We start from the raw sequence: 50,077 nt of genomic DNA on the forward strand, positions 1-50,077 counted from the left end.
CGCCATATTTACAACATCTTCTCCTCTTGCTTCACCTTGTTCAACATATGCAGCTCCCCAAACGTAACCTCTACCACCATTTGGACTAGTTGGCGCAGCATTATATTGCCCAATAGCTGCAGCATTGTAAACCCCATTCATATATGTAGCAATCAATGTAGGTGAAGTAAAAGCATCCGGACTTAGAATATTGTTTACTGGTTTTAAATCCAATATTTTTTCTTCTGTACATGAACTCATCCCGAGTACAACTACAGAAAGTAGAATTGTTTTTATTATATTTTTCATATGTCTTTATTATAAACTTACATTTAATCCAACTGATATCACTTTAGCACGTGGTGTACCATTAACATCTACTCCAGATGTTTCCATTTCAGGATTTATACCTTTATAATCTGAAATCATCCAGATATTTTGACCTTGAACAAAAAGTCTAAAAGTATCAACACCAATTTTATCCATCAACATTTTAGGCAATGTGTAACCAATACTAATATTATCAAGAGAGATAAAATCACCTTTCTCAACAAAACGAGTAGTAGCACTTCCTGAAAGGTTAGTAAATGTATTTGAACTTGCCATTAATTTTGGTGTCCATCCGTCTCCAGGATTATCAACACTTTGCCATCTTCCTAAAATTTCAGTACCGTTATTGTTAAAGTTTTGATTTAACAACTCTCTTCTTGTAGAGTTAAAAATTTTATTTCCTCCACTAAATCTAAACATAAAACCAAAATCAAGATTTTTGTATTTCATTGTAGAAGTAAATGCCCCGTAATATGTTGGTAAAGTATTTCCTAAAATAGTTTTATCAGCAGTTCCTAAAGAAGCTGTTTTCGCTACACTAGCAGGATCAGCAGGATCATAAACAGCATAAGTTGTTGTATTAAGATTTCCCTGTACTAAACTACCATCAGCTTTGTAATAAACCGGGTTACCATTTGCTTTGTTAACACCCCAATATCTATATCCGTATAAAGAGTTAATTGACTCTCCCTCTTTAATAATAATATTAGGTGCAATATTTGTATCTGTAGATGAACCTCCTACGATTGGTTGCCCACCATATAAAGCAGTAACTTTATTTTTAGTAAGCGTTACGTTAGTAGAAACATCCCACGTAAAGTTTGTATTGTTAATTGCTTTAAAGCTTGCAGAAAACTCATATCCTTCGTTGTACATTCTACCAACATTTTGGTTGATTGTATTATTTGGGATACCGATAGAAGGAGGAGTTGGCGCAGCCAAAACTAAATTATCAATATCATTTTTATAGTAATCAAAACCTAAAGTCAAACGGTTGTTAAACAAACCTAAATCTACACCATAGTCAATTTTAGTAGAAGTTTCCCATTGTAATAAAGGATTACCAAATTGGTAATAACCAATTCCATTAGTACTAGCATATGGAGAACCAATTGTAAGATCTTTTGAAGGATAAGAAGCTCCATTTAAAACATCCACGTTACCAACTTCAGAATAAGAACCTCTTAATTTCAAATCAGAAACTACATTGCTAATTCCTTCCATGAAGCTTTCTTTAGAAACTGTCCAACCAGCAGAAACTCCTGGGAAGTTATGGTATCTAACATCTGATTCAAACTGAGAAATTCCATCACGTCTAATAGATCCCTGAATAAAATATTTCTCTTTATAGTTGTATGTAGCACGACCTAAGTATGATATAATTCCTTTTTCAGAAATACCACCACCAGTATCTTTAGTATTAAAACTATTACTTACTAAGTTTTTATCAAAGAAATCACTTATGATATCACTTCCTGAACCCCATAATAATTTGTCTTTTGATTTTTGATACTCAGCAACACCTGTTACACCAATGTTATGATCTTCAGCAAAAGTATGCTTGTAGTTCAAAATATTTTGCCAGTTCCATCTTAAAAGATTTCTATTATCCTGGTAAACATATCCGTTAGATGAACGTCCGTCTCCATGAACAGGATTCCAGTATTGATAACCATCTGTTGAAGCATTATCAGCACTAACTTGTAATTTATAACTTAAGTCAGAAGTAATTTTTGCATTTGCAAATACACTTGCAATAATTCTGGTTGTTGTTGATTGATATTTATTATGATCAAGAACATAAATAATATTTGTAATATTATCTCCAACAGCAGCTAAATTGTTCCATTGTCCAACAGTACTATCCGTAATATTATAGCCAGTTGGATTAAGAGCATCATAAATAGGTGTATTTGGCAATTGTCTGATTGTATTAAAAATATTACCTGACAATCCACTCGCATTACTATTCAAACCATTATATTCTGTTCTGTTTACATTTAAATTTGTACCAAAACTTAACCATCTGTTGATATCCTGATCAATATTAGCTCTAACAGAATATTTTTTCATACTGTTAGATAAATTGATACCATCTAAATCTGTAATTCCTAAAGACAAATAGTATTTTGTTTTATCAGAACCTCCACTAAAATTAAGATTATGAGTTGTTTGAGGTGCATTTCTCAAAACAGCACTTTGCCAATCTGTATTATAAGTATTACCAACTGCCCATGGCGTACCTGCTGGCGTTAGATTTGATCTTTTTTCATTAGAAATAGTAATAAAATCAGGTGTTTGTAACAAATCATATTTTTTAGTTGCACTAGCAACACCAAAAACACTTGAATAACTTACTTTTAAAGTTCCTTTTTTTCCACTTTTAGTAGTAATCAAGATAACTCCGTTCGCTGCTCTTGAACCATAAATAGCCGTTGCAGCACCATCTTTTAAAATATCAAAAGACTCAATATCCTCTGGATTGATATCTGCCAAACCATTTGTAGAGGATACACCACCAATATCACCAGAATAAATAGGAATACCATCTACAACAATTAAAGGCTCTGTACTTCCTGAAATAGATCCAATACCTCTAATTCTAATTTTTGGAGCAGCTCCAATAAGACCTGTATTAGTTACTACCTGAACCCCTGTTGCTCTACCGGCTAAAACACCCTCGAAACTTGGAGTTACTAAGTTAGCAATGTCCTTTCCTGCAATTTTAGAAATAGAACCGGTTACTTCTTTTCTCTTTTGTACACCGTAACCCACGACAACAACCTCATTCATTAATTGGGCCTCAGACTCCAATTCAACATTTACCGTGTTTGAAGTACCAACAGTTACTTGTTTGTTATTCATACCTACATATGAAAAAACCAACACATCACCTGTCTTTGCTTTAACAGAATAACTTCCGTCAAAATCAGTTTGAGTATTTGCCTTTGATCCTTTCACAGCAACATTTACTCCTGGAATTACTCCTGTCTTATCAGAAACTTTCCCAGTAACAGTTCTCTCCTGAGCGAAAGAAAACTGCATAGACAACGCTATTAACAGCGTACAAATCCATTGTAATTTTAATTTCATTTTAATTTATTTTGAATTAGTATGTGGCAAACATCTTAATTATTTCTTAAAGCACCAAAATATTTTAACTTAATTTTAATCTAAATTATTAAACATCTATTAACATCACTCAATAAAACCGTAAATTTCATCATTTTTAACAGTTATATTCTTTGTAATTTATCAAAAACACAATTTTAGAGATACAAACGTATTAACACTCTTTTAACACGAAATAGCCAGAATTGATTAAACTCACAAAAAATAATGTTAACTTTTATGAAGATCATTTAAATTACAGCCTTTTTTGAGTATATGATAATTATCAAAAACAAAATAAATTATTTTTAATAATATTGTTAATATTTATCAACAAAAACAAGATAGTAAGATGAAAATTGTCAGGTTTATTCTTAAAAACAAGACAAATTTAGATAACAGTCATTTATTGAATGGCTAACTTTATATGAGATTGTGCTTGATTAACGTAAGAAATTCGCATTTTGTAGTGCACAAATTCTTATTAATAGAATAATTTCCAAAAAATATGATTTCTTATTTATACCAATAAATACGAAGCAATAAATTCAAAAAAAAATCAACGTAAAGAAAAGTACTAATTAATTTTTCCTAAATATTAATTTAGCTCAAAAAAATAGTCGGAAAAATTAGAAAATTTCGTGATATTTGCCAAAAAAAATGCTCGCGAAAAATTTTTCAGGTTTTATTTTAGAAACAGGAACAGATGAAGCTGGTCGTGGTTGTCTGGCGGGACCAGTAACTGCTGCTGCAGTAATACTACCTGCAGATTTTGAAAATCAAATTTTAAATGACAGCAAGCAATTATCTGAAAAAACAAGAGAATTATTAAAACCAATTATAGAACAACATGCCGTTTGTTATTCAGTAACACATTTGCATGCTGACGAAATTGATGAAATCAATATCCTGAATGCTTCGATGAAAGGAATGCACGAATGTATTTTAAAATTAAATCAGATTCCTGAATTTGTTATAGTAGACGGCAACAGGGCATTGAATTCAAAATTAGGTTTAAAGAATAGTTTTGGAAAACAATTTTCTATAACAGAAATAGAACTATTAAAATCTATCCCAAATCAATGTATTATAAAAGGCGATGCAAAATTTTTAAGCATTGCCGCAGCTTCTGTTTTAGCCAAAACATATCGCGACGAATACATGGATCAACTTCATAAAGAATTCCCGATGTACAATTGGAAACAAAATAAAGGCTATCCAACTAAGGAACATCGGGAAGCTATAAAAAAATACGGAACTACAAAATATCACCGAATGAGTTTTAAACTTTTACCGGAACAACTGGAGTTAGAATTTTAAATTGTAAACTGATTTTGTTTAAAACAGAAATCAATTCGGTTTCCCATTCTAATACATTTTCATGAGAAGCTTTATCGGCTTTGTCAAAATAAAAATGCTTTTCAATTTCTAATCCGCTATAAGTAAAAACTCCTGTGTCTGAAGTTAAGGCTAAAGCTTTATCCATTCCCATTGCTTCATATTCAGCATTTGATTTTCCGTGTGAATTAATAATGATCGTTTGTTTTCCAGTCAATAATCCTTTTTGAATTCCCTGATCGTATCTGTAAGCAAATCCATAACTAAATACACGATCAATATAACCTTTCACAATCGCTGGCATTCCGGTCCACCAAATTGGGTAGATAAAAATAATTCGTTCTGCCCAGGTAATAAAATCTTGTTCTGTTTTGACATCATTTGAAATTTGTCCCATTCTTTGTCCGCTCATATCACCAAGAGATAAAACCGGATTAAAACTGATTTCATTTAAATCACGAACAACAATTTCCTGTCCTGATTCCTGAAGACTTTCAATTACTGTCTGTTTGAAGAAATGATTTAAACTTGCCGGATTTGGATGTGCGTATACAATTAAATTTTTCATGTTTTTTATTTTTAAAGATTAACATGACAAATGTAGAACGCAAGGTTTGCGTACAATTGTAAGAAAACGAAAAGAGAGTTTTACATTGCTTTTGAACCGCAAATATCGTTCTGGAATTTCAAAAACTTTGTTGGAGAAATATTCATATAGTATTTAAAGTCATGTATCAACTGACTTTGATCATAATATCCGCATTGATCCACTATAGAAATCCAATCGATCTTTTCTGAAATAACAGCACTTTTCTGAACCAGTTCAACTGCTTTTAAAAAGCGTTCATAACGATTAATTTCCTTAATCGTGTAACCAAAAAACTTTTTCTGATTGAGCTGAATATTTCTTTCGCTTTGATTCATTTTTGAAGCAATTATCTTAATTGGATCTAATGCTCCTTCTTTAAAATTAGCCAAGAGTGTTGTGATCTCATTTTGTTCACGCAAATAAGGCTTACAAAACTCTAATATATAATCAACCCGTCCTTTTGTATTCGTTATAGCTTTCAATTCTTCCCATAAAGTTGCAAAACAATTTTCAGGAATTAAAGCGTCAGGATGAATAGGCAAAGAATGCGTTAAAAGTGCATTGCCAAAGAATCTGTAAAAAGCATCCTCTTTAAAATTAGCAACTAAAATCTCCGACTTGGGTTCTAAAGTATAATCGAAAGCTTGTTTTATTGGTCCTAAAACAATACATTTTTCAACTTCTAAAATAGTATTTAGATTTGATTTTAAAGTCGATTTTGTTCCAAAGTTAAAAACCAGAATGGTTTGAAAACTTGGCAATAATGTTTTCGTTACAGGAAAATTAGTCTTATTTTCTGCGAAGTAAAAATGAGAAAAAACAGTTTCAAATGCTGAAGGAACAGCAATTCTATGATTGTTATTTTCTTCAACATTTTTCATACTATTTGTATTTTAAAAAATTTCTTAAACAAATTCTGCCTCAAACAAATGAGTCAAATGTTTTACAATTTTGGCTTTTACTTCTTCTTCATCCACTTTTTCTACGCCAAGTTCTACTTGTAATGAAGTAACGCCTTTCCCGCGAATTCCACACGGAATTATATTATCAAAATAACCCAAATCTACATTTACATTCAAAGCGAATCCATGCATGGTTACCCAGCGCGAAGCGCGTACGCCAAGTGCGCAAATTTTACGGGCAAACGGAGTTCCCGCATCGAACCAAACTCCTGTTTCACCTTCGCTTCTACCACATTTTAAACCATATTCTTCTAAAGTCAGAATAATAGCTTCTTCCAGAAAACGCAAGTATTTATGAATGTCCGTAAAGAAATTTTCAAGATCCAAAATTGGATAACCTACAATTTGTCCCGGTCCGTGGTATGTAATATCGCCACCGCGATTGATTTTATAAAAAGTTGCTCCTTTAGCTTCGAGCTGTTTTTCGTTTAATAATAAATTTTCGAGATCGCCGCTTTTTCCTAATGTATAAACATGCGGATGTTCTACAAAAAGCAAATAATTTGGCGTCTCTAAATCAAGTTCTTCTCTTCTGTTTTTGATTTTTAAGTCGACTATATCCTTAAAAATTTCTTCCTGATATTCCCAGGTTGATTTATAATCTTTACTTCCTAAATCTTGAAGTTGAATTTTTTTATTCATTTTAATTATTTTTCAAACTCAACATCAAAGTTCAGTTTGTCAGGATTCTCCATATAATCCGTGAAAGGGTATTGAATTGTAATTGATTTTCGATCCTCGCTAAACAAAGCACTTGGATTGGATACTTTTTTAACTTTTTTAGGAAAATGATACTTTATAATATAACTCGAAGAAGCAAAAATCATTTTAGACATATCTGCCGAAGAATCCTTTGCTTTTTCTGCTAGTTTTTGTTTGTCGATTACTGCTTTACGTGTAAATTTCTTTCCATCGTATGAATAACTCAAATTACTGTTATTATTTCCTAAACCATTACCAAAAGGTGTTGCAGGACTCCCCGCTCCTTCTAATTTTTGTAATGCGCTTAAAGATTGCAGTACATCATGTAATTCATTTACATTTTTAAAATCACTAGAAAATGCCATTAAAAATTCTTTTTTCTCTCCGTTCATTTTAGTATTTACGGTGAAGTTTTCCAGTTTTTTGAGTTCTTTTTGAGTTTCCGGAGATAATTTTGCGATACTGTCTTTTTTCTCTTCAAATAATTGTTTGAAGGTAAAAGTAGAATCTATATTTTTTTTAGCATCGGCTCCCATTTGATCGCCAAGCTGATCGCCAGCCATTGCCATTAATGATGAACCATCAATATCAACAGAAAATTTTCCGTTTCCGTTATCATTTACATACATATTTTCCGTTACCGTACAACTTGTTAATGTTGTAAATAAAAAAGAAAAACTAAGTAATTTGTATAATTTCATATGACTAATTTTTTATCAAAGATACGAAGAGTATTTTTAATTGTTAATCGTTGATTTGGAAATTTACTTATGCTGAAATTGCCCACAGATTTGATGAATTTAACGGATTAGACGCAAGTTAATGCTGGTTGATCTTTGTGAAAATTTAAACGTTTTCAACGGATTAAAATCCGTTGCTACAATATAAATCATTCCTACGGAATTTTCTTAACTAAGTTCCAGCAGAACGAAAAAACATATTGTAGGGATGGATTTTAATCCGCCCTTTTTATGCGTAATGACAAAACGCTCTAGCTAAAACATCTTTCAAAACCTAAAACTTCTAATTTAACCCCGATTACTTCACTTACCATTTATTTTCATAGGAGTTTAGTGAATTTCATTTGAAGCGGTATCCATTTTTGCATTTTCTGCAAAAAAGATACAAGTGAAAAGCGGGACAAAAGGGAATTGAAAACACGAAAATTACTGCTTCAAAAAATCTAAAAACTGCATTCAAAAGTCTACATTCTTTTCTTTATCTTTGCACACTTAAAAAAGAGCACAAAATGGCATTATCAGAACAAGAAATCATCAGAAGAGAAAAACTTCAAAACTTACGCAACTTAGGAATCAATCCTTATCCTGCTAATCTTTTTCCAGTAAATCATACTTCGAAGCAAATTAAGGAGTCGTTTGAAGAAGGTAAGAAGGTTATTGTTGCCGGACGTTTGATGAGTGTGAGAGATCAGGGTAAAGCTTGTTTTGCTGAATTGCAGGACAGCGAAGGACGTATACAATTGTACGTGAATCGCGATGTTTTGTGTGAAGGTGATGATAAAACGTTGTACAATACGGTTTTTAAAAAATTAACCGATTTAGGTGATTTTATTGGTCTTGAAGGTGAATTGTTTACTACTAAAGTTGGCGCACAATGTATTCGTGTTGACGGATTTACTTTTTTAAGTAAAACACTTCGTCCGTTGCCTTTACCAAAAGTTGACGAAGAAGGAAACGTTCACGATGCTTTTAATGATCCTGAGTTACGTTACAGAATGCGTTATGTAGATTTAACGGTGAATCCACAAGTTAAAGAAAACTTTATCAAACGTACGAAGTTATATACTGCAATGCGTGGCTATTTTAACGATGCAGGATATCTTGAAGTTGAAACTCCAATTTTACAGTCAATTCCTGGTGGTGCTGCGGCAAGACCTTTTACAACGCACCATAATTCGCTTGATATTCCGCTTTACATGCGTATTGCGAACGAATTGTATTTGAAAAGATTAATTGTTGGTGGTTTTGAAGGTGTTTATGAATTCTCTAAAAACTTTAGAAATGAAGGAATGGACAGAACGCATAATCCTGAATTTACCGCTATGGAAATATATGTAGCCTACAAAGACTACAACTGGATGATGGAATTTGCTGAAGGTTTACTTGAGCATTGTGCAATTGCTGTAAACGGAACCAGCGAAGTTACTTTTGGAGAACACCAAATTAACTTTAAAGCGCCTTATGCACGTGTAACAATGACAGATTCTATTAAACATTTTACCGGTTTTGATATTTCGGGTATAACTGAAGATGAGTTGTTTGAAGCTGCCAGAGGAATGGGAATTGACGTTAATAAAACAATGGGTAAAGGAAAACTGATTGATGAAATTTTTGGCGCTAAATGCGAAGGAAATTATATTCAGCCAACTTTTATCACAGATTATCCAAAAGAAATGTCGCCTTTATGTAAAGAACACCGCGATAATCCTGAACTTACAGAACGTTTTGAATTAATGGTTTGTGGTAAAGAAATTGCAAATGCTTATTCTGAATTAAATGACCCAATTGATCAACGCGAACGTTTTGAAGATCAAATGCGTTTGTCTGAAAAAGGTGATGATGAAGCGAACGGAATTATCGATGAAGATTTTTTAAGAGCGCTTGAATACGGAATGCCTCCAACATCTGGAATGGGAATTGGAATGGATCGTTTGATTATGTACTTAACAAACAATGCGTCTATTCAGGAAGTATTATTGTTCCCGCAAATGCGTCCGGAGAAAAAACAAGCTCAGATTGAACTTTCTGATGAAGAGAAATTTATCGTTGATTTACTTAAAGCAAACGAAAATAAAATAGACATAGTGCAACTTAAAATTAAAGCTAATTTAAGCGGTAAAAAATGGGATGCATCTATGAAAAACTTATCTAAACACGGTTTAACTAAAGTTGCTGTTGAAGGTGATTTTAAAATGGTGGAATTGTTGGAATAGTTTTGTTTTATTTTATTAGCAATATAGCCCGATAGGTTTAAAACTTATCGGTTTTTTTATTTAATTTTACATAAATTTGATTTATTAAAACACACAATTATGGGAGCTTTAGAGATAAAATTAGAGATATTTGATAAACTTAAAAATATTGAAGATTTAAGTTTACTTGAAAAGATTAGAAATCTCCTCAAAAATGCAGATGCTTCCCCAATTTATCAATTTGACGAATACGAATTAGATATGTTGAAGGAAAGCGAAGAAGACATAAAATACGGAAGAACTATTTCTCAGGAAGATTTAGATAAAGAAGATTTAGAATGGCTGTCAAAATAATCTGGACTGATACTGCTGTTATTCAAAGAAGAAAAATATTAGCTTACTGGACAAAAAGAAACAAATCACCAACTTATTCAAAAAAACTCATATCCGAAATTGCCCAAAGAGTCCAGTTTCTAGTTAACAATCCTGAAATTTATATTAAAACAAGTTTTCCAGATATACGAACTTCAACATTAGGTCATTATAACATTTTCTACAAAACAACATCAACAGAATTAATCGTAATAGCATTTTGGGATAATCGTCGAAATCCAAAAATACTTTCTAGAATACTAAAAAGATAGCAAGACAAACCCCATCAGATTTTAAAAAGCTGTCGGCTTTTTTTATTTAATTCTAAAACGAATACTTCTCTAATTTCTTCCCTTGAATATCTAAAACCTTCGTGCTTTCTTTTGGAATCTCACCTTTCAAAACTTCCTGAACGGATGGATTTGAAGGATATTTACCATTTTTCATTTTTATAAGATGAAATTTTCCGCCAGTTTCAAAAATAAGATCATAAAATTTATCCGATGATGAGGTTGACACGAAAATCGGGAAATCGGTTACAGTAAACTTGTTGATTAAACTTCCATCATTGTTTAGAATATATCCTGAACAACCGCCGCTTCCGCAGAAATAAGGATTCGAAAAACCAACGAAATATTCGTCTTTTTTATCGTTATTTAAATCGAAAGCTTCGTAATAAAAGAATCTGTCTTCCCTTGTCATTGCCGGTAAATCCTTCTTTAATAAAACCTGCAATTCTTTACGGATTAGTTCAACAATTTTATCGTCTTTTTGAGGTGCTTCGCTAACATCTGCAGTTCCTGCAGCTGTTTTAGACAATGTATCTTCGGCAATGGTTTTAATGATACTTTTTTCGTCTTTTTTATCTTTGTTCTGACATGAATATAGTGCCAAAATTATAAACGCCATTAAAATTTTACTTTTCATAATCTTTCTTTTTTAAAATTCTCAACATTACGTTTTTAAACCCGACAGGTTTTAAAAACCTGTCGGGTTTGTCTATCGAATTCAATTAGATGTTTGAATCAACATATTTAAAATCTATTCCCATAATTTCTCTCTTAGAGTTCCGTTTTCTAAACCCGACAGGTTTTAAAAACCTGTCGGGTTTGCCAATCTGATTCAATTTAAGCTAACAAAGCAGCTTTATTTTCAATATCATTTTGAGCCAATAATGATTTTATATTATTAAAAGTTACCAAAGCAATCTGAGTCAGAGCTTCATTGGTGAAAAATGCCTGATGCGCCGTAACCAAAACATTCGGAAAACTCATTAAACGCTGGATCGCATCGTCCTGAATAATATCTGCTGAAAGATCTCTGAAAAATAATTTTTCTTCCTGTTCATAAACATCAATTCCCAGATAGCCAATTTTACCTTCTTTTAAACCTTCAATTACACAAGCCGTTTGAATTAATCCGCCTCTGCTTGTATTAATAATCATCACACTATCTTTCATCAAAGCAATAGATTCTTTATTGATTATGTGCTTTGTCTGATCGTTTAAAGGGCAATGCAGTGAAATAATATCGCTCGCCTTAAATATTTCTTCTAAAGGGACGAATTTCACTCCGTCTTTTTCCATTTCAGGATTCGTCACAATATCATAAGCCAAAACTTTACATCCAAAACCTAAAGCAATTTTAGCAAACGCTTTCCCGATATTTCCCGTTCCAATAATTCCGATTGTTTTTCCGAATAAATCAAAACCTAACAATCCGTTTAGAGAGAAATTTTGTTCACGAACTCTGTTGTAAGCTTTATGAGTTTTTCTATTTAAAGTCAAAATCATCGCCATAGCATGTTCTGCAACTGCTTGCGGAGAATATGCAGGAACTCGGCACACTTTTATATTGTACTTTTTTGCAGCTTCCAGATCAACATTATTAAAACCCGCACAACGCAAAGCTATAATTTTGACATTCTTTTCTGCCAATTGTTTTATTACCGCTTCGTTTACAATGTCATTTACAAACACGCAGACAATTGAAGCATTTTCAATTAAAATTACAGTTTGAGGATTCAGTTGGGTTTCAAAAAAATCCAATTCAAAACCAAAGTCATTATTATGCTTATTAAAGAATGTTTTGTCGTAAGGCTGTGTCGAAAAAAAGGCGATTTTATTATTTGATTTGGTATCTAAACTCATAGTTGTTTTTATGTTTTTACTTCATGCTGTACTAAATTACGTAATTATTTTTGAAGTAAATTTCTGATTATAAGAAAAGAGTTTACAATGTAGAAATCAATTTGGTTATTCGTTAAAAAAAATATAATTCTGATAATCAGATTAAACCTATTGAATTTGATAAAGTTTAAATCGTATAACAATTAAAAAACTTACATCATGAAAAAATTATTTATCGCAGCTTTGTTATTCGTTGGAGTAGCGAGTTTTGCACAAAACGCAGATCAAAAACCTGCAAGCGAACCAAGAGAAAAACTAACTCCGAAACAACGCAACGAAAAGCATTTACAAAAACTGACAACTGACTTAAATTTAGATGCGAACCAACAAGTGCAGGTAAAGCAACTTTTAGCAGAAAAAAGTGCCAAAGCAGAAAAATTTAAAGCAGAAAGAAAAGATCGAAATGACAGCAATGTAAAGCCAACTGCTGCCGAAAAAGAAGCTTTTAAAAATCAAATAATTGCTGAAAAAGAGGCAAATGACACGAAAATGAAAGCCATTTTAAACGCTGATCAATACAAAAAATGGACGTCAATTCAAGAAGAGAATAAAGACAAGGCCAGAGAAAAAATGAAAGAATACAAAAAAGAAAATAACTAAATATCGTGTATAGAAAAGAGGCTAATTAAGTCTCTTTTTTGTTTCAAATTCTATTAAGTTTTCATTAATAGTTTCTGTTAATTAAAAGATAAATCTCACAATGTAATTAAACTTAGCAGAGTTCTTGAAGTCTAATCGATATAAACCTTTTAAAAAAACGAATTATGAAAAAATTATTTATCGCAGCTTTATTATTCGTTGGAGTAGTAAGTTTTGCACAAGACATCAATCAGAAATCAACACGTGATCAAAGAGAAAATTTAACTCCGGAACAACGTAATGAAAAGCATTTACAAAAGTTAACTTCTGAATTGAGTTTAGATAAAAAACAACAAGAACAAGTAAAACGGCTTTTAGCAGAGAGAAGTACAAAAGCAGAAAAATTTAAGGACGCTAAAAAAGATTCTAAAGTAAAACCTACTGCTGCAGAAAAAGAAGCTTTTAAAAAACAAATGGAAACTGAAAAAGCTGCAAATGATGCTAAAATGAAAGCAATTTTAAACGCTGACCAATACACAAAATGGACTGCACTTAAAAAAGACCACGAAAAAGATCATCACGAAAAAGGCGATCACAAAGGCAAAAGGGATATGAAATCTCCACAAGAACGCGATCAGGCACATTTGCAAAAGTTAACAGCTGAGCTAAACTTAAACGCTGATCAGCAAAAAAAAGTAAGTGAACTTTTATCTGACAGAAGTACAAAAATGGCAATGCTTCAAAAAAGCAGAGGTGATAAAAAACCTACTGACGCTGAAAAAGCAGCCATGAAAAAACAAATGGAAGAGGGTCACAAAGCTAATGATGCAAAAATGAAATCTATTTTGACTGCTGAACAATACACAAAATGGACAGCGATTCAAAAAGAACATAAAGACAAAATGAATGATCACCGAAAAGATAAAATGTAATTGAGATCAAAAAAAAGAGGCTAAAATAAGCCTCTTTTTTGTTTTTATATATCTCCTGTTTCGGATTTAGAATTAAATCAATTCTTTTAATACAATCTTCATAATGTAAGATTAAAATGTTTTTGAAACCTTATCAATAGCATTAATCGTAAAATCTAAATCTTCATAAGATAATGCATCAGTAATAAACCAGGTTTCATAAGCAGATGGCGCAATATAAATACCTTCGTTAAGTAAACCGTGAAAGAATTTCTTAAACGTTTCATTGTCTCCTTTTGCAGCCGTTTGAAAATCTACAACCGGATTTTCATCAAAATGTACCGAAATCATAGAACCAACTCTATTGATCGTAAAAGCAACATTATTTGCCTTTAAAACGGTATCAATTCCAGCCTCTAAATAAGCAGTTTTTTCATCTAAACGAGTAAAAACAGCACGATCATTATCAAGCGATTGTAACATTGCTAATCCTGCCGCCATTGCTAATGGATTTCCTGACAATGTTCCTGCCTGATAAACCGGACCAAGGGGCGCCAGATAATTCATGATTTCTTCGCGTGCAGCAAAAGCACCAACCGGCAAACCTCCGCCAATTACTTTCCCGAAAGTCACAATATCAGCATTGATGTTATACAATTCCTGAACTCCACCGCGAGCCAGACGAAAACCCGTCATAACCTCATCAAAAATCAATAAAATTCCATTTGCCGTACACAAATCTCTTAAACCTTGCAAGAAACCCTTTTGAGGCGGAATACATCCCATATTTCCTGCAACCGGTTCAATAATGATGGCTGCAATTTCATTTTTATTCGCTTCTATCAACGTTTTTACATTCTCTAAATCATTGTATTTTGCCAATAAAGTATCTTTTGCAGTTCCTTCTGTAACGCCCGGACTATTTGGAGATCCAAAAGTTACGGCTCCACTTCCCGCCTGAATCAAAAATGAATCTGAATGTCCGTGGTAACAACCTGCAAATTTTATTATTTTATCTCTTTTTGTAAATCCGCGAGCCAGACGAATCGCACTCATACAAGCTTCTGTTCCTGAATTTACAAATCTTATTTTATCAATATTCGGAACCATCGAAACCGCCAAAGCTGCAATTTGAGTTTCCAGTTCTGTTGGCATTCCAAATGAAGTTCCCAGTTTTGCTTTTTCAATCACAGCATCAACAACAGGCTGATAAGCATGACCTAAAACCATTGGTCCCCAAGAATTAATGTAATCTATAAGTTTATTTCCATCTTCATCATACAAATAAGCACCTTTGGCACTTTTTACAAAAACAGGAGTTCCACCAACCGCTTTAAAGGCTCTAACTGGTGAATTTACTCCTCCCGGAATTACTTTTTCTGCTTCAGCAAAAAGCTGACTACTTCTTTTATATATCATTTTTGATTTTAGATTTTTTCAATTTTAGATTTCTGATCTTAGATTTTAGATTCTTGCACTTATAGAGCTCATAACTTCTAATTCATAACTCATAACTTCAATTCCTACTTCACTTTCAATCTTTGCCCGATAGAAATTGCATTGTCTGAAAGATTATTTTTCTGTTTTAAGTCATCAACCAATACGTTGAATTTTTTTGAAATCGAATATAACGTATCACCTTGCTGTACTTCGTATAAATTAGGATCGTTTGAATTGGCATTTGAATTTGGAGAACTTTTAGCAGGAGTTGATTTCTCAAAAGGCTTGTAATTTCTTCCCGTTACCTGACAATCATATTGATGCAGATTGTAACGCTCGATATAACTTATTAATTTATCAGGATAATTAGGATCTGTGGCATAACCCGCAGCCCTTAAACCTTTTGCCCAGGATTTGTAATCGTCTTTTTCGTAAGTAAATAAAGTCGCATATCTCTTTTTTCCAACTAAAAACAAAGCGTGATCTCTATAAGATTCTGAAGCTAAAGGATATTTTCTAAAACATTCCTGAGCCGAATCATCATCATGACGAACACTTTCTCCAAGCCAGTCGTTATGACATTTAATTCCAAAATGATTGTTTGCTTCAATCGCTAAATCACCTCTTCCCGCACCTGATTCTAAAATTCCCTGCGCCAGAATAATACTCGCCGGAATACCATATTTAGTCATATTTCCCATTGCAATATCTTTAAATTGCAATACATAATTATTTATTAAATCGCTGGTTACAACAGTTTTTGAAGTCGATTGAATAACTTCAGTCGTATTATTTGTAGAAGGATAATTTTTAACAGTCGGTTTTACAGGAGTTTGCTTTTTGGTTGCTGCCACTCTTGGTTTCTGAACCGCTGCTGCTTTTCTGGTTGTAGCAATCGCCGGTTTACTGGAAGAACAACTTACTATAGTTGCCAAAATTAAGAGCGCTATTATTTTTTTAACCATTGCTTTTGAGTATTGGTAATTTTTTCTGCTTCAATTTTATATTCATCCCTTCAATACCCTGCAATCCGCCGGTATGAAGCAGTAATATCTTTGAATGTTGGGGAAAATAGTTTTTATGTATTAGATCTATAACGCCAAAAACCATCTTTCCTGTATAAATTGGATCTAAGGGTATTTTATTATCTTCAAAAAAAGCATTGATAAATTCAATTAATTCTAAATTTATCTTTCCGTAACCTCCAAAATGATAGTCAGAAATTAAATTCCAGTTATTTTTTTTTGCAAAAATACGAATTTCATCGGTTAAAAAGTCACCTTTTAACGCCGGAAACCCTAAAATTTTCTGATGTGGCAAGGCGCTGTTGATTAATCCGGAAATTGTTCCGCCAGTTCCTACTGCACAACAAACATAATCAAACACTGCATCTTCCTCGGTTAAAATCTCTTCACAGCCTTTTACCGCAAGTTCATTTGTTCCGCCTTCAGGCACTAAATAAAAATCTCCAAACTTATTTTTTAATTTTTCTATAAACGAAATTTCACTTTTATTCCGATATTCCTCTCGCGAAACAAACTCAAATTCCATTCCGTTTTCCTGAGCAAATTTCAAGGTTGGATTTTCATTTATTTTATCAAAAAGTTCATCGCCACGAATAATGCCAATAGTTTTAAAACCCTGTTCTTTTCCGGCAAAAGCAACCGCCGCAATATGATTGGAAAAAGCACCGCCAAAAGTTATCAGAGTTTCTTTATTTTCGGCCTTAGCCTGAAGTAAATTGTATTTTAATTTCCTTAATTTATTCCCCGAAACAAACGGATGATTTAAGTCGTCACGCTTTATCGTCAATGAAATATCATTGGGAAAGTTGATATGAATTTCCTGATTCAAAATCTGTTTATTTTAAAATTATGTAATTCAAAAAACCAAATAAACGTCTGGTTTTCAAATAATGTAAATTAGTTTCATTGGCGTAAGCTTCTCTTTCAAAGCTTATATTTCGATACGCTAAATCTTTGTTTTTGTATTGAATTAACCTGATTATATATTCTGAAAAATAGAAAAAATAAAACGGGGAAATCAGTAATTCTAATTGTTGGCGCAAATGAATTTTTTCATGATTGATAAAAATGGGATTTACTTTATCTCCATCATATTTTAAAATCACAAACGGAAACACGGTCATTCCGCGATATCCTTTCGGAATTAAATATTTAGCAACAATCAGAAACATTAGCTGTAAAATTTATAAATTTGTAGATAAAAATTGTTCGTTTTCATTAAAATCCCAATCAATTTAATTCATTTTGATTTTAAGAAAACAGGACATCAACCCAATGCAGATTTATGAAAGAGCAAAGTAATGAAAATAAATTAATCGAAGGCGAAGATTTTTACTATACGCCCGAAGGTTATAAATGCTTTACTGAAAAACATCATTTAAAACGTGGTTATTGCTGCAAAAGTGGCTGTCGTCATTGTCCGTACGGATTTGATAAACGAACTGGAGAAATCAGGAAAAAAGCTAATTAGATAATGTGGCAATTTGATAATGAGATAATTTAAAAAATGTGTCAATTAGATAATACAAATGTCATCCTGAGCGGAGTCGAAGGAAAAATCTATAATCAACAATCTAAAATAGTATATGGATATTCGCTCAAGAAAATTTAGGATTAAAATCCACAAATCCTATCACAGGTCGGATATTCGTTATCCCTAGTTTAATTAGAAATGTGTCAATTTGATAATTTGATAAATATTTTGAAACGAATTTTTGATCGATAAATATTTCGCTCCTATGGAGCTTTTTACTATCTGGATTATATTGTTTTCTATAAACATATCGCCTTTACAAGTCTAAAAAATCCGTTAGGATTGTCATATTTATAATAAAATATTTATTGAATATAATTAACGACCTATATATTTTTATAAACATGTCGCCCTTGCCAGGCTTAAAAAATCCGTTAGGATTGACATATTTATAGCAATAGAAATAGTTAATCAGCATTAAGCCCCAGCGGGTCAACATAATTTAAACACAAATTAATTAGCCGTTATTTCTTTTCATTACAAATATGAAAACCTTAGTAACTTAGAATCTTAGCAACTTAGCACCTTTAAAAAAAATGACTTTCAAAGAACAAATACAACAAGGAATTCCTTCAATATTACCTCCAAAAAAAGAATACGATTTAGCCATTAATCATGCGCCAAAACGAAAAGATATTCTTTCGGCAGAAGAAAAAAAACTGGCTTTAAAAAATGCATTGCGTTATTTTGAATCGCAACATCACGCTGAACTAATCAAAGAATTTACTGAAGAATTAGAAAAATACGGACGTATATATATGTATCGTTTACGTCCGGATTACCGAATGTACGCACGACCAATTGATGAATATCCAGGAAAATCAGTTCAGGCAAAAGCGATTATGCACATGATTCAGAACAATCTGGATTATGCTGTGGCGCAGCATCCGCATGAATTGATTACGTATGGCGGAAACGGCGCTGTTTTCCAGAACTGGGCGCAATATTTATTAACAATGCAATATTTGTCTGAAATGACAAACGAGCAGACTTTAACCATGTATTCAGGGCATCCGATGGGATTATTTCCTTCGCATTCTGAAGCGCCAAGAGTTGTGGTTACAAACGGAATGGTGATCCCAAATTATTCTAAACCGGACGATTGGGAAAAAATGAATGCTTTGGGCGTTTCACAATACGGACAAATGACGGCGGGAAGTTATATGTATATTGGACCGCAAGGAATTGTGCACGGAACTACGATTACGGTTTTGAATGGTTTCAGAAAAATAAAACAAAACCCTGAAGGCAATTTATTCGTAACTTCAGGATTAGGCGGAATGTCCGGCGCACAGCCAAAAGCCGGAAATATTGCAGGTTGTATCACGGTCTGCGCCGAAGTAAACCCGAAAATCACCAAAATTCGTCACGAACAAGGATGGATTAATGAAATCGTAACTTCGACAGAAGAATTGGTAAAAAGAGTGACATCGGCGAAAGCCAATAAAGAAGTCGTTTCTATTGCCTATTTAGGAAATGTGGTTGATGTTTGGGAATGTTTTGACAAGGAAAACATCAAAATTGATTTAGGATCTGATCAGACTTCGCTTCATAATCCGTGGGCTGGAGGATATTATCCCGTTGGAATTTCATTTGAAGAAGCTAACGAAATGATGGCGAATAATCCTGATTTATTCAAAGAAAAAGTACAGGAATCGTTGCGCAGACAAGCCAGAGCAATTAACAAACATACTGAAAAAGGAACATACTTTTTTGATTACGGAAATGCTTTTTTACTTGAAGCTTCGCGCGCCGGAGCAGATGTGATGGCGGAGAATAATATCGATTTTAAATATCCTAGTTACGTTCAGGATATTATGGGACCAATGTGTTTTGATTATGGTTTTGGCCCGTTTAGATGGGTTTGTACGTCTGGAAAACCAGAAGATTTACAAAAAACAGATACAATTGCAAGTGAAGTTTTAGAAGAATTGGCAAAGACGGCTCCAAATGAAATTCAGCAGCAAATGCAGGATAATATCAAATGGATCAAAGGTGCACAGGAAAATAAATTAGTGGTGGGTTCTCAGGCAAGAATTCTGTACGCTGATGCTGAAGGAAGAATTAAAATTGCCGAAGCTTTTAATCAGGCAATTGCCAAAGGCGAAATTGGAACGGTTGTTTTAGGACGCGATCATCATGACGTTTCCGGAACGGATTCTCCTTACAGAGAGACTTCTAACATCTACGACGGATCTCGTTTTACGGCCGATATGGCGATTCAAAACGTGATTGGCGACAGCTTTAGAGGTGCAACCTGGGTTTCAATACATAATGGCGGCGGAGTTGGCTGGGGAGAGGTTATAAACGGTGGATTTGGCATGGTACTTGATGGTTCTAAAGAGGCTTCAAAACGTTTAGCATCAATGCTTTTTTGGGATGTTAACAACGGAATTTCAAGACGAAGCTGGGCGAGAAATGACGAAGCGATTTTTGCAATAAAAAGAGCGATGGAAGTTCAGCCTTTATTAAAAGTTACATTGCCTAATATTGTAGATGAAAATCTATTTTAGACAAAGTTTCGTATCTAATTAAAAAACATAAATCCTTAAATATATGAAAACATTCAAATTAGTACCCGTTTTTTTGCTTTTAATATTAGCCTCTTGCAGCACTGTTAGTGTTTATTCTGATTACGATAAAAACGTAGATTTTGCGCCTTATAAAACCTATGCTTTTTTTAAGCCCGGCATTGATAAGGTCGAAATTTCTGATTTGGATAAAAGAAGAATCCTGCATGCAATAGAGGAAGAAATGCAAGTCAAAGGTTTTACAAAAAGCGACAATCCTGATTTATTAGTAAATATTTTTACAAAATCAAGAGAACAGGTTAACGTAAACCAATTTAGCGCCGGTTATGGCTACGGCTGGGGTTGGGGATGGAATCCTTACATGATGTACGGAGGAAATCAAACTACAGTTTCAACATCTACAGAAGGAACTTTATTCATTGATTTAATCGATGCTAAAAAGAAAGAAATGATCTGGCAAGGTGAAGGAGTTGGAACTTTAACTAAAAACATCGATAAAAAAGATGCGAAAGTAAAAGAAATTGTATCTAAAGTTTTAGCGCAATATCCTCCGGTTAAAAAATAAGTTTTCAGTTTCTCCCGATAGCTATCGGGATCAGTATTTGTAAAACCTAAAAAAAGTTATGGAGTACTTTACAAAATAAATTAATACATTTGCGATTCAAATATCTGAAATGAAAAACTTAAATATCATTATTATCTCTATTAATATTATTGCAATTCAGCGATAATGGCGAGGTATTATATAAATAAGTAAACAAAATACAATTTATCAAACCTTCCAAATCGGGAGGTTTTTTTATTTTAAAAGCTATTTAACAGTAAAAGTTTTGCCACAGATTTCACAGATTCTCACAGATTAAAAAATATTTTAAATCATTTAAATCTGTGGCAGAAAAAAAAACAAAACAAAATGAATTTATTTAACGAAGTACTTGCTGCTCAAAAGCAACTTGAAAATGTAGTTGCCGCTACTCCACTCACTCAAAATTTAAATCTTTCGGACGAATTTAAATCGACTATTTTATTAAAACGGGAAGATTTACAAATTGTGCGGTCGTATAAAATCAGAGGCGCTTACAACAAGATTTCTTCGTTGAACGAAAAAGAAAAAGCAATTGGAATTGTTTGCGCAAGTGCCGGAAATCATGCGCAAGGCGTGGCTTATTCCTGTCATCTTTTACAGATAAAAGGTAAAATTTATATGCCAAAAACCACTCCGAAACAAAAAGTAAAACAAGTCCAACTGTTTGGGAAATCGTTTGTTGAAATTGTACTTACCGGAGATACTTTTGATGATGCTTATGCTTCAGCTACAGCAGATGCAATCAAAAATCATAAAATATTCATTCATCCATTTGATGATGAAAAAGTAATTGCCGGTCAGGGAACTGTAGGTCTTGAAATTTTAGAAAGTTATAAAAAACCTATAGATTATGTTTTTGTTCCAATTGGCGGCGGCGGATTAGCTTCGGGTTTATCCGAGGTTTTTAAACATTTGAGCCCGAATACTAAAATTATTGGCGTTGAGCCAAAAGGCGCTCCTTCAATGAAAACTTCAATTGCAGAAAATAAAAATACTGCCTTAACTACAATCGATAAATTTGTTGATGGCGCTGCCGTAAAGCAAGTTGGCGATAAAACTTTTGAAATCTGCCGTCAAAATTTAGATGATATTATTCTGGTTCCCGAAGGAAAAGTCTGTACCACAATTTTACGTTTGTACAATGAAGAAGCGATGGTTGTAGAACCTGCCGGAGCTTTGACAATTGCTGCTTTAGATTTTTATAAGGAAGAAATAAAAGGAAAAACCGTCGTTTGCGTGGTCAGCGGAAGCAATAATGATATTGAAAGAACTGCCGAAATAAAAGAACGTTCATTACTTTATGAAGGTTTGATGCATTATTTCATGATTCAATTTCCGCAACGTCCGGGAGCTTTAAAGGAATTTGTAAATAATATTTTAGGTCCGGACGACGACATTACCTATTTTCAATTTGCGAAGAAAAACAGTCGTGAAGTTGGTTCTGTAGTCGTTGGTTTAGAATTGAAAAATAAAAAAGATATTAAAGCAATCAAAATGAACATGACCAAATATGGTTTTGAGTTTCATTACTTAAATGATAATCAGGATTTGTTCACGCAATTAATAGGATAAAACCAAAAAGGCTGCCTGAATTGAAATCAGACAGCCTTTTAAAATCAAAAATAAAATTACTAATTAAATTCCCGACTTTTTATTATTGCTTCACCACTTTTTTAGAATAAGATCGCTTACTATCATTTACTCTAACTACATAAAGTCCTTTTGGTAATTTTGAAATTTCAATTTCGGCTTCATTTCCACTTACAAAATTGATGGTTCTTTTTTGTAAACGCTGCCCTGTAGCCGAGTAAATCTCAACTTCACCAGAACCGGAATTTGGCGTATTAATTTTTAAATAATCATTTGTTGAATTGATATAAAGTGAAAAATCAGAATCTGCATTTACTTCTTCAATTGCAACTTTCTTAGCTGCCGAAGCTTCAACCTGAACTAATTGCCATTGCTGATTCAATCCTCCTGAATAGGCCCAAACCTGAAGATTCGCACCGTTTGCTGTAGAAACATTTTCAATATCTAATGATTTTCCGCTATTTACATTGATGATTTTGTAGTAACCTCCGCCAAGACTTGTAACCGTCCATTTGAATTCATTTGAAGTTGACGCAGTTCTTTGCTGTACTTTTATTCCATCGGCTGTACTATTATTTTCGGTTGCTAAGTACATTCCTGTTGATTTTACAATGATGTAATAATTACCGCTTCCGTCAGCAACAAATTTCCAGCGTTGGTTATTTCCTCCGCCATTTGTAATATCATATTGCTGAATTCTGCCTCCGCTTACAGTCGAATTATCAGCAACATCTAATCCTTTATTACTGTTTCTTGAAATGATATTATAATATCCGGGTAAACCCGTTACTGGCGGAGTTCCCGCGCCCCAAGTAAATGTTACCGCAGATGATGCCGGAACCGCATAATTAAATGCTGATGATCCTGAAACAACTTTGATTGTATTTGCACCTCCGGAATTATAAATTACAAGCGCAATCGATCCGTCAGGGTTTTTGAATCCCGCTGAAACAATACCACTATTTGTACTTGACGATGAAACTCTTAAAGCACCGGGCTTTACAAATTTTGAGATTTGTCCAATAATATAATACGCTACATTTTTAGTATAACTTGTACTGTTGTTTACCGTAATTGCTCCTAAACAAGTATTACATCCGCCCGGAGTACGCGGTCCTAAACCTGAATTATTTGCTGCGTTCCATTCCAGGACTGTTTTTGCCCAATTATTTGTACTGCCAATAACAATGTTTTGCATGTGCCAGCCAAAATCTCCGCCAAAGCTTCCGGTTGAGCTAGTATATTGTTCTGTAAAATAAACGTTTTTGTTTGTTGCATTTCGAACTGTAGACATTGCCGAAATGTTTCCTAAATACAAATGAAACGCTGCACCATCAACATAACTGCTATTGTTCAAAACATCAATAGGATATGCTGTATTGTCGCAATTATGATCAAAAGCAATAATTTTTATATTTCCGTAACCTGCTGTTGCCATTTGTGGACCAAGTTGCTGATTGATAAAATTCTTTTGTTCTGTAGAATTCATTAACATACTTGGTTCGTTATTTGGATTTTCAGGTTCGTTTTGAGGCGTGATTCCCCAAATCGAAATTCCCTGTGCCTGCATTGCTGTAAAATACTTGACAAAATATTTGGCGTAAGCCGCATAATATTGTGTTTGTAGACTTCCGCCAACCCATGAATTATTGGTTTTCATCCATCTTGGTGCTGACCAAGGAGTTGCCAGTATTTTGATATTCGGATTAATAAGAAGAATCTTTTTGATGATCGGAATTAAATAAGTCAAATCTGGTCCGTTCAAACTAAAATTATTCATATTAACATCACCAGAAGTTTCGTTATAACTATATGAAGAACTGCTTAAATCTGAAGCTCCAATACTAATACGAACCACATTTGCATTTAAACCTGTTACAGGATTGTACAAATCGTTTAGTAATTGATTTTGCTGAGTAGCAGCCATTCCGCTAATAACTTCACAACTTCCTTCGGTTAGTGTATAACCAAATCCGTCCATAGTTTGATAAGTTGTTCCTGCATTAACCGTTATAGTCGAAGCATTAGTTCCTGAATTTGCCGCAAAGCTTACAGTAGATTGTTGTTGCAGCAATTTCGTTTGATCTCCGCTCGTAATCCACGGGGTAACCGTTTGAGCATTCATCTTAGTAGTAAATGAAATTAAAATAATGACATACATCATTATCTTAAAATTCATTAAATAAGGTAGTTTTTGGGTAGTATTTTTCATTTTTACTGAGTTTTTAATAATTAAATTTTTCTTATTTTTTAAGATTAATATTATTAATTCACATCAATATTATGGCAAATTTAATTAAATCCATATTTTTTTAACTTTACAAATACACATCATTTCAAAATTTCACCTTTACAAAAACTTATCTGTTTATTTTTTAATTAATTGATTTTCAATGTTTTAAAAAATAAAAAGCTACTAAAAATCTTACGCTGATTATTTGATCATTTTAAAATCATTCAATTTGCAACTTTAGTAACAAAAACTCATTCTATAAACTATAATTAAAAAAAAGGAATAGCAGGAATGATAAATATCAGTAAATAAAAAGCTTGTTAAAGTGTACTTTTGTAATTGATTTTAAAACGTAAAAAACATGGCTCTTCAAGATATTTCTAATCTGGATGATATTAAACTTTTAGTGAATACTTTTTATGATAAAGTACAAAAAGACGATTTAATTGGTCCGATATTTAATGAAAGAATAATGGGAAGATGGCCTGAACATTTAGAGAAAATGTATCGTTTTTGGCAAACTATTTTGTTAGAAGTGCATACTTATTCCGGAACTCCTTTTCCTCCACACAAACATTTACCAACCAATCAATCTCATTTTGATCGCTGGATGGAAATTTTTACGTCAACTGTTGATGGATTATTTGTTGGGAAATTAGCCGAAGAAGCTAAAGTTCGTGCCGCAAATATGGCGTATATGTTTAATTATAAAATTGAGTATTTTAGAAATCCGGAAAATCATTAATTTTTTCGCCACGAATTTCACGAATTAGCACGAATTATTTTGTGGTAATTTGTGTAACATTTAAAAAGTTTACTCTGAATTTCGTGAATTATATTAGTGTAAATTCGTGAAATTAGTGGCAAAAAACTTTTCCTTTTATGAATGATACAACTTTCCGTTTTTAAATTTATTTGTTCCATCTTCCCAAACTCCATATTCATTGGTAGATTTAAATTCTTCGGGGTTTGCGCCTTTTAGAATAATATTTTCAAAATAAACATTTTTGGAATCTTTAGAATATTCATAGGAAAAAATTATAAAGCTTGAAGAATCTGCGTCATCGATTTTTTTACAGCTATAATAAACACCATTTTTATCTTTGGAAAAATCACGATCTAACGCTTCAAAACTTTCTCCATCAATTTCAGGATATAGAATACCTTTGTTAATCAAAACATTATTGACAATTATTTGCCAATAATCAATTTCTTTGGTTGTTTTAATAATATCGAAAGTATGGATTTCAAATTCAGATGCTGTGAAAGCAGAAACAACTGAATTGCCAATTTGCACGTAAGTTTCGTTTATAGGATGAATTTCACCTTCGATCATTTTGTGTTTTTGGATTACTTCATCAACTTCCCGTGCTTCAATTCCTACTCCTCTATAACTAATAATAACGTAAATAAAATGAGCATCAACAGCAATTGCGTCATTTAAAGGTTTGAAAGTTGCGGGATCTCCTTGAATCTTTTTATTCTTATAATACACAAATTGAGCATCTTTAAACCAATTATATCGTCGATAATCCTGAATTGACGGATCTAACAATTGGTATGTTTTAGGATCTGCATCATCGATTATTTCCAGTAAATCAAAGTTTTTACCATTTAAATGGTAGACATGATTTTTATCTTTAATAACTTGAGAATCATCTATACCAAAAGTATGATAATCAACAGATTGTTTTTTTCCTTTCCAGAAAATATTGTTTTTATCTTTTCCAAAACTTTCATTTATAGGCTGAAAACTGGGAACATCTGCATTTGATTCAAAATAACCCAACTCAAACCAGTTTCCCATTGGTGAATACACAATAAGATTTTTTCTATAATGATGAAAATAAGAATTGGATAATTTTAGATTTACGTGATTTCCAATTTTAAAGAAAAAATGTCTGATGCCTAAAAAAATTAAAATAATTATTGCCGAAACGATTAAAAAAGTTTTCATGATTATCTAGAATTCAAATAATAGTATTGGTAAAACTAACTTATTTTATCATATTGAGGGAAACATTTTTTTAGAAAAAATCAGAGAGGAAACAATCTATATTTGAGTTTTGATACAGAAGTCATTAATTAAAGATTGCGCAATAAAACGATCTTATTATTAAAAATCTATAGTAGAAAAGTTTATTTTAGTACTTGAAATTCGTAATTTTACATTCTAATCTACAACGTTTTCGAAATGAATGCAAGTATTGAAACAAATCCATTATTAGAGCGATTGCCTAAACATTTAAAGCAATTTATTAAACCTCAGGATTATAGCGATTACACGCCTATAAATCAAGCGGTTTGGCGATATGTAATGCGAAAAAATGTAGATTATTTATCAAAAGTCGCACATAGTTCCTATTTAGAGGGTTTGCGTAAAACAGGAATCGAAATTGATTCAATTCCAAGTATGTACGGAATGAACAGAATCCTGACCGAAATTGGCTGGGCTGCGGTTGCGGTCGACGGGTTTATTCCGCCAAATGCTTTTATGGAATTTCAGGCGTATAACGTTTTGGTTATTGCGTCAGATATTCGTCAATTAGAACATATTGAATATACGCCCGCACCGGATATTATTCATGAAGGCGCCGGCCACGCTCCTATTATTGCAAATCCTGAATATGCTGAATATTTACGCCGATTTGGAGAAATAGGATGCAAAGCGATTTCATCACACAAAGATTACCAAATGTATGAAGCGATTCGTTTGCTTTCGATTTTAAAAGAAGCCGAAGATACGCCACAGGAAAAAATTGACGAAGCTGAAAAAGCTGTTGCCGATTTACAGAATAATATGGGCGAATTGTCTGAAATGGCTCAAATTAGAAACCTGCATTGGTGGACGGTTGAATATGGCTTGATTGGAACGGTTGAAAATCCTAAAATATATGGCGCCGGATTACTTTCGTCAATTGGTGAAAGTGCCTGGTGTATGACGGAAAACGTAAAGAAAATTCCTTATGATATCTCGGCTGCGAATCAAAATTTTGACATTACACAATTGCAACCCCAACTTTATGTGACGCCAAATTTCTCTTTTTTGAGTTTGATATTAGAAGAATTTGCTAATAAAATGGCTTTAAGAACCGGAGGACTTTCGGGAATTCAAAAGCTGATTCATTCGAATGCTTTAGGAACAATTGAATTGAGTACAGGTTTACAAATTTCAGGAGTTTTCACGAATGTTATTGAAGATGAAGGAAAACCTGTTTACATTCAAACCACAGGAAAAACGGCTTTATCGTACCGCGAAAAAGAATTAGTTGGACATGGAACTTTAACGCATCCGGAAGGTTTTGGAAGTCCGATTGGGAAACTGAAAGGATTCAATTTAGCGATTGAAGATATGAGTCCGAAGGATTTACAAGCTTATAGCATTGTTGAAAATGAAACGGTAAAACTGGAGTTTGAAGGCAATATTATTGTTGAAGGTGAAATCATTACGGGTTCAAGAAATTTACACGGAGAAATTATTCTGATTAGTTTTAGAAACTGTACGGTAACTCATGGCGAAGTGATTTTGTTTCAGCCTGAATGGGGAAATTATGATATGGCAATTGGTAAAAAAGTGGTTTCTGCTTTTTCCGGTCCAGCCGATGTGAATAGTTTTGACTTAATTAATTCGGTTCCTACAACTACTACAATAAAAGCAAAACATACAGATGAACGCGATGATTTAGAAGTTCTTTATCAAACGGTTCGATTGATTAGAGAGAATAAAGATTCTAAATCTGAACTTAAATCTGTTTTTGAAAAACTAAAAGAAAATCATGCTAATGATTGGTTGCTTTCGGTTGAAATTGCTGAACTTTTGAAGGATTCAAATGAAGATCAGCTTTTACAGGAAGTATTGGTTTATCTTGAACAATTGAAAACTAAACGTGCTGAGGTGGCGCATTTAATTGCTGGTGGTTTGGATTTGATTTTTAATAGTTCTTTGCCGCATTTGCCGCAAAGGCACTAAGACGCAAAGTTTTTTATTTTGCCCACAGATTTTTACTGATTAACGCAGATTTTTTTAATCGCGCTAAGTCGTAAAGTTTTTTGCGCAATCTTGTCATTTCGAGGAACGAGAAATCACATCCAGTATTCGTCAAAGATTGTCGACATTCTTGTGGAGTTTAGATTTAATCTTTACGAAAACTAGATTATTTGCCCGCGGATTTTACTGGTTTAAACTGATTTGCGCTGAAGTTTTATTTCTCGCAGATTTGGCAGATTTGTGCAGATTTTATTTCTCGCAAAGAAGTGAAGGCGCAAAGTTTTAAGCATTTTTTATCATTTCGACGGAGGAGAAATCACATCCAGTATTCGTCAAAGATTGTCGACATTCTTTGTGAAGTTTCATATGTGATTTCTCCTCCGTCGAAATGACAAGATTACGGCAAAACCTCTGAACCTTTGCCTCTATGAACCTTTGAACCTTCCTCCTCTACAATTTCAGGTCTTCATTAAAATCTTTTTCTGAATCGATTGTTTTTCCTTCGTATTGTAACTTCCAACCCATTGAATTTGTCAAGATCAGAATTTTAGATAATTCACTAATTAATCTATTTTGGGCGTTGGTTTTTAGAGTAGATTTTTCGATTTTCTTGGCTAGATTCGCTTTTACTGATTTGTTGATTTTATTATAATCGTCTCCTGTAAAAGGATTCAGTTTGCTTTGTTCTACATCATAAAACTGAATATCAGGATTGATTGTTATTTCTTCTTTTGGAATATTTAAAATGGTGATGGTTTTGTTTTTTTCGTCGATATCGTATTTCATTTTATGCAAGTCGTACGCTACGGTAACATTTGCATTTACAATAACAAGTGCTTTCTTTTCAAAAGAAACCATGTCCATTAAATATTTCTGCTGATTTTTATAGGTAATAACTTCTGAAAAATGTCCTTCGGTAACAACCAATTTTCCAACGTTTAAAATTTGCTGCTGAATTAAATTGGTGTTATAATCAATTGTAGAATCGTCTTCTTTTTTGAACTCGCAATATTTGAAAGCCAAAACGATCACAAGTACAATTGTGGCTAAAACTATTATTCTCTTTATTAAATTTTGCATTCTGTTATTTTATTAGACCAATTTACAAAATGAGAATTAAAGTCTGACACGAATTGCACTAATTTTCACTAATTCATAGTTTGTCTATATTGAATCAATTTTTAAAATTTGCCACGAATTGCACAAATTTCACGAATTATTATTTGCGAATATTAATTCGTGAAATTCGTGGCAAAAAAACAAAAACTTTTAAAAAGGATAACCAATTGCGATATTCAAAATCAGGTTATCTTTTCGCCATGGTCCGCTTCCGAAATCAATATCTTTTAATACCCATCTTTCGCCTTGAGGCAAATACGGTTTTCGTAAAGGGAACGCTAAGTCTGTTCTCAAAATTAAAAAAGACAAATCAAAACGTAATCCGGCTCCGGCGCCTACTGCGATATCTTTCATGAAATCTTTAGTGATTTGTCCGCCTGGTTTATTGGGATCGGCGTTTAAAAGCCAAACATTTCCGGCGTCAACAAATAATGCACCACGAACAATACTAAAAAGTTTTGCCCTGTATTCTGTACTAAATTCTAATTTTAAATCTCCTGATTGATCCGGTAAATAATTGTTTGTTGTTTCTGTATTTAAATAACTTCCGGGTCCAAGTGATCTTGCTCTAAAAGCACGAATACTATTGGTTCCTCCCACAACAAATTGTTTTGATGTTGGCAGCGCGCCAGAATTTCCATATGGAAGTCCGGCACCAACAATAATTCTGCTTGCCCATTCACTTTCTTTGCTCAATTTTAAATAATGTCTGAAATCTGCTTTTACCTTTACAAATTGACTAAACGGAACGTCAAATATTTTTATAGTGTCATTCTTTTTGACATTTGCGCCTGTCACCAAACCTGTTACGTTTCCGGCTAAATCTAATTCTCCATTAAAATAGAAGGTGTTTTTTTTACGCTTTTGCATTGTATTGGTGTACGTAAACGAATATGTTGGACCAAAAATCAATTGCTTTTCGATTACTTTTTTTAGTGATTGATCATCTTCTGCATCTGCTAAATATTCTGCTGAAACATGATTCGGACTCACATAAGTAACATCCAACACATTTAATTGATGCTCCTTACGAATATTTTCTTTCCATAAGTATCCAAAAGATGCTTTAAAAGAATTCAATGCATATAATTGTGTTCTGTTTTGATATTCATATCTTAATGTTGCTTTAGTTCTCGGAATAAATTCACTTGAACCTGCAACTTTAAAAAATGGTATAATAAATCTTGGCCACGTCAAACTGGTTTCTGTTCCCAGTTTATAGATATTCTTGCCGTTATTTGTTCCCGAAAGCTGAAAATCGGCACCGCCAAAAACGGAAACGGTAAGCAATTCGGCACCGCGAAATAAGTTTCTGTTGTTCCAGTTTACGTTTACTTCTGTTCCTGTATAACTTGCCGAATTTGTTTTTCCTAAAACCTCAACTCTGATAAATTTCTTAGGTAAAAGCGTAAGATAATAATAGGAATCTAAGCTGTTCGGAATACTGTCTGAAGGTTTAAATTCATTTTTCACGAAGCTAAAAGTTCCCAGATTTACGAAACGGTTTAAGGTTAAATTATGGTCTTTTCTACTGTATAAATCTCCTTTTTTAAAATATATTGTTCTGTCAAAAACTCTTGGTTTAAAGGTGTTTGCGGTATCAATAATCGTAAAATCCTTGTATTGTACAATATCTTTTTCGGTATATTTAACACTGTCTTTTGAAACTGTAAAATTTGGGTAAACAATAATTTTATTGATTTTATAGGATGTAAGTGCTTTTGGCGGTGTATCAGGCTTTATTACCAGTCTAATTTTTACTTCATGATCGCCTTTACTGCTGTCAACCTGCGCTAAAATATTATCAGGATTAAAGTAAAAATAACCGCGTTCTTTAAGTCTTGCGTCTATTCTTTCTCTTTCTGCTTTTATAATATCCAAATCATACGGTTTTCCTACTTTCAATAAGCTTCTTCGGCTTGACCGTGCAATTATTTTTGACATTTTTAAGGAATCATCCGGAAAAGTCACGCTCGTAATAATGTATTGCTTTTTAGGAATCACCGTATATTCTGCAGTAACTCTTTTATTTCTAACGGTTGAATCTGCACTTACGCGGGTTTTAAAATAACCACGATTTTCTGTGAAATTTCTTAAAACCGAAGCATTATAATCTAAATCGACTTTACTAAAAAGCACTGGTTCTTCACCTACTTTAGTACGCAACCAATACCGAATTCCTTTTTGCTTTTTGGGTTCTCCTGCAATATTATAAATCCATAATTTAGGACGTAATCCTAAAAATTGCTTGTTGGGTTTTGGGCGCAATAAACCTTCAAGTTCTTTTTCCAGTTCTTTTCTGTCTTTCTTTTTAATAATAGAATCTTTTACTGTCACAGAACCGCCTGTGTACAATAAATCCCCTTCGGGCAAATATTTTGTATTGCTGCATCCAAAAACAAAAAATAAGGACAGCATCACAAAATATCTGATATATCTGGTTTCGATATTGCTATGTTTTTTGCTCATTTCCTTCAATTTGATTTTCTTCTTTTTCCTTGTCTTCTTTCTCTTTCTGTTTTCTTTTTTCCTTGCGTAGTTTTTCTTCTTTAATCATTTCTTTTTCTGCTGCACTACGATGAAAAAGCTCTCTGAATTTATTGTAACTCATTGTGATAATAAAGGCAACTCCTGTTTCTACAACCTGCCCTTCTACCGCAACCTGATATTCATTTTTTCGATAAGCACGAACCATATAACGTCCGTCTTTTGTCAATTGATAATCCAGCGCAACATCGCCCGCAATATTCGTACTTTCTTCATTGGCGCGTTCCTGGCCTTCGACTGCAAAACTGCTTCCTACGGTTACTTTTAATCTGTCGTCTAAGAGTTTTTTAGAAACTCCTACGTTTAAATCGGTTCTGTTTTCTCTGGTTCCCGTTGTATAATCATCTGTAGATTCAAGATCAAATTCTAGCTGAACTCCGGTAATTAATTCGCCGGCAAGATCATTTAATTGTTGCGAAAGTATTTTGCTCACACTTTGTCTCGCTAATGATTCTGCACTTGTTCCGCCGCTTTCACTCGCAAATGGATTTTCGCCAATAAATCTATTCAATAATAAAAGGGCAAAAACCTGTTTGTTTAATTCTGCCGGTTCTTGTCGCAATTGTTGCAGTTTTGTTTGTGTAAGCGAAACTACATCTGTCGAAACATCATAATTTCCGTCAGGAAGCACTATATCAAAAGTGATTTCAGGTTTCAGTAATTCTCCATTCATTTTTAATAACGTCTGAAACGGAATTTTCTGTTTATAGGTATTTCTAACTGTCGGATTATCGGTTGGCAATTGGTTTCCTAATAAATCAATTGGCGCAGTTTCAACTTTATAAATTGCCGTAATATTTAAACTTGCCATTGTAGGTTCGCCATTCCAGGTAATAGAACTTCCTTTTTGAATGTCGAACTTACGTCGGATCATATTGAAATTCATTTCATATGCTCCGTCCGAAAACTCATATTTACCTGTTAAAGTTGTTTTTCCGGAAGGGTCAATTCCGCCTGTAAGTTGCGCTTCTCCTTTTAGATTTAAATAATCTCCATTTCCTTTATCGATTACAAGCGTTAATTCGGCTTCTTTATCAATAGAAATTTCAACGCTCACATCCATTCCAACAAGTTGCGACTGATTCAGTTTGTTTTCCATTGCAATAGTTTGTTTCAGATACATATTATCTTCATCAACAAACTCTACAATACCTTCACGATCAGCAATTGATGGATCTGATTGTGGCAAAACAACTGAAAACTTCGTGTCTTTATTAATTTTTATATTTCCGCCAATAACAGGATTTTCAAGTGTTCCTTTTATGTCTAATTTAGTGTCTAAAATTAAATCTCCATAAAACAAATCATTATCTGTTTCTTTAGAATGTATGGCTCTAAAATCATCTGCAACAACGGTTAAACCAAAATCAAACTTGGTGTAATCTGCTGATTTAATTGTTCCGTCGATCGTTAACTCGTTATCATTTTCATCATGAAAAGTAAATTTATTAAATATAATCAGGTCATTTTGAAGCGTAATTTTTTCGTTCTGAGTTTTAAAGAATGAATTTAATTTTGTTACTCTGAAACCTGTATCCTTAAAATTTAATTCACCGTTTACTTTTGGCGCACTTGCATTTCCTGTAATTTTAAAATTTCCGTCTAAAGATCCTGTTCCATCGCTAATATTTCCCATCGTGAAACCTTGAATACTTTTGATATTCAGTTTGTTTAAATCTAAATTAAAATCAAGATTACCATCGTCAATTTTATAATTACCGGTCAATTTCATGTCATTTCCTTCTCCGGTAAGTGTGACATTTGCGGCTAATAAATTATTGGTTTTATTATTGACTTTTATCGCAATATCTCCAACAGGTTCACCTCTAAAAGCAAACTGATCAATTTTTAAATCAGATGTAAAAGTGGGTTTTGTCATTACATTTTCAACAACTGCGTTTCCATTAATCAAACCCTGCATCAAAAGTTTATCTTTTTTGACCATGTTCATAATGGTTTCGATTTTGAAGTTTACAAAATCAACTTTCAACGGCGCATTATCCTGTTCGCCTTGTGATTGAATTTTTAATTCGTTTCCGGAATTTGCTAAATAAAACTTGTTGATATAAAGTCTTTTTCCGCCAAATTCAATTGAATTTTCAGGATCAACTGTCCATTTATCATAATTTAGAATAAAGTTTTCTGCATCAATTTTAAATATGTTTTTTGAACCTTCTGATTTAAATTCTCCGGCAATAAAATATTGTTGTTTGTCTTTTGCATCTTTTACTTCAAGCGCATAAGTCAGGATATTATTTTGAACATTTCCTGACAAACTCGTAAACGGAATTTTTAAAGACCCGCTTTCAATTGTTGCCACAGAAATCATGTATTCTAACGCATTTTCTTTGGCTTCGATATTAATTTTTCCGTCGGCAATTGTATTTTCAGCGTAAACAATTCTTGGGATTGTACCTTTTATTTCTAATGAATCTGTTGCGTTATTGTATTTTCCTGTAAGATTTATAGGTTCTAAACCTGTCAATTTCGGAACCAGTTTAAAAAGTATTGGATCATTATCAATTTTTACCGTAAACGCTAATCTTTGCTCGTCTGCTTCTCCATTTACTTTTGGATTTTTTAAATCAATATATTTCGATAATGATTTTTTTATTGCCGATGTTAATGTTGTCAGTTTGTATTTTCCGTCTACTTCGGCTTTTAAAAACTGAGAAGATATTTTGATATTATTTCGGGTATTATCGGCGAAAGCAATTATACGAACCGAATCTAAAACAATTGGTTCTGCTTCTTGTAAAACCTGAATATTTGATAGAAAAACTTTTCCGTTTAAAAAATCAGGATTACTATTGGCGATATCTGCATCGACATTTCCGCGTAATTTCATTGGTCCGGCATGAAGATTCAGCTTTTCTAAATCGGCAATATCAAGGTTTAATTTTAATTTTATCGATGGATATTTGTCTTTTGTATCGCCGCTCGCAACAAGATCAAAATGCAAATTAGGATCTTTCATTCCTGATTTTACAGCAAATGATCCGTTTGCAATATTTCCCTTTAAAGCTAAATCTCTATAAGTATATTTATTAAAAACTGCTTTTTGAACCAATCCGTCAACTTGTGCCTGAGCCGTTTTTGGGTCTAAACCATTTCCTTTTACTTTCGCTTTAAGCGTAATTTTTCCTATTGAATCATTTTTGATTAATTTACCTAAATCGAAATCCAACAAATAAACTGTTGCGTCGTATTTCTCTTTTTTCTTAACACGCTGATCAAATAATCCATCAACTTTTGCATTTCCAAAACTACTGTTTAAAGCCAAATTGGTTTTGAAATTCTGAATTGAACCTTTGAATTTTCCCTGTAAATTTAATTGTGAAGGAAGTTGAATGTTTTTCGGAATTGTTCCTGCAGGAATAAACGAATATATATCTTTTGAAGTGCTTGAAAGTTTCTTGATATTTACATCATAATAGGCTTTTTTGGCATCTGGCAAACCTTTTATTTTCCCCGAAAGAGAAACTCTGGTCGTTCCTATTCCGCTCATTTCGAATTGCGGAATATCAAGGTCTTTTATTTTTCCGCTTAAGCGTGTATTCAAATATATAATTGCATTTGGATTGCTTTTAAACGGATTTGTGTTTTGTAAATCCGGCACAAATAACAAAATGTCTTTAAAGCCAATTTTTGACTGATTTAGATTTGCATCTAATGAAAGATTTCCTAAATCTTTAGAAATTGTTTTAATAGAAGCATACGCAACTTTGACTTTATTTTGAAGTAAAGTTTGTGGCGTTTTTAAATATAAATCGTTTAAATAAGCATTTTTAGGTCCGTAAAAAAAGTTGGTTTTTAAGGACTGAATTTGTAATCCACTTTTATCGTTTGCCGTTAATGCTTTTATATTTCCTGAAATAGTGTCATTTCCGTAATATAATTTCTCTGCCTGTAATTTGAAATTATTTAAATCAAGATGACTGTAATCAATTCCTTTTACGACAGGTTTTGAATCCATATTATCAAATTTGAAAGCGATATCGTGAATGTCAACATCATTCAATTTTACTTTCCAACCTGCTTGTTTTATTGCCGTTGAATCTAAATCAGGAGCTTTTATTTGTTTGTCTTTTGATCCTAATCGTAAATTTCCTTTTAGATTTTTTAATTCGAAAGTATCAAAATCTAAAAGCTGATTATTCAAATCGATTTTATTAACCGATAAATCCAGATTGCCTAATTTAATTCCCGAATCTAATTTTGAATCTTTATTGTCATAAGCGATATCAATTTTAGATAAACTGATTTTCCCTAATTTTAAATTGAAGTCTTTTCGTTTCGAAATTGTATCTACGGTTTTTACTGAAACTTCGGCAATTTTTTGAACAACATCTTGATCTAAAATCAATTTTAATCCGTCTAATTTAATATTAGGGATATCAAATTTCATATTATCCAGATCGAATTCTTTGAATTTTGTATCAAAATGTGTCAGATTTACTTTAATATCATTTTTAGCAAAATCATCTTTAAAATTAAACTTAACATTGTCAAGATTTACATCTACGACGGATATTTTGAAGGGTTTACTATTAGGATCTTCTACTTTTGGTTCTTTTGATTCGAAAGCTTTTATGATATAATCAAAATTGAAAACGCCGTCTTTATTTCTGGAAATATTAGCCGTTATATTTTCAAGTGAAACCGAATTAATTTCTAATTCGCTGCTTATTAATTTAAAAAGATCTACATCAACCTCTAATCTTTTACCTGCCAATAAAGTGTCTTTTTTTTGATCTTCAAAATAGAAACCTTCAAGAACTACATCTTTAGGAAATTTTATAGAAATATGATCTAAGGAAACTTTGGTTTTTATCTTGTTATGAAGGTAAGTTATCGCTTTATCTTTTGCATAATTTTGAATAGAAGGAACCTGAATTAAAATTATTATAAGCAACAAAAGCGCAATAATAGAACCCACGCACCAAAGCAGTATACGTAGTGTTTTTTTAAGAAAATGAATTGGTTTTTTATTCATACGTCAATAAAACACGTTTAAATTAAAGTTGCGTTATTATAAGGCTGTACTTATACAGTCTACAAATTTGAGAATTTTAAACCTCAACAATTTACATAATTACACGCAATTATTCTAAAATTTTACGGACAAATAGTTGTTTTCTTACTTTTATTTTGATGCCAAAGGCACGAAGACACTACGTTTTTTTGACCACTATAACTTAATCTAAAACTTGATATGCGACCAATTTTTTTCGACAATACTTATCTTTTCCTGAAGTTTAGCAAGGAATTTTTTATGCTGTTCAGATTCCGGATTAAAGCTTCGATGACGCAGACTTTTTTGAATATCTGAGATTTCTTCCATAGTTTTTATACTATTTTCTGAAATATAACTCTCGCTGAATTTATGCCAGATATAATCTATCGCAACCTGATTAGGATGCAGCATATCTTCGGTATAAAAACGATAATCACGAAGTTCATCCATCATGATTTCATAGGAAGGAAAATAGTTATGAGTTGTAAGTTGTAATTTGTGAGTTTTTAAAACCTGATGAAGCGACGCAAATAAATGTGATTTGCTGAGTTGATTTTCTGCAAAACCATCTTTGATATGTCGAACTGGGGAAATTGTGAATATAAAGTTGATTTCGGGATTTAAAGTCTGGATTAAATCAATTGTATTTTGAATGCTTTGCTCAATTTCATTTACGGATAATAATTGTTTTGCAAATTGCTTTTGAGGTACTTTATGGCAATTGGCAACTATTTCGTCGCTTTCGATATTCCTGTAAATCCAGGAAGTTCCGTAGGTAATTATAATGTGCGTGGCTTCTTTTAATTGTTTGCCGGTTTCTAAAATAGCTTTGTTTAGTGTTTCCAGCAATTCTTGTCGATCCGGATTACTTAAATCCGAATGTACTTCGTAACTCTGCCAGCGTTCGTTATAAAAAAAAACATCTTTCTCTGTATAGAATTCCTGTTTAATTATTCGGCTAATAATTTTCTCGATCGAAACCGGATTAAAAATTATCCCAAACGGATTTGTTTGATTTTGAAATTTAAAATAATCAAATTTCTCCGCCATATTTTCGGCAAAACAAGAACCAATAGAAATTATCTTTGAATTATAATCAATCGGATTATTAGTTTTAGAAATTGGTATTTGGGTTCTGAATTGCATGGTTTTAATTTAAACACGAATTTCACGAATTTTCACCAATAAAAAAACCAAATACAGAAGTATTTGGTTTTTGTTAGAAATAGAATATTTGCTTAATAAGTATATTCTATTATTTCAATTATTTGATCAGCATAATCATAAGTTGTTTTTTTTATTGGATACCCTTCAGAATTGTATTCATATTTCATAACATATTCGAAAGGTTCAAATACAATTGTTGATTTTGAACCTTGAATATGATGGACTCTATACCTAGTTATATTATTTACTGAAGAAATATTTATTTCATTATAAAAATCAAGCTGATCGATCAGTAAATTCAATCCTGTAACATTTTTAAAGACATTGTTATTCTTATCATATTCATAATAAGAATTACTAATAACATCATATGAGTCTCCCCAATTATATTCTGATTTAACTATATTTCCATTCAAGTGAGTAAAAACCATGTCTTCATCGCATTTTGACTCTTTTCCGGTTTTGTTGTCAAAATTATACACCTCTTTTTTAATAGAGCCGTCACCATTATTGATATATAGAAATCTTGTTTCTTTTCCGTTTAACAATTTTGTAACAGTTTTTAAACTATCATTTGAATAGCTATATGATTTTTCAATATAGCTATTACCGTTATCTCGATATTGAATTTCTTTTACTATTCGATAGCCATCATAAACAAAATCAATAGATACAAATTCATTAGAAACACTTACAATTTTATTACTATCATAAGTAAAAGTTGTGGTTTGATAAGTCTTATTATTTTGATCTTTATATATTATTTTTTTTGGCAAAATTAAACTAGTAGAATCTTTATTCTCCTCTGTAGAACAAGAATTCAAAAGCAAAAGCAGCAATGGTAAATAATAAAATAAAATCTTTTTCATAATATCTGTTTTAAGTCTTAAACAAAAGAAATCTTTTTCTAAAAGCACCACGTCCACGATAAGTTTTAATTATAACACTTTAAGACATATTAAAGTATTATACGTTTTTTGTAGTCTTTTTACATGTAAATTGCAAGCTAACTTTAATCGATATAAAATGAAAAAACTAAAATTCGTAATTGCTGGTTTTGCATTTATTTTTTTCTCTTGTGATAAGAATAACGAAACTACGCCAAACTCATTCTCTTCTACCAACGAAACAGAAATGTGTACATTTGATTTAATAAATTCACAAAAGAATATAACTGCAAAATCAAACGCAGCGATCATTAATACACACAGATGGGAAACTGGTCAGGTTATAAAAATTAAATTCTTAGATGGAACTGGAACTCAACATGAAATAGTAAAAAAATATGCAGCTGAATGGCTAAAAATACGCAAATCTAAAATTTGAATATGTCTCTAAAGATCAAGATTCCCATATTAAAATTGCCTTTTATATAGGTAGTAGTGGTTTTTGGTCTCAACGAGGAGCGATAATAATGTATCCAAGTCCACTTTATGCTACTGTTCAAAATACACCAACGATGCGGTTAGGTCATGTTACTGATATTCCAAGTGCTAAAGAAACTATATTACATGAATTTGGACATGCTTTAGGTTTAGAACATGAACACCAAAGTCCTAATGCAAATATTAAATGGAATTTATCAGAGGTTTATAAGTATTTCAAGGATAGCCAAGGATGGACAACAGATGAAATAAATCTATTTGTAATCAATAAAGCAAACAGTACTAATTATAGCGAATATGATCCACTCTCAATTATGCATTATGCTATACCTGCATTTCTTACAACTGATCGCGTTGCCGTATACAGCACAAAAGAATTATCGACAGTTGACATAAACTCAATAAACAAATGGTATCCTTTCCCGATTAGATCAGTTATAGAATCTGGAGAAAGAATTGATTTTATTCCTTGGCAGCAATCAGTAAAATCACCTAATGGAAAATATGAATTACATTTTTTCAACAACGGTTCTCTCTCGATTATAGACCTTACAACTAATACTTTCGTATGGGATGTTGGTAATCATAGTACATACAATAAACAAACCTCATGCCATCTGGATGCAAATGGAAATCTTATAATTAGAGGAGCAAGAACTCATACACTTGGAGCAACTAAATACACAGCATGGAGTAGCAATACTTCAGAATTTCCCGGAGCAAAATTACATTTACAAGATGATGGTAATCTTGTATTAATTTATAACGGACTTATTAAGTGGTCATCGAAATTAGGTAAGGTGTAAAAAAACATGAATTAAAAAAAATCCCCAAATCAACTAAATGCTGATTGGGGATTTCTTTTATTATGAAAAAACTAATTAGTAAGCAATCTCAAGTTTAAAAGAATCTTTAGCATCTCCTGCAGATGCTTCAGTAAGGAAATTACTGCCATTGTATTTATTAGTAGTTGTTACAGTTGCTGTTTCAACAACTTTTCCATTACTATCATAATCTACAGTAGTATTTGTTACTGTATTATTTACTGATGAGAAATCAAAATTGTCATCTAGATCCAATAAAAGTTTTACTCCTGTTATGTTAGTAAAAGGACTTTTCTTATCATCAAATGTACTTGTAACTTTTTCTTTTGTACCATCAGCATATTCTGTTGAAACCAGATTTCCGTTTGAAAAAGTATAAGTAGTAGTCCCATCATATTGAGTTTCTATCTTATTCTCTATTGAAGATGATTTTGTCGTAATAGTACCGTTTGCATTATAAACTAAAGTTAATTTTGACTGAGTCGTTTTATTAGCTTCTCTAGTAGTAATTCTAGAAACTAATTTACCACCTTCATATGCATAAACATCAGTAGAATATAAAATACTTGAACGGTATAACTCAACTTTAGTTATAACGTCACCTGTATACGTGTAAACAGTTCTGGAAGCATCTGTAGTAGCGATGTCTTTTAATTTGTTTCCGTCATAAGTTAAAGTATAAACAAGACTTCCTGATTTTCCGTTTTCAACAGTTGTTTCAGTAATTTTTGTTGGTAATAGTGTTGCAGATGCAGTATCTGTTGAAGAATCATCACTAGAACAAGAAGAGATTAGTACCATCGATAAGGCACTGAAAAAGAATAAAACTTTTTTCATTTTTTTATAGGTTAAATTTGTAATTGTCGCAAACGTAATAAAACCCAAAATCAAAACCTTACGGGATTCCACATTAAAACTTAAAAAAACAAATAAATAAATTTAAATATTTTATAATACACTAATATAAAACAACATATATAAGTAATTACCTTAATAATAAAATTTAGCAAAAAAGCAAAACACAGTATAAATACTTAGGTGTTTTCTTATTTTTTATTGCTTCAGCGTTAAAAAAACATCTTTATACAAAATTAAAACATTCAAGAGTTAAAAAAATAAACTGATAATTTAAGCTGTAAAAAAAATTACAGTTTTAATAACAAAAAGCAACTTTACAAAGCCAAACTATTCACTACTTTTGCATCTCTAAATTCAAACTCACATATGAAATTATTATATTCTTATATAATCAAACACAAAATGCTTTTACTTTTTGCGTTGATTATGGCCTCTATAAACATTTGTTTCAGCTTATCAGACTCTATTATTACCGGTAAATTAATGCAGGATTGCGGTGTTGGTTTGCATAAATACGCAGGAAACGAATTAGGATTCATAAAATCTTTATCCTTCTGGCTTGGGCTTTCGCTTGGTGCAGCGATGATTTCCAGAATTACTAAAAACTTTCAGGATTATTTTACTAATGTTGTGATTCAAAGAACAGGAGCTCAAATGTATACTGACGGAATCAAGAAATCACTTGATTTGCCTTACGCAGAATTCGAAGACCAACGAAGCGGCGAAACTTTAAGTAAATTGACGAAAGTACGTTCTGATTCTGAAAAATTAATTACGCTTTCGATTTCCTTAATCTTTCAAACTATTATCGGGTTCATATTTGTAATTGTTTACGTTGCCAGAATCGATTATCGTATTTCACTTATCTTTTTAGTAACCGCGCCTATTATTGCTTTAATTAGTTCTTACTTAGGTAAAAAAATCAAAATCGTTTCCCGAAAAATTGTGAATCAAACGAATGCTTTGGCTGGTTCTACAACTGAAAGTTTAAGAAACATCGAACTTGTAAAAAGTCTTGGATTAACCTATCAGGAAGAAAAACGTCTGAATTTAAACACTTTTAAAATTCTTCAATTAGAACTGGAAAAAATTCGTTTTATCAGAAGTTTGAGTTTTATTCAGGGAACAACAGTTCACTTTTTAAGAACTTGCGTCGTGTTTACTTTATACTATTTCTTGTTTGGACATAAAATAATAGTTGGTGATTTATTAACGATGGTATTTTTTACTTTCTTTATTTTTGGGCCTTTACAGGAATTAGGAAATTTCATTATTGCTTTGAATGAAACCAAAGTTTCAATGGAAAATTTCAAAATTTTATTAAGCGCTCCAAAAGAATTTCGTCCAAAAACGCCTAAACATGTCGGCGCAATTCGATCTTTACTTTTTTCGGATGTAAGTTTCAAGCATAAAACAGCCAAATTCAAAGCGGTCGAAAATATCAATTTTGAAATTAAACAAGGTGAAACCGTAGCATTTGTTGGTCCGTCCGGTTCTGGGAAAACAACATTGGTAAAATTATTAGTCGGATTATATACGCCCGCAGAAGGTCAGGTTCTTTATAATGATATTGATTCTACCGAAATTGATTTATTAGATTTACGAAAACAATTGGGGTTTGTAACTCAGGATGCACAATTATTCTCAGGAACAATTCGTGAAAACCTTTTATTTGTAAGACCTAATGCAACAGATGAAGATTTATATGATGCTCTTAAAAAAGCGAGTTGCGAAAAATTATTGCAACGCGCCGAAGATGGTTTAAACACTACAATTGGTGAAGGCGGAATTAAAGTTTCCGGTGGTGAAAAACAACGTTTATCAATCGCCCGTGCCATTTTAAGAAATCCGAATTTATTGATTTTTGATGAAGCAACTTCTGCTTTAGATTCTATTACCGAAGAAGAAATCAATACTACAATTAGAAATATATCTGATCAAAACAGAATTACGGTTTTAATTGCCCATAGATTATCGACTGTATTACACGCAGATAAAATATTTGTACTGGAACAAGGTAAAATTATTGAATCCGGTAAACATGAGGATTTGATTATTGAAAAAGGTTTGTATTATGCTATGTGGCGCCAGCAAATTGGCGAAAGAAAGTAAGTTTTTTTTAAGGTTCTAAGTTGCTGAGACTCTGAGTTGCTAAGTTTTTCAATAGCGTCCAGCTTTAGCTGGATGGAAAAAATAAATTAAAGTTAAGGGGCTTTAGCCAAACTGTTACGTTTGGGTAAAGCCCGTTTTCCTTTTAACTTAATAGCTTTTGTTTAAACTAATCTCAAACCTACTATTTGTCATTTTCGCAGGAGATCACATCACAATATTCGCCAACAATGTGTTCTCAACGCATGCGATTTCTCCTTCGTCGAAATGACATAAAATGAGAAAAAAATATAAATTCTATAAATACAAAACCCGACAGGTTTTTAAAAACCTGTCGGGTTTGCTTTTTGGATCGTATAAAAAACTTAGAACCTTAGTAACTTAGATTCTTAGCAACTTTTCTTTACTTCACGAAATCAACTGCGTGAGACAAAGCCTCAGCAATTCCGTTTACATTTTTACCTTTTCCAGATGCGAAGAAAGGCTGTCCTCCTCCATTTCCTTCAATATATTTTCCTAATTCTTTGATAACTGCATTTGCATTTAAGCTTTTGCCTACTACTAATTCTTTAGAAATATAACAGTGAATATTTGGTAAACCATCTTCTATAGAAGCTAAAAACACAAACGAATCTGCTTTTGAACTTCCTAAAGCCGAAGCTAAATCTTTAGTCGACGCCATGCTTAAATCTACTTGTTTTGCTAGGAAATTGATTCCGTTTACTTCTTGGAAGTCTTTCTCTAATTCAGATTTTAATGCTCCAACTTTTTCTTTAAGCAATTGCTCAATCTGTTTTTTCAATTTCGCGTTATCTTCTTGTAATGAAACAACAGCTTTAATAGTATCCTGCGGATTTTTTAACGTTTCTTTTATTTCGGATAAAGTATTCTCTTGATTTTGATAGAATTGTTTTACCGCATCACCTGTAATCGCTTCAATACGACGGATTCCAGCTGCTACTGCGCCTTCAGAAAGGATTTTGAAATGCCAGATTTCTGCCGTGTTTTTCACGTGAATTCCACCGCAAAGTTCTTTACTTTCTCCAAATTCAATCATACGGACATTATCTCCATATTTTTCTCCAAATAAAGCCATTGCACCTTTATCTAATGCTTCTTTAATTGGGATATTTCGGTGTTCTGTCAATTGCAATTGTGCTTCAATTTGTGCATTTACCCTTGCTTCAACCTGACGTAATTCTTCGTCTGAAACTTTAGAGAAATGCGAAAAGTCAAAACGCAAATAGTTCGGGTTTACTAATGAACCTTTTTGCTCTACGTGAGTTCCAAGAAGGTTTCTCAAAGCCAAATGCATTAAATGCGTAGCCGAGTGATTTTTAGAAGTTGCACTTCTTAAATCGGTATTTACTTTTGCTGTAAAACCAGCTTCAATATTTTCAGGTAATTGTTTTGCAAAATGCAAAATCAGGTTATTTTCCTTTTTAGTATCAATGATTTCGATAGTTTCGTTTGCAGAAACTAAAACTCCTTTATCACCAACTTGTCCTCCACCTTCAGGATAAAATGGTGTGTTGTCAAGAACGATTTGGTATAGAACTCCGTCTTTTTTAGAATCTACTTTACGGATTCTGGTAATCTTTACGTCATTTTCTACTTTATCGTAACCTACAAATGTTTCCACATTTCCTGGAATCAAAACCGACCAATCTTCTGTCGAAACTTCTGATGCTGCACGTGAACGTGCTTTTTGCTTCTGCAACTCTGTTTTGAAACCTTCTTTATCATAAGTAAAGCCGTTTTCTTTTAATATAAGTCCAGTTAAATCTTCAGGAAAGCCGAAAGTGTCATATAATTTAAAAATATAATCTCCATCAATTTCAACTTTAGCTTTAGAAATATTATCTGTGTGAGCCAACATTAAATCATTCAACAAAATTAGTCCCTGATCCAAAGTTCTCAAGAAAGAAGCTTCTTCTTCACGAATTACATTGGTAACAAATTGTTGCTGTAATTTAATTTCAGGGAAAAATTCTCCCATTTGATTCGCTAAAACTTCTACCAATTTATTGATAAAAGGCTCTTTAATATCTAAAAATGTAAATCCGTAACGAATTGCACGACGCAAAATTCTACGTATTACATAACCTGCACCGGTATTTGATGGTAATTGTCCGTCAGCAATTGCAAACGCAACCGCACGCACGTGATCTACAATTACACGAATCGCAATATTGGTTTTATTTTGTTCTTCAGTCTCTTCGACTCCGCTCAGAGCGACATCGTTTGGAGTATATTTCAATCCTGTAATTTGTTCTACTTTCTCGATAAGCGGTGTAAAAACATCTGTATCATAATTTGATGTTTTTCCTTGTAAAGCCATACACAAACGCTCAAATCCCATTCCGGTATCTACATGTTGTGCAGGAAGTTTTTCTAATGAACCATCGGCTTTACGGTTGAATTCCATGAATACATTATTCCAGATTTCCACTACTTGCGGGTGATCATTATTTACTAAACTTTTTCCTGAAACTTGCGCTTTTTCTTCTGCTGAACGTAAATCGACATGAATCTCAGAACAAGGTCCGCATGGTCCCTGATCTCCCATTTCCCAAAAATTATCTTTTTTATTTCCAAGAATAATTCGGTCTTCATCAATTAATGTTTTCCAGATATCCCAAGCTTCCTGATCAAATGGAACATTATCTTCTTTGCTTCCTTCAAAAACAGAAACATAAAGGTTTTCTTTCGGGATTTTATAAACTTCTGTCAATAAAGTCCAAGCCCAATTGATTGCTTCTTTTTTAAAATAATCACCAAAAGACCAGTTCCCTAACATTTCAAACATGGTATGATGATATGTATCAAAACCAACATCTTCAAGATCGTTATGTTTTCCTGAAACACGAAGACATTTTTGCGTATCAGCTATTCTTTTACTTTTTGGAGTTCCGTTTCCTAAAAAATATTCCTTAAACTGGGCCATTCCCGAGTTATTGAACATAAGAGTTGGATCGTCTTTAAGAACGATAGGTGCAGATGGAACAATTAAATGTCCGTTGCTTTTAAAAAAGTCTAAAAATTGTTTACGTACGTCTTGTGATTTCATATTTATTAATGTGACAATTTGATAATGTGTCAATTAGAAAATTACTTAATATTTCAATTTGATAATCTGATAATTTAAAATAAAAAACTTACGGCTTTAAACAATAAATCTCCTACTTAATACATTATCTAATTATATAATTGACACATTATCTAATTGATTTATTCTTGAAAAAAAGCTTCGAACAACTGAAACATTTATTAAATTTGTTCGACTAACTTATTTTACAAGCTGCAAAAATAGGGTATTTTAAAATATGGCGAAAGTAAAATATTATTACGACTCGGAAAATCTGGCTTATACAAAAATAAAAACCAGAAAAAGGATCAAAATCGGTTATGCGTTACTGTTTTTGCTGGCTTCGGCGTTATTTGGCTTTTTAGTTTTTGTGCTTTTAATCAATACTCCGTATTTCGAAACTCCAAAAGATCGCTTACAAGCACGTGAAATTGAGAATTTGAAATTGCAATATTCTATTTTGAACAAAAAAATGGATGAAATTGATGATGTTACCGAGGCTTTAGAAAACAGAGACAACAATATTTACAGGGTTTATTTTAATAAAACCGAAATTCCGGATTCTATCAGAAAAGCTGGTTTTAGAGATCCTAAACGTTATAAGGACTTAGAAGGTTATAATAACTCACAATTGGTTTTAAATACCACAAAACGAATTGACCGATTATCAAAAGAATTAGCGATTCAATCTAAATCATTAGATGAAATTTTGAAATTAGCGAGCGTAAAAGGCAACTTATTATTAGCGATTCCGGCAATTCAGCCTGTTCGAAATGAGAATTTAAAACGAATGGCTTCGGGTTTTGGATATCGAACAGATCCTTTCACGAAAGTGCGAAAAATGCATAACGGAATGGATTTTACTGCCAATACAGGTTCTCCGGTTTATGCCACGGGCGATGGCGTTGTCGAAAGGGCTGATGCTGCTGCTTCGGGATTTGGAAATCATGTCGTGATCAGGCACGGTTTTGGATACGAAAGTTTGTATGCGCATTTGAGCAAATACAATTGCAGAGCGGGTCAGCATGTAAAACGAGGCGATGTTATTGGCTTTGTGGGAAGTACCGGAAGATCCGAAGGTCCCCATTGTCATTACGAAGTTCATAAAGACGGAAAAGTCGTAAACCCGTTGAATTTTTATTACGGAAATATCTCGGCGGTAGAATATGTCGCAATTTCACAAATGGCGAACCAGGAAAACCAGTCATTAGATTAATCCTCCAAAAAGTTGTATTTTTGGAATAAAAACAGAAAATTACAAATCATGCATATTGAGCTTTCAAAAGATAAAAGGTATTATAGCATTGGCGAAGTTGCCAAAGCTTTTAATGTCAATGCATCGTTGATAAGGTTTTGGGATAGCGAATTTGATATCTTAAAACCAAAAAAGAATGCCAAAGGCAACCGAATGTTTACGCCCGAAGATATTACCAACCTGCAATTGATTTATCATTTAGTTAAAGAAAGAGGTTTTACACTCGATGGCGCCAGAACACATTTGAAAGAAGGACAAAAGAAAACATTAGATAAATTCGAAATAATACGTAAATTAGAGACGATAAAATCACAATTGAACGAAATTAAAAACGAATTATAATATATTTATTAAATAAATCAGAACAAACTTAAATCAAAACAGATATGAAAAAATGGTTAATCCCCGTAGGAATTATTATAGCAGTAATTGCTATTATTGCTTTTTGGTCAATTGGAATTAAAAACACCGGGTTACAAAAAAATCAAGCAGTTAATAAAGAATGGGGAAATGTTAGTACAACTTACCAAAGAAGAAATGACCTTATTGGGAATCTTGTAAACACAGTAAAAGGTGCGGCAGATTTCGAAAAATCAACTTTAACAGCTGTTATTGAAGCAAGAGCAAAAGCTACATCTGTAACTATTGATCCAAGTAATGTAACTCCTGAGCAATTAGCACAATACAATCAGGCTCAAAGTGGCGTATCATCTTCATTGTCAAGATTATTAGTTTCAGTAGAACAATATCCAACGTTGAAAGCAAATGAAAATTTTCTGAAATTACAAGACGAATTGGCTAGTACAGAAAACCAAATTTTAACTGCAAGAACTCGTTTTAATGAAGCTGTTCAGGATTATAATGGTTATATCCTTTCTATCCCGAACAAATGGTTTTTAGATTACAAAGAAAAACCATACTTTGAAGCTGTTGCAGGTGCTGATAAACCAGTTGAAGTAAAATTCTAAATTTAGACTTTTTAGATTATTAGACTTTCTTAGAAATTAAGATTTAGTCTAAAAATCTAATATCTATTATCTAATATCTAAAATAACTCCAATGTCAAAAGTAGAAGATTTTTTGTCCAAAGAAGAAGAACAAGATATTGTTGAAGCTATTCGCGTAGCCGAAAAAAACACTTCTGGCGAAATTAGAGTACATATAGAACAAACAACTTCTAAAGTTCCTTTTGACAGGGCTTTAGAAGTTTTTTATGAATTAAAAATGAATGAAACCCGACTTCAGAATGGGGTTTTGTTTTACTTTGCCGTGGCCGATAAAACATTTGCTATTTGCGGAGACAAAGGCATAAATGATGTTGTGCAATCGGATTTTTGGGATTCAACCAAAGAAAAAATGGTAACTCAATTTAAATCAGGAAATTTCAAGCAAGGAATCGTTGATGGCATTTTAAGTGCAGGCGAACAATTGAAAAACAATTTCCCTTGGTTTGAAGGTGATACTAACGAATTATCAAACGAAATATCAAAAGGTTAAATGATGAAAGATTCCAAAAATAAGATCACAAATTCCAAAAGAATTTTTCAGTTTACTTTTTTGCTATTAGCGTTTTTTACTGCTAATTCTATTTTTGCACAGTTTACAATTCCTGAAAAACCAAGTCTTCAAACTTCTGTTTATGATTATGCGAATGTTTTAAGCGCAACTGAAAAATCACAGCTTGAAGAAAAACTAATTAGATATTCTGATTCTACTACAACTCAAATTGTAGTGATTATAATTGAAAGCTTAAAAGGTGAAGATGTTTCTCAATTAGCTACAAAATG

General features: G+C 32.6%; 40 protein-coding genes and 1 pseudogene. 20 read left to right on the forward strand and 21 right to left on the reverse strand.

The genetic code is table 11. The annotated features are described in order from the left end of the window. A pseudogene (locus tag ACHZDT_RS15665) lies at positions 1 to 288 on the reverse strand (RagB/SusD family nutrient uptake outer membrane protein); the annotation flags it as partial. 9 nt (positions 289 to 297) lie between these two features. Beyond that, positions 298 to 3,402 (reverse strand): SusC/RagA family TonB-linked outer membrane protein, encoded by a 3,105-nt coding sequence (locus ACHZDT_RS15670; RefSeq protein WP_394775560.1) that lies wholly within the window; start codon positions 3,400 to 3,402, stop codon positions 298 to 300. Between the two features lie 678 nt (positions 3,403 to 4,080). Here ACHZDT_RS15670 and ACHZDT_RS15675 point away from each other — a divergent pair. Further along, positions 4,081 to 4,740, forward strand: a complete 660-nt coding sequence (locus ACHZDT_RS15675; protein ID WP_394775561.1) for a ribonuclease HII — start codon at positions 4,081 to 4,083, stop codon at positions 4,738 to 4,740. On the opposite strand, the gene ACHZDT_RS15680 is transcribed toward ACHZDT_RS15675, so the two are convergent. From ACHZDT_RS15680 to ACHZDT_RS15695, 4 genes are all read right to left on the reverse strand, one after another. Beyond that, on the reverse strand, positions 4,703 to 5,326 hold the full coding sequence (locus ACHZDT_RS15680) for an NAD(P)H-dependent oxidoreductase (RefSeq protein WP_394775562.1): 624 nt from the start codon (positions 5,324 to 5,326) through the stop codon (positions 4,703 to 4,705). The genes ACHZDT_RS15675 and ACHZDT_RS15680 overlap by 38 nt on opposite strands. An 80-nt stretch (positions 5,327 to 5,406) precedes the next feature. Beyond that, positions 5,407 to 6,228 (reverse strand): AraC family transcriptional regulator, encoded by an 822-nt coding sequence (locus ACHZDT_RS15685; protein WP_394775563.1) that lies wholly within the window; start codon positions 6,226 to 6,228, stop codon positions 5,407 to 5,409. A 24-nt stretch (positions 6,229 to 6,252) separates the two neighbouring features. Further along, positions 6,253 to 6,951, reverse strand: a complete 699-nt coding sequence (gene lipB, locus ACHZDT_RS15690; RefSeq protein ID WP_394775564.1) for a lipoyl(octanoyl) transferase LipB — start codon at positions 6,949 to 6,951, stop codon at positions 6,253 to 6,255. A 5-nt stretch (positions 6,952 to 6,956) separates the two neighbouring features. After that, positions 6,957 to 7,712 (reverse strand): hypothetical protein, encoded by a 756-nt coding sequence (locus ACHZDT_RS15695; RefSeq protein WP_394775565.1) that lies wholly within the window; start codon positions 7,710 to 7,712, stop codon positions 6,957 to 6,959. Positions 7,713 to 8,260: 548 nt separating this feature from the next. Between ACHZDT_RS15695 and lysS the strand changes: the two genes are divergently transcribed. The 3 genes from lysS to ACHZDT_RS15710 all read left to right on the forward strand — a co-directional run bounded on the left by lysS (position 8,261) and on the right by ACHZDT_RS15710 (position 10,587). Further along, the gene (gene lysS / locus ACHZDT_RS15700; protein WP_394775566.1) at positions 8,261 to 9,964 is read left to right on the forward strand and encodes a lysine--tRNA ligase; all 1,704 of its coding nucleotides are present in this window, start codon (positions 8,261 to 8,263) and stop codon (positions 9,962 to 9,964) included. Positions 9,965 to 10,063: 99 nt separating this feature from the next. Then, positions 10,064 to 10,297 (forward strand): hypothetical protein, encoded by a 234-nt coding sequence (locus ACHZDT_RS15705; RefSeq protein ID WP_394775567.1) that lies wholly within the window; start codon positions 10,064 to 10,066, stop codon positions 10,295 to 10,297. Continuing rightward, on the forward strand, positions 10,282 to 10,587 hold the full coding sequence (locus ACHZDT_RS15710) for a type II toxin-antitoxin system RelE/ParE family toxin (protein ID WP_394775568.1): 306 nt from the start codon (positions 10,282 to 10,284) through the stop codon (positions 10,585 to 10,587). The genes ACHZDT_RS15705 and ACHZDT_RS15710 overlap by 16 nt, the downstream gene beginning before the upstream one ends. A gap of 52 nt (positions 10,588 to 10,639) precedes the next feature. On the opposite strand, the gene ACHZDT_RS15715 is transcribed toward ACHZDT_RS15710, so the two are convergent. After that, on the reverse strand, positions 10,640 to 11,242 hold the full coding sequence (locus ACHZDT_RS15715; protein WP_394775569.1) for a hypothetical protein: 603 nt from the start codon (positions 11,240 to 11,242) through the stop codon (positions 10,640 to 10,642). Positions 11,243 to 11,442: 200 nt separating this feature from the next. Beyond that, positions 11,443 to 12,465 (reverse strand): 2-hydroxyacid dehydrogenase, encoded by a 1,023-nt coding sequence (locus tag ACHZDT_RS15720; protein WP_394775570.1) that lies wholly within the window; start codon positions 12,463 to 12,465, stop codon positions 11,443 to 11,445. Positions 12,466 to 12,663: 198 nt separating this feature from the next. Here ACHZDT_RS15720 and ACHZDT_RS15725 point away from each other — a divergent pair, with 198 nt between their 5' ends. Next, entirely contained in the window at positions 12,664 to 13,104 is a 441-nt protein-coding gene (locus tag ACHZDT_RS15725) for a hypothetical protein (protein WP_394775571.1), read from the forward strand. 164 nt (positions 13,105 to 13,268) lie between these two features. Further along, positions 13,269 to 14,015 (forward strand): hypothetical protein, encoded by a 747-nt coding sequence (locus tag ACHZDT_RS15730; RefSeq protein WP_394775572.1) that lies wholly within the window; start codon positions 13,269 to 13,271, stop codon positions 14,013 to 14,015. Between the two features lie 111 nt (positions 14,016 to 14,126). On the opposite strand, the gene hemL is transcribed toward ACHZDT_RS15730, so the two are convergent. The 4 genes from hemL to ACHZDT_RS15750 all read right to left on the reverse strand — a co-directional run bounded on the left by hemL (position 14,127) and on the right by ACHZDT_RS15750 (position 17,631). Continuing rightward, on the reverse strand, positions 14,127 to 15,413 hold the full coding sequence (gene hemL / locus ACHZDT_RS15735) for a glutamate-1-semialdehyde 2,1-aminomutase (protein WP_394775573.1): 1,287 nt from the start codon (positions 15,411 to 15,413) through the stop codon (positions 14,127 to 14,129). A 104-nt stretch (positions 15,414 to 15,517) separates the two neighbouring features. Then, positions 15,518 to 16,399: a glucosaminidase domain-containing protein gene (locus ACHZDT_RS15740; protein WP_394775574.1), complete on the reverse strand. Its 882-nt coding sequence runs from the start codon at positions 16,397 to 16,399 to the stop codon at positions 15,518 to 15,520. Beyond that, positions 16,392 to 17,288, reverse strand: a complete 897-nt coding sequence (locus ACHZDT_RS15745) for a 1-aminocyclopropane-1-carboxylate deaminase/D-cysteine desulfhydrase (RefSeq protein WP_394775575.1) — start codon at positions 17,286 to 17,288, stop codon at positions 16,392 to 16,394. Before ACHZDT_RS15745 ends, ACHZDT_RS15740 begins: the two co-directional genes overlap by 8 nt. Positions 17,289 to 17,295: 7 nt before the next feature. After that, the gene (locus ACHZDT_RS15750; protein WP_394775576.1) at positions 17,296 to 17,631 is read right to left on the reverse strand and encodes a hypothetical protein; all 336 of its coding nucleotides are present in this window, start codon (positions 17,629 to 17,631) and stop codon (positions 17,296 to 17,298) included. A 113-nt stretch (positions 17,632 to 17,744) separates the two neighbouring features. On the opposite strand from ACHZDT_RS15750, the gene ACHZDT_RS15755 reads away from it, so the two are divergent. The 4 genes from ACHZDT_RS15755 to ilvA all read left to right on the forward strand — a co-directional run bounded on the left by ACHZDT_RS15755 (position 17,745) and on the right by ilvA (position 22,682). Then, the gene (locus tag ACHZDT_RS15755) at positions 17,745 to 17,930 is read left to right on the forward strand and encodes a DUF5522 domain-containing protein (protein ID WP_073418076.1); all 186 of its coding nucleotides are present in this window, start codon (positions 17,745 to 17,747) and stop codon (positions 17,928 to 17,930) included. Between the two features lie 599 nt (positions 17,931 to 18,529). Continuing rightward, complete coding sequence (locus ACHZDT_RS15760; protein ID WP_394775577.1) at positions 18,530 to 20,506, forward strand: urocanate hydratase; 1,977 nt, start codon at positions 18,530 to 18,532, stop codon at positions 20,504 to 20,506. A gap of 43 nt (positions 20,507 to 20,549) precedes the next feature. Next, positions 20,550 to 21,089 (forward strand): DUF4136 domain-containing protein, encoded by a 540-nt coding sequence (locus tag ACHZDT_RS15765; RefSeq protein ID WP_394775578.1) that lies wholly within the window; start codon positions 20,550 to 20,552, stop codon positions 21,087 to 21,089. A gap of 348 nt (positions 21,090 to 21,437) precedes the next feature. Further along, a complete protein-coding gene (gene ilvA / locus ACHZDT_RS15770; RefSeq protein WP_394775579.1) occupies positions 21,438 to 22,682 on the forward strand; it encodes a threonine ammonia-lyase IlvA in 1,245 nt (414 codons plus the stop codon). Positions 22,683 to 22,764: 82 nt separating this feature from the next. Here ilvA and ACHZDT_RS15775 read toward each other — a convergent pair whose 3' ends face one another. After that, positions 22,765 to 24,912 (reverse strand): RICIN domain-containing protein, encoded by a 2,148-nt coding sequence (locus ACHZDT_RS15775; RefSeq protein WP_394775580.1) that lies wholly within the window; start codon positions 24,910 to 24,912, stop codon positions 22,765 to 22,767. Positions 24,913 to 25,294: 382 nt separating this feature from the next. On the opposite strand from ACHZDT_RS15775, the gene ACHZDT_RS15780 reads away from it, so the two are divergent. Further along, a complete protein-coding gene (locus tag ACHZDT_RS15780; protein ID WP_394775581.1) occupies positions 25,295 to 25,678 on the forward strand; it encodes a group III truncated hemoglobin in 384 nt (127 codons plus the stop codon). 135 nt (positions 25,679 to 25,813) lie between these two features. Here ACHZDT_RS15780 and ACHZDT_RS15785 read toward each other — a convergent pair whose 3' ends face one another. Beyond that, entirely contained in the window at positions 25,814 to 26,890 is a 1,077-nt protein-coding gene (locus tag ACHZDT_RS15785; protein ID WP_394775582.1) for a DKNYY domain-containing protein, read from the reverse strand. Between the two features lie 237 nt (positions 26,891 to 27,127). Between ACHZDT_RS15785 and ACHZDT_RS15790 the strand changes: the two genes are divergently transcribed. After that, positions 27,128 to 28,903, forward strand: coding sequence for an aromatic amino acid hydroxylase (locus ACHZDT_RS15790; protein WP_394775583.1), 1,776 nt, complete (start codon positions 27,128 to 27,130; stop codon positions 28,901 to 28,903). A gap of 468 nt (positions 28,904 to 29,371) precedes the next feature. On the opposite strand, the gene ACHZDT_RS15795 is transcribed toward ACHZDT_RS15790, so the two are convergent. The 5 genes from ACHZDT_RS15795 to ACHZDT_RS15815 all read right to left on the reverse strand — a co-directional run bounded on the left by ACHZDT_RS15795 (position 29,372) and on the right by ACHZDT_RS15815 (position 39,640). Beyond that, a complete protein-coding gene (locus ACHZDT_RS15795) occupies positions 29,372 to 30,001 on the reverse strand; it encodes a DUF4230 domain-containing protein (protein ID WP_394775584.1) in 630 nt (209 codons plus the stop codon). A 189-nt stretch (positions 30,002 to 30,190) separates the two neighbouring features. Continuing rightward, complete coding sequence (locus tag ACHZDT_RS15800; RefSeq protein WP_394775585.1) at positions 30,191 to 32,509, reverse strand: BamA/TamA family outer membrane protein; 2,319 nt, start codon at positions 32,507 to 32,509, stop codon at positions 30,191 to 30,193. Then, entirely contained in the window at positions 32,493 to 37,583 is a 5,091-nt protein-coding gene (locus ACHZDT_RS15805; RefSeq protein ID WP_394775586.1) for a translocation/assembly module TamB domain-containing protein, read from the reverse strand. Before ACHZDT_RS15805 ends, ACHZDT_RS15800 begins: the two co-directional genes overlap by 17 nt. Positions 37,584 to 37,790: 207 nt before the next feature. Beyond that, a complete protein-coding gene (locus ACHZDT_RS15810; RefSeq protein WP_394775587.1) occupies positions 37,791 to 38,750 on the reverse strand; it encodes a GSCFA domain-containing protein in 960 nt (319 codons plus the stop codon). A gap of 92 nt (positions 38,751 to 38,842) precedes the next feature. Then, the gene (locus tag ACHZDT_RS15815) at positions 38,843 to 39,640 is read right to left on the reverse strand and encodes a hypothetical protein (protein WP_394775588.1); all 798 of its coding nucleotides are present in this window, start codon (positions 39,638 to 39,640) and stop codon (positions 38,843 to 38,845) included. Between the two features lie 157 nt (positions 39,641 to 39,797). Between ACHZDT_RS15815 and ACHZDT_RS15820 the strand changes: the two genes are divergently transcribed. Then, a complete protein-coding gene (locus tag ACHZDT_RS15820; protein ID WP_394775589.1) occupies positions 39,798 to 40,097 on the forward strand; it encodes a hypothetical protein in 300 nt (99 codons plus the stop codon). Between the two features lie 133 nt (positions 40,098 to 40,230). Further along, positions 40,231 to 40,962, forward strand: a complete 732-nt coding sequence (locus tag ACHZDT_RS15825; protein ID WP_394775590.1) for a M12 family metallopeptidase — start codon at positions 40,231 to 40,233, stop codon at positions 40,960 to 40,962. 75 nt (positions 40,963 to 41,037) lie between these two features. Here the strand turns inward: ACHZDT_RS15825 and ACHZDT_RS15830 are convergent, their stop codons facing one another. Next, on the reverse strand, positions 41,038 to 41,817 hold the full coding sequence (locus tag ACHZDT_RS15830; protein ID WP_394775591.1) for a hypothetical protein: 780 nt from the start codon (positions 41,815 to 41,817) through the stop codon (positions 41,038 to 41,040). Positions 41,818 to 42,204: 387 nt separating this feature from the next. Here ACHZDT_RS15830 and ACHZDT_RS15835 point away from each other — a divergent pair, with 387 nt between their 5' ends. Then, the gene (locus tag ACHZDT_RS15835) at positions 42,205 to 43,950 is read left to right on the forward strand and encodes an ABC transporter ATP-binding protein (RefSeq protein ID WP_394775592.1); all 1,746 of its coding nucleotides are present in this window, start codon (positions 42,205 to 42,207) and stop codon (positions 43,948 to 43,950) included. 400 nt (positions 43,951 to 44,350) lie between these two features. Here ACHZDT_RS15835 and alaS read toward each other — a convergent pair whose 3' ends face one another. Further along, positions 44,351 to 47,017 (reverse strand): alanine--tRNA ligase, encoded by a 2,667-nt coding sequence (alaS, locus tag ACHZDT_RS15840; RefSeq protein ID WP_394775593.1) that lies wholly within the window; start codon positions 47,015 to 47,017, stop codon positions 44,351 to 44,353. A gap of 256 nt (positions 47,018 to 47,273) precedes the next feature. On the opposite strand from alaS, the gene ACHZDT_RS15845 reads away from it, so the two are divergent. From ACHZDT_RS15845 to ACHZDT_RS15865, 5 genes are all read left to right on the forward strand, one after another. Next, complete coding sequence (locus tag ACHZDT_RS15845; protein ID WP_394775594.1) at positions 47,274 to 48,251, forward strand: peptidoglycan DD-metalloendopeptidase family protein; 978 nt, start codon at positions 47,274 to 47,276, stop codon at positions 48,249 to 48,251. Between the two features lie 48 nt (positions 48,252 to 48,299). Continuing rightward, positions 48,300 to 48,632 carry a MerR family transcriptional regulator gene (locus ACHZDT_RS15850; RefSeq protein WP_213302398.1) on the forward strand — a complete coding sequence of 111 codons (333 nt, stop codon included), beginning with the start codon at positions 48,300 to 48,302 and terminating at the stop codon, positions 48,630 to 48,632. Positions 48,633 to 48,676: 44 nt separating this feature from the next. Further along, on the forward strand, positions 48,677 to 49,258 hold the full coding sequence (locus ACHZDT_RS15855; RefSeq protein WP_394775595.1) for a LemA family protein: 582 nt from the start codon (positions 48,677 to 48,679) through the stop codon (positions 49,256 to 49,258). A 91-nt stretch (positions 49,259 to 49,349) separates the two neighbouring features. Continuing rightward, positions 49,350 to 49,787 carry a TPM domain-containing protein gene (locus ACHZDT_RS15860; protein WP_394775596.1) on the forward strand — a complete coding sequence of 146 codons (438 nt, stop codon included), beginning with the start codon at positions 49,350 to 49,352 and terminating at the stop codon, positions 49,785 to 49,787. 3 nt (positions 49,788 to 49,790) lie between these two features. Next, positions 49,791 to 50,077 (forward strand): TPM domain-containing protein (locus tag ACHZDT_RS15865; protein WP_394775597.1); only part of this gene is annotated, 287 nt, incomplete at its 3' end.

It is taken from the genome of Flavobacterium sp. (assembly GCF_043722275.1).
Classification (GTDB): Bacteria; Bacteroidota; Bacteroidia; order Flavobacteriales; family Flavobacteriaceae; genus Flavobacterium.

Bases quoted from the DNA above. Each gene is read 5' to 3' on its own strand.
- ACHZDT_RS15670 (WP_394775560.1), bottom strand. From the start codon at position 3,402: ATGAAATTAAAATTACAATGGATTTGTACGCTGTTAATAGCGTTGTCT.
- ACHZDT_RS15675 (WP_394775561.1), top strand. From the start codon at position 4,081: ATGCTCGCGAAAAATTTTTCAGGTTTTATTTTAGAAACAGGAACAGAT.
- ACHZDT_RS15680 (WP_394775562.1), bottom strand. From the start codon at position 5,326: ATGAAAAATTTAATTGTATACGCACATCCAAATCCGGCAAGTTTAAAT.
- ACHZDT_RS15685 (WP_394775563.1), bottom strand. From the start codon at position 6,228: ATGAAAAATGTTGAAGAAAATAACAATCATAGAATTGCTGTTCCTTCA.
- lipB (WP_394775564.1), bottom strand. From the start codon at position 6,951: ATGAATAAAAAAATTCAACTTCAAGATTTAGGAAGTAAAGATTATAAA.
- ACHZDT_RS15695 (WP_394775565.1), bottom strand. From the start codon at position 7,712: ATGAAATTATACAAATTACTTAGTTTTTCTTTTTTATTTACAACATTA.
- lysS (WP_394775566.1), top strand. From the start codon at position 8,261: ATGGCATTATCAGAACAAGAAATCATCAGAAGAGAAAAACTTCAAAAC.
- ACHZDT_RS15705 (WP_394775567.1), top strand. From the start codon at position 10,064: ATGGGAGCTTTAGAGATAAAATTAGAGATATTTGATAAACTTAAAAAT.
- ACHZDT_RS15710 (WP_394775568.1), top strand. From the start codon at position 10,282: ATGGCTGTCAAAATAATCTGGACTGATACTGCTGTTATTCAAAGAAGA.
- ACHZDT_RS15715 (WP_394775569.1), bottom strand. From the start codon at position 11,242: ATGAAAAGTAAAATTTTAATGGCGTTTATAATTTTGGCACTATATTCA.
- ACHZDT_RS15720 (WP_394775570.1), bottom strand. From the start codon at position 12,465: ATGAGTTTAGATACCAAATCAAATAATAAAATCGCCTTTTTTTCGACA.
- ACHZDT_RS15725 (WP_394775571.1), top strand. From the start codon at position 12,664: ATGAAAAAATTATTTATCGCAGCTTTGTTATTCGTTGGAGTAGCGAGT.
- ACHZDT_RS15730 (WP_394775572.1), top strand. From the start codon at position 13,269: ATGAAAAAATTATTTATCGCAGCTTTATTATTCGTTGGAGTAGTAAGT.
- hemL (WP_394775573.1), bottom strand. From the start codon at position 15,413: ATGATATATAAAAGAAGTAGTCAGCTTTTTGCTGAAGCAGAAAAAGTA.
- ACHZDT_RS15740 (WP_394775574.1), bottom strand. From the start codon at position 16,399: ATGGTTAAAAAAATAATAGCGCTCTTAATTTTGGCAACTATAGTAAGT.
- ACHZDT_RS15750 (WP_394775576.1), bottom strand. From the start codon at position 17,631: ATGTTTCTGATTGTTGCTAAATATTTAATTCCGAAAGGATATCGCGGA.
- ACHZDT_RS15755 (WP_073418076.1), top strand. From the start codon at position 17,745: ATGAAAGAGCAAAGTAATGAAAATAAATTAATCGAAGGCGAAGATTTT.
- ACHZDT_RS15760 (WP_394775577.1), top strand. From the start codon at position 18,530: ATGACTTTCAAAGAACAAATACAACAAGGAATTCCTTCAATATTACCT.
- ACHZDT_RS15765 (WP_394775578.1), top strand. From the start codon at position 20,550: ATGAAAACATTCAAATTAGTACCCGTTTTTTTGCTTTTAATATTAGCC.
- ilvA (WP_394775579.1), top strand. From the start codon at position 21,438: ATGAATTTATTTAACGAAGTACTTGCTGCTCAAAAGCAACTTGAAAAT.
- ACHZDT_RS15775 (WP_394775580.1), bottom strand. From the start codon at position 24,912: ATGAAAAATACTACCCAAAAACTACCTTATTTAATGAATTTTAAGATA.
- ACHZDT_RS15780 (WP_394775581.1), top strand. From the start codon at position 25,295: ATGGCTCTTCAAGATATTTCTAATCTGGATGATATTAAACTTTTAGTG.
- ACHZDT_RS15785 (WP_394775582.1), bottom strand. From the start codon at position 26,890: ATGAAAACTTTTTTAATCGTTTCGGCAATAATTATTTTAATTTTTTTA.
- ACHZDT_RS15790 (WP_394775583.1), top strand. From the start codon at position 27,128: ATGAATGCAAGTATTGAAACAAATCCATTATTAGAGCGATTGCCTAAA.
- ACHZDT_RS15795 (WP_394775584.1), bottom strand. From the start codon at position 30,001: ATGCAAAATTTAATAAAGAGAATAATAGTTTTAGCCACAATTGTACTT.
- ACHZDT_RS15800 (WP_394775585.1), bottom strand. From the start codon at position 32,509: ATGAGCAAAAAACATAGCAATATCGAAACCAGATATATCAGATATTTT.
- ACHZDT_RS15805 (WP_394775586.1), bottom strand. From the start codon at position 37,583: ATGAATAAAAAACCAATTCATTTTCTTAAAAAAACACTACGTATACTG.
- ACHZDT_RS15810 (WP_394775587.1), bottom strand. From the start codon at position 38,750: ATGCAATTCAGAACCCAAATACCAATTTCTAAAACTAATAATCCGATT.
- ACHZDT_RS15815 (WP_394775588.1), bottom strand. From the start codon at position 39,640: ATGAAAAAGATTTTATTTTATTATTTACCATTGCTGCTTTTGCTTTTG.
- ACHZDT_RS15820 (WP_394775589.1), top strand. From the start codon at position 39,798: ATGAAAAAACTAAAATTCGTAATTGCTGGTTTTGCATTTATTTTTTTC.
- ACHZDT_RS15825 (WP_394775590.1), top strand. From the start codon at position 40,231: ATGCGGTTAGGTCATGTTACTGATATTCCAAGTGCTAAAGAAACTATA.
- ACHZDT_RS15830 (WP_394775591.1), bottom strand. From the start codon at position 41,817: ATGAAAAAAGTTTTATTCTTTTTCAGTGCCTTATCGATGGTACTAATC.
- ACHZDT_RS15835 (WP_394775592.1), top strand. From the start codon at position 42,205: ATGAAATTATTATATTCTTATATAATCAAACACAAAATGCTTTTACTT.
- alaS (WP_394775593.1), bottom strand. From the start codon at position 47,017: ATGAAATCACAAGACGTACGTAAACAATTTTTAGACTTTTTTAAAAGC.
- ACHZDT_RS15845 (WP_394775594.1), top strand. From the start codon at position 47,274: ATGGCGAAAGTAAAATATTATTACGACTCGGAAAATCTGGCTTATACA.
- ACHZDT_RS15850 (WP_213302398.1), top strand. From the start codon at position 48,300: ATGCATATTGAGCTTTCAAAAGATAAAAGGTATTATAGCATTGGCGAA.
- ACHZDT_RS15855 (WP_394775595.1), top strand. From the start codon at position 48,677: ATGAAAAAATGGTTAATCCCCGTAGGAATTATTATAGCAGTAATTGCT.
- ACHZDT_RS15860 (WP_394775596.1), top strand. From the start codon at position 49,350: ATGTCAAAAGTAGAAGATTTTTTGTCCAAAGAAGAAGAACAAGATATT.